This is a genomic window from Mesorhizobium sp. M0152 (assembly GCF_040322415.1).
In the GTDB taxonomy this organism is placed as follows: domain Bacteria; phylum Pseudomonadota; class Alphaproteobacteria; order Rhizobiales; family Rhizobiaceae; genus Mesorhizobium.
On sequence record NZ_JAMYTH010000023.1, the window covers coordinates 1 to 55,302 of the forward strand.

54 protein-coding genes, 2 tRNA genes and 2 pseudogenes (1 of these 58 only partly in view) are annotated in these 55,302 nt (G+C 63.1%); 31 read left to right on the forward strand and 27 right to left on the reverse strand.

What is annotated here, in order from left to right; all coding sequences use genetic code 11:
• Positions 1–177 precede the first annotated feature (177 nt).
• From NKJ26_RS21590 to NKJ26_RS21605, 4 genes are all read right to left on the reverse strand, one after another.
• Entirely contained in the window at positions 178–1,323 is a 1,146-nt protein-coding gene (locus tag NKJ26_RS21590) for a slipin family protein (protein WP_352696996.1), read from the reverse strand.
• A gap of 361 nt (positions 1,324–1,684) precedes the next feature.
• Positions 1,685–1,751: transfer RNA gene (locus NKJ26_RS21595), tRNA-OTHER, on the reverse strand.
• Between the two features lie 2 nt (positions 1,752–1,753).
• Positions 1,754–1,828, reverse strand: a tRNA-OTHER gene (locus tag NKJ26_RS21600).
• Between the two features lie 226 nt (positions 1,829–2,054).
• Positions 2,055–2,603 (reverse strand): histidine phosphatase family protein, encoded by a 549-nt coding sequence (locus NKJ26_RS21605; RefSeq protein WP_352696998.1) that lies wholly within the window; start codon positions 2,601–2,603, stop codon positions 2,055–2,057.
• 231 nt (positions 2,604–2,834) lie between these two features.
• Between NKJ26_RS21605 and NKJ26_RS21610 the strand changes: the two genes are divergently transcribed.
• From NKJ26_RS21610 to NKJ26_RS21620, 3 genes are all read left to right on the forward strand, one after another.
• Positions 2,835–3,785: an AEC family transporter gene (locus NKJ26_RS21610; protein ID WP_352697000.1), complete on the forward strand. Its 951-nt coding sequence runs from the start codon at positions 2,835–2,837 to the stop codon at positions 3,783–3,785.
• 175 nt (positions 3,786–3,960) lie between these two features.
• Positions 3,961–5,418, forward strand: a complete 1,458-nt coding sequence (locus NKJ26_RS21615) for an NAD-dependent succinate-semialdehyde dehydrogenase (protein WP_352697001.1) — start codon at positions 3,961–3,963, stop codon at positions 5,416–5,418.
• Between the two features lie 94 nt (positions 5,419–5,512).
• A complete protein-coding gene (locus NKJ26_RS21620) occupies positions 5,513–6,535 on the forward strand; it encodes an aldose epimerase family protein (RefSeq protein ID WP_352598058.1) in 1,023 nt (340 codons plus the stop codon).
• A gap of 2 nt (positions 6,536–6,537) precedes the next feature.
• On the opposite strand, the gene NKJ26_RS21625 is transcribed toward NKJ26_RS21620, so the two are convergent.
• Entirely contained in the window at positions 6,538–7,458 is a 921-nt protein-coding gene (locus NKJ26_RS21625) for a sugar kinase (RefSeq protein WP_352697003.1), read from the reverse strand.
• Between the two features lie 151 nt (positions 7,459–7,609).
• Between NKJ26_RS21625 and NKJ26_RS21630 the strand changes: the two genes are divergently transcribed.
• Complete coding sequence (locus NKJ26_RS21630) at positions 7,610–8,059, forward strand: FixH family protein (protein ID WP_352697110.1); 450 nt, start codon at positions 7,610–7,612, stop codon at positions 8,057–8,059.
• Positions 8,060–8,066: 7 nt separating this feature from the next.
• Complete coding sequence (locus NKJ26_RS21635; protein ID WP_352697005.1) at positions 8,067–9,266, forward strand: cytochrome-c peroxidase; 1,200 nt, start codon at positions 8,067–8,069, stop codon at positions 9,264–9,266.
• 57 nt (positions 9,267–9,323) lie between these two features.
• On the opposite strand, the gene NKJ26_RS21640 is transcribed toward NKJ26_RS21635, so the two are convergent.
• Complete coding sequence (locus NKJ26_RS21640; protein ID WP_027024806.1) at positions 9,324–9,776, reverse strand: Lrp/AsnC family transcriptional regulator; 453 nt, start codon at positions 9,774–9,776, stop codon at positions 9,324–9,326.
• 164 nt (positions 9,777–9,940) lie between these two features.
• Between NKJ26_RS21640 and putA the strand changes: the two genes are divergently transcribed.
• Positions 9,941–13,552 carry a bifunctional proline dehydrogenase/L-glutamate gamma-semialdehyde dehydrogenase PutA gene (gene putA / locus NKJ26_RS21645; RefSeq protein ID WP_352697007.1) on the forward strand — a complete coding sequence of 1,204 codons (3,612 nt, stop codon included), beginning with the start codon at positions 9,941–9,943 and terminating at the stop codon, positions 13,550–13,552.
• A 13-nt stretch (positions 13,553–13,565) separates the two neighbouring features.
• Here putA and hmuQ read toward each other — a convergent pair whose 3' ends face one another.
• The 4 genes from hmuQ to NKJ26_RS21665 all read right to left on the reverse strand — a co-directional run bounded on the left by hmuQ (position 13,566) and on the right by NKJ26_RS21665 (position 17,719).
• Entirely contained in the window at positions 13,566–13,880 is a 315-nt protein-coding gene (gene hmuQ / locus NKJ26_RS21650) for a heme-degrading protein HmuQ (RefSeq protein WP_352697009.1), read from the reverse strand.
• 44 nt (positions 13,881–13,924) lie between these two features.
• Positions 13,925–14,752: an energy transducer TonB family protein gene (locus NKJ26_RS21655; RefSeq protein ID WP_352697011.1), complete on the reverse strand. Its 828-nt coding sequence runs from the start codon at positions 14,750–14,752 to the stop codon at positions 13,925–13,927.
• A gap of 274 nt (positions 14,753–15,026) precedes the next feature.
• A complete protein-coding gene (locus tag NKJ26_RS21660) occupies positions 15,027–15,470 on the reverse strand; it encodes a hypothetical protein (protein ID WP_352697013.1) in 444 nt (147 codons plus the stop codon).
• A gap of 5 nt (positions 15,471–15,475) precedes the next feature.
• Positions 15,476–17,719, reverse strand: coding sequence for a TonB-dependent hemoglobin/transferrin/lactoferrin family receptor (locus NKJ26_RS21665; RefSeq protein WP_352697015.1), 2,244 nt, complete (start codon positions 17,717–17,719; stop codon positions 15,476–15,478).
• 198 nt (positions 17,720–17,917) lie between these two features.
• On the opposite strand from NKJ26_RS21665, the gene hemP reads away from it, so the two are divergent.
• From hemP to NKJ26_RS21690, 5 genes are read left to right on the forward strand one after another with little or no spacing between them, the layout of a single operon-like run.
• Positions 17,918–18,124 carry a hemin uptake protein HemP gene (hemP, locus tag NKJ26_RS21670; RefSeq protein ID WP_352598001.1) on the forward strand — a complete coding sequence of 69 codons (207 nt, stop codon included), beginning with the start codon at positions 17,918–17,920 and terminating at the stop codon, positions 18,122–18,124.
• A 22-nt stretch (positions 18,125–18,146) separates the two neighbouring features.
• On the forward strand, positions 18,147–19,208 hold the full coding sequence (locus NKJ26_RS21675; RefSeq protein ID WP_352598002.1) for a hemin-degrading factor: 1,062 nt from the start codon (positions 18,147–18,149) through the stop codon (positions 19,206–19,208).
• Positions 19,209–19,220: 12 nt separating this feature from the next.
• Positions 19,221–20,129, forward strand: a complete 909-nt coding sequence (locus NKJ26_RS21680) for a heme/hemin ABC transporter substrate-binding protein (protein ID WP_352697018.1) — start codon at positions 19,221–19,223, stop codon at positions 20,127–20,129.
• 5 nt (positions 20,130–20,134) lie between these two features.
• Entirely contained in the window at positions 20,135–21,235 is a 1,101-nt protein-coding gene (locus NKJ26_RS21685) for a FecCD family ABC transporter permease (protein WP_352697019.1), read from the forward strand.
• Positions 21,236–21,241: 6 nt separating this feature from the next.
• The gene (locus NKJ26_RS21690; protein WP_352697020.1) at positions 21,242–22,033 is read left to right on the forward strand and encodes a heme ABC transporter ATP-binding protein; all 792 of its coding nucleotides are present in this window, start codon (positions 21,242–21,244) and stop codon (positions 22,031–22,033) included.
• A 61-nt stretch (positions 22,034–22,094) separates the two neighbouring features.
• On the opposite strand, the gene rirA is transcribed toward NKJ26_RS21690, so the two are convergent.
• Entirely contained in the window at positions 22,095–22,559 is a 465-nt protein-coding gene (rirA, locus tag NKJ26_RS21695; protein ID WP_352697022.1) for an iron-responsive transcriptional regulator RirA, read from the reverse strand.
• Between the two features lie 273 nt (positions 22,560–22,832).
• Here rirA and NKJ26_RS21700 point away from each other — a divergent pair, with 273 nt between their 5' ends.
• The 3 genes from NKJ26_RS21700 to NKJ26_RS21710 all read left to right on the forward strand — a co-directional run bounded on the left by NKJ26_RS21700 (position 22,833) and on the right by NKJ26_RS21710 (position 25,328).
• Positions 22,833–24,128 (forward strand): DUF445 domain-containing protein, encoded by a 1,296-nt coding sequence (locus NKJ26_RS21700; RefSeq protein WP_352697024.1) that lies wholly within the window; start codon positions 22,833–22,835, stop codon positions 24,126–24,128.
• A gap of 79 nt (positions 24,129–24,207) precedes the next feature.
• A complete protein-coding gene (locus NKJ26_RS21705; RefSeq protein WP_352598008.1) occupies positions 24,208–24,636 on the forward strand; it encodes a phasin family protein in 429 nt (142 codons plus the stop codon).
• Between the two features lie 194 nt (positions 24,637–24,830).
• The gene (locus tag NKJ26_RS21710; RefSeq protein WP_352697026.1) at positions 24,831–25,328 is read left to right on the forward strand and encodes a MaoC family dehydratase; all 498 of its coding nucleotides are present in this window, start codon (positions 24,831–24,833) and stop codon (positions 25,326–25,328) included.
• Between the two features lie 36 nt (positions 25,329–25,364).
• On the opposite strand, the gene NKJ26_RS21715 is transcribed toward NKJ26_RS21710, so the two are convergent.
• Positions 25,365–26,837 (reverse strand): MFS transporter, encoded by a 1,473-nt coding sequence (locus tag NKJ26_RS21715; RefSeq protein WP_352697028.1) that lies wholly within the window; start codon positions 26,835–26,837, stop codon positions 25,365–25,367.
• Between the two features lie 131 nt (positions 26,838–26,968).
• On the opposite strand from NKJ26_RS21715, the gene NKJ26_RS21720 reads away from it, so the two are divergent.
• Entirely contained in the window at positions 26,969–27,853 is an 885-nt protein-coding gene (locus NKJ26_RS21720) for a LysR family transcriptional regulator (protein ID WP_352697112.1), read from the forward strand.
• A 2-nt stretch (positions 27,854–27,855) separates the two neighbouring features.
• Here the strand turns inward: NKJ26_RS21720 and NKJ26_RS21725 are convergent, their stop codons facing one another.
• A complete protein-coding gene (locus NKJ26_RS21725; RefSeq protein WP_352697116.1) occupies positions 27,856–29,259 on the reverse strand; it encodes an aminotransferase-like domain-containing protein in 1,404 nt (467 codons plus the stop codon).
• 106 nt (positions 29,260–29,365) lie between these two features.
• Here NKJ26_RS21725 and NKJ26_RS21730 point away from each other — a divergent pair, with 106 nt between their 5' ends.
• Positions 29,366–30,229, forward strand: coding sequence for a DMT family transporter (locus NKJ26_RS21730; protein ID WP_352697030.1), 864 nt, complete (start codon positions 29,366–29,368; stop codon positions 30,227–30,229).
• An 18-nt stretch (positions 30,230–30,247) separates the two neighbouring features.
• Here NKJ26_RS21730 and NKJ26_RS21735 read toward each other — a convergent pair whose 3' ends face one another.
• The 3 genes from NKJ26_RS21735 to NKJ26_RS21745 all read right to left on the reverse strand — a co-directional run bounded on the left by NKJ26_RS21735 (position 30,248) and on the right by NKJ26_RS21745 (position 32,747).
• Positions 30,248–31,288 (reverse strand): zinc-dependent alcohol dehydrogenase family protein, encoded by a 1,041-nt coding sequence (locus NKJ26_RS21735; RefSeq protein WP_352697032.1) that lies wholly within the window; start codon positions 31,286–31,288, stop codon positions 30,248–30,250.
• Positions 31,289–31,396: 108 nt separating this feature from the next.
• Positions 31,397–32,047 (reverse strand): maleylacetoacetate isomerase, encoded by a 651-nt coding sequence (gene maiA, locus NKJ26_RS21740; protein ID WP_352598014.1) that lies wholly within the window; start codon positions 32,045–32,047, stop codon positions 31,397–31,399.
• A gap of 4 nt (positions 32,048–32,051) precedes the next feature.
• Positions 32,052–32,747 (reverse strand): fumarylacetoacetate hydrolase family protein, encoded by a 696-nt coding sequence (locus NKJ26_RS21745; RefSeq protein WP_352697034.1) that lies wholly within the window; start codon positions 32,745–32,747, stop codon positions 32,052–32,054.
• Positions 32,748–32,987: 240 nt separating this feature from the next.
• On the opposite strand from NKJ26_RS21745, the gene NKJ26_RS21750 reads away from it, so the two are divergent.
• The gene (locus NKJ26_RS21750; protein ID WP_352697036.1) at positions 32,988–33,620 is read left to right on the forward strand and encodes a response regulator; all 633 of its coding nucleotides are present in this window, start codon (positions 32,988–32,990) and stop codon (positions 33,618–33,620) included.
• Between the two features lie 334 nt (positions 33,621–33,954).
• On the opposite strand, the gene NKJ26_RS21755 is transcribed toward NKJ26_RS21750, so the two are convergent.
• The 3 genes from NKJ26_RS21755 to NKJ26_RS21765 all read right to left on the reverse strand — a co-directional run bounded on the left by NKJ26_RS21755 (position 33,955) and on the right by NKJ26_RS21765 (position 37,071).
• Positions 33,955–34,509 carry a GNAT family N-acetyltransferase gene (locus NKJ26_RS21755; RefSeq protein ID WP_352697038.1) on the reverse strand — a complete coding sequence of 185 codons (555 nt, stop codon included), beginning with the start codon at positions 34,507–34,509 and terminating at the stop codon, positions 33,955–33,957.
• A 70-nt stretch (positions 34,510–34,579) separates the two neighbouring features.
• Positions 34,580–35,920, reverse strand: coding sequence for a hybrid sensor histidine kinase/response regulator (locus NKJ26_RS21760; RefSeq protein WP_352598018.1), 1,341 nt, complete (start codon positions 35,918–35,920; stop codon positions 34,580–34,582).
• A gap of 14 nt (positions 35,921–35,934) precedes the next feature.
• Positions 35,935–37,071, reverse strand: coding sequence for an FIST N-terminal domain-containing protein (locus NKJ26_RS21765; RefSeq protein WP_352697041.1), 1,137 nt, complete (start codon positions 37,069–37,071; stop codon positions 35,935–35,937).
• Positions 37,072–37,367: 296 nt separating this feature from the next.
• On the opposite strand from NKJ26_RS21765, the gene NKJ26_RS21770 reads away from it, so the two are divergent.
• The 5 genes and pseudogenes from NKJ26_RS21770 to NKJ26_RS21790 all read left to right on the forward strand — a co-directional run bounded on the left by NKJ26_RS21770 (position 37,368) and on the right by NKJ26_RS21790 (position 44,240).
• Entirely contained in the window at positions 37,368–37,868 is a 501-nt protein-coding gene (locus tag NKJ26_RS21770; protein WP_352598020.1) for a (2Fe-2S)-binding protein, read from the forward strand.
• Between the two features lie 115 nt (positions 37,869–37,983).
• Positions 37,984–40,332: a xanthine dehydrogenase family protein molybdopterin-binding subunit gene (locus tag NKJ26_RS21775; protein WP_352697043.1), complete on the forward strand. Its 2,349-nt coding sequence runs from the start codon at positions 37,984–37,986 to the stop codon at positions 40,330–40,332.
• A gap of 109 nt (positions 40,333–40,441) precedes the next feature.
• Complete coding sequence (locus NKJ26_RS21780) at positions 40,442–41,239, forward strand: FAD binding domain-containing protein (protein ID WP_352598022.1); 798 nt, start codon at positions 40,442–40,444, stop codon at positions 41,237–41,239.
• A gap of 232 nt (positions 41,240–41,471) precedes the next feature.
• A complete protein-coding gene (locus tag NKJ26_RS21785; protein WP_352697045.1) occupies positions 41,472–42,494 on the forward strand; it encodes an acyltransferase family protein in 1,023 nt (340 codons plus the stop codon).
• Between the two features lie 240 nt (positions 42,495–42,734).
• Positions 42,735–44,240: pseudogene (locus NKJ26_RS21790) on the forward strand (L-lactate MFS transporter).
• Between the two features lie 7 nt (positions 44,241–44,247).
• On the opposite strand, the gene NKJ26_RS21795 reads toward NKJ26_RS21790, so the two are convergent.
• Together NKJ26_RS21795 and NKJ26_RS21800 are read right to left on the reverse strand one after the other, a co-directional pair.
• Positions 44,248–44,745 (reverse strand): GNAT family N-acetyltransferase, encoded by a 498-nt coding sequence (locus tag NKJ26_RS21795; protein WP_352697046.1) that lies wholly within the window; start codon positions 44,743–44,745, stop codon positions 44,248–44,250.
• The gene (locus NKJ26_RS21800) at positions 44,742–45,500 is read right to left on the reverse strand and encodes a copper homeostasis protein CutC (RefSeq protein ID WP_352697048.1); all 759 of its coding nucleotides are present in this window, start codon (positions 45,498–45,500) and stop codon (positions 44,742–44,744) included. Before NKJ26_RS21800 ends, NKJ26_RS21795 begins: the two co-directional genes overlap by 4 nt.
• Before the next feature lie 300 nt (positions 45,501–45,800).
• On the opposite strand from NKJ26_RS21800, the gene NKJ26_RS21805 reads away from it, so the two are divergent.
• Together NKJ26_RS21805 and NKJ26_RS21810 are read left to right on the forward strand one after the other, a co-directional pair.
• Positions 45,801–46,229 (forward strand): SRPBCC family protein, encoded by a 429-nt coding sequence (locus tag NKJ26_RS21805; protein ID WP_352598027.1) that lies wholly within the window; start codon positions 45,801–45,803, stop codon positions 46,227–46,229.
• Between the two features lie 115 nt (positions 46,230–46,344).
• Positions 46,345–46,799 (forward strand): annotated as a pseudogene (locus NKJ26_RS21810) (carboxymuconolactone decarboxylase family protein).
• Positions 46,800–46,877: 78 nt separating this feature from the next.
• Here NKJ26_RS21810 and NKJ26_RS21815 read toward each other — a convergent pair.
• A complete protein-coding gene (locus NKJ26_RS21815) occupies positions 46,878–47,309 on the reverse strand; it encodes a cupin domain-containing protein (protein ID WP_352697049.1) in 432 nt (143 codons plus the stop codon).
• 292 nt (positions 47,310–47,601) lie between these two features.
• On the opposite strand from NKJ26_RS21815, the gene NKJ26_RS21820 reads away from it, so the two are divergent.
• The 7 genes from NKJ26_RS21820 (at position 47,602) to NKJ26_RS21850 (ending at position 52,425) form a co-directional block, all read left to right on the forward strand.
• Positions 47,602–48,087 carry an Hsp20 family protein gene (locus NKJ26_RS21820; protein ID WP_352697050.1) on the forward strand — a complete coding sequence of 162 codons (486 nt, stop codon included), beginning with the start codon at positions 47,602–47,604 and terminating at the stop codon, positions 48,085–48,087.
• Positions 48,088–48,153: 66 nt separating this feature from the next.
• On the forward strand, positions 48,154–48,582 hold the full coding sequence (locus NKJ26_RS21825) for a hypothetical protein (protein ID WP_352697051.1): 429 nt from the start codon (positions 48,154–48,156) through the stop codon (positions 48,580–48,582).
• 46 nt (positions 48,583–48,628) lie between these two features.
• Positions 48,629–48,928 (forward strand): DUF982 domain-containing protein, encoded by a 300-nt coding sequence (locus tag NKJ26_RS21830; protein ID WP_027024840.1) that lies wholly within the window; start codon positions 48,629–48,631, stop codon positions 48,926–48,928.
• 147 nt (positions 48,929–49,075) lie between these two features.
• A complete protein-coding gene (locus NKJ26_RS21835) occupies positions 49,076–49,360 on the forward strand; it encodes a hypothetical protein (RefSeq protein ID WP_352598033.1) in 285 nt (94 codons plus the stop codon).
• 323 nt (positions 49,361–49,683) lie between these two features.
• A complete protein-coding gene (locus NKJ26_RS21840; protein ID WP_352598034.1) occupies positions 49,684–50,064 on the forward strand; it encodes a c-type cytochrome in 381 nt (126 codons plus the stop codon).
• A 114-nt stretch (positions 50,065–50,178) separates the two neighbouring features.
• Positions 50,179–51,114 (forward strand): heme o synthase, encoded by a 936-nt coding sequence (locus tag NKJ26_RS21845; protein ID WP_352697053.1) that lies wholly within the window; start codon positions 50,179–50,181, stop codon positions 51,112–51,114.
• A 489-nt stretch (positions 51,115–51,603) separates the two neighbouring features.
• Complete coding sequence (locus tag NKJ26_RS21850; protein WP_352697054.1) at positions 51,604–52,425, forward strand: DUF2189 domain-containing protein; 822 nt, start codon at positions 51,604–51,606, stop codon at positions 52,423–52,425.
• 60 nt (positions 52,426–52,485) lie between these two features.
• Here NKJ26_RS21850 and NKJ26_RS21855 read toward each other — a convergent pair whose 3' ends face one another.
• The 5 genes from NKJ26_RS21855 to ctaD all read right to left on the reverse strand — a co-directional run.
• Positions 52,486–52,959 (reverse strand): aminoacyl-tRNA deacylase, encoded by a 474-nt coding sequence (locus NKJ26_RS21855; protein ID WP_352697118.1) that lies wholly within the window; start codon positions 52,957–52,959, stop codon positions 52,486–52,488.
• Between the two features lie 188 nt (positions 52,960–53,147).
• Positions 53,148–53,543 carry a cytochrome C oxidase subunit IV family protein gene (locus NKJ26_RS21860; protein WP_352697056.1) on the reverse strand — a complete coding sequence of 132 codons (396 nt, stop codon included), beginning with the start codon at positions 53,541–53,543 and terminating at the stop codon, positions 53,148–53,150.
• A gap of 9 nt (positions 53,544–53,552) precedes the next feature.
• The gene (locus NKJ26_RS21865; RefSeq protein ID WP_352598039.1) at positions 53,553–54,275 is read right to left on the reverse strand and encodes a heme-copper oxidase subunit III family protein; all 723 of its coding nucleotides are present in this window, start codon (positions 54,273–54,275) and stop codon (positions 53,553–53,555) included.
• Between the two features lie 13 nt (positions 54,276–54,288).
• Positions 54,289–54,993 carry a cytochrome c oxidase subunit 3 gene (locus NKJ26_RS21870; RefSeq protein WP_352697058.1) on the reverse strand — a complete coding sequence of 235 codons (705 nt, stop codon included), beginning with the start codon at positions 54,991–54,993 and terminating at the stop codon, positions 54,289–54,291.
• On the reverse strand, positions 54,990–55,302 hold the final stretch of the coding sequence (ctaD, locus tag NKJ26_RS21875; RefSeq protein ID WP_352697060.1) for a cytochrome c oxidase subunit I. Its footprint extends 1,457 nt past the window's final position; only the last 313 of its 1,770 coding nucleotides appear in the window; its start codon lies off the right edge, out of view — the gene reads right to left on this strand; its stop codon occupies positions 54,990–54,992. Before ctaD ends, NKJ26_RS21870 begins: the two co-directional genes overlap by 4 nt.

Below are 55,302 nucleotides of genomic sequence, written 5' to 3' on the forward strand. Positions count from 1 at the left end.
TTTTTTTGGTGTTTCCCCGTGCCTTAATGGGCCTAGTCGGGGGCGCTAATTTGGTGCGGCTCCTAATTCACCCTCTCGGGGCCGGGGGCCCCCGCGGGGGGCCCTTCGCATTGACGTCACGTCAGCTTAAAGTTATGTCGTCTTCCCAAAACCGGACTCACTTTAGGGCGACATGCATTAGCTGTCGCGAAGCTTGACCAGGTCGTTCAGGAGTCCGCCCGTTCCGTTATGGACGGTCAGCCGCTCGACCTTGCCGGCGATGGTCTCCAGAGCTTCGAGCTCCTTCAGCCGCAGCATCACCGGGTTCTCGGCCATCACCCTGGCCGTGTTGAGGAGGGAACGCGTGGCGTTCGTCTCCTCGCGACGGCGGATGACGTTGGCCTCGGCCTGCTTCTCGGCCGATACCACCTGGTTGAGGATCTCGCGCATCTCGCCCGGCAGGATGACATCCTTGAGGGCGATATCGCTGACCTCGACGCCGATCGCGGCCATGTCGGCGCGGACCTTGGCCGCGGCGTCCTCGTCGATCGTCACCTTCTTTTCAAGGATCTGGTCGAGCGTAAGCGCGCCAAGCGTCTTGCGGAAGGCGTACTGGAGGGCGCGGTAGAGGGCCTCGGAGAAGTCCTTCACGGCGCTCACCGCCTTGACCGGATCGACGACCCGGTATTCGGCGGCGATGTTGACGCGGATCGTGACGCGATCCTTGGTCAGCACTTCCTGCCCGGCGACATCGAGCGACTGGCGCTTGAGGTCGACGACCTTGATCTGCACCAACCGTCCGACATTCCAGAAGCCATGCACGCCCGCGGCCAGCGTCCGCACGAGGACACCGTCGATGAACAGCAACCCGGCCTGACCGTCGACGACCGGATGGACGGACATCAATTCCGTCTTCCGGGCCTGGCCGAGCCGGCGCATGACCGCCGGATCGATGGCGAGATCGGCTGACGCGTCGATCAGCGTCACCTTCCACGGACCGGCATCCGTCCACAGCACAAGCTTGCGGTCCGGCGCCAGCACGGAATGCAGGTGGCCGTCGCGCTCGATGATCGCGACTTCCGTGCGCCCGGTACGAACGACGGTGAAATGACGCGCGGCCACATCCGGGAGCTTGTCGAACAACGCCTTCTCATACGCCGAAACGAATTCCGGGTTCTTCAGATCGTGCCGCGACACTTCGAGGCTTCCGCGCCGATTGGCGAGCCAATGTTCGCCCGGCATCAGGACAGCCTTGATCTCCCCCTTGTGAAGGGTGAGGGCACGTTCGTTTTCCCTTACGAGGACGCGCTCGCGTCCAAGAACCTTGTCGAGAATAGTCGTCATTGTCTTACTCCTGTCGGGCACGGCCCCATGTGAGGCGTCAAGTCATGCGTCGATCTTCCCTTTCGTTTCTCGTTTCACGTCGTCACGGTCCGGGCACGAATGATCCGGGGACCGGTAGCATCGATCCGTGGCGGACCTGCGGGAGCGGATCGCGGGGCAGCAAAGCGGGCGCCGGAGGCCTTGGCCCCCTTTGCCGGCGACGCCGCGCCTTGATCGTCACCGCGGGCCTGGCCGCGAGCCGATGGCGTCAGAGCTTTCGACACGGCCCGCGCCCGAAGGCTCGTGCCGTCCGTCAGATCTTCAGCATTCCAGTCCCCGGACCGTTTTCAGATAACACCCGGCAGGGTGCTGGCTTATCAGGCCAATGGAGAAGGGATCGAACCTTCGACAGTCAGATTAGAGTCTGATGCTCTTCCAGCTGAGCTATCCGTGGTGCAGACGACGGGACTCGAACCCACAACCTCCGGACCTAAATCCGGCGCTCTTCCAGTTGAGCTACATCCGCGATCCCAATCCCCGAAGCGGCGCCGTATACAGGGCGGCAAAGCCGCCTGCACGGGTGGAAACGAAAGCTCCAACCGTTGTGCTCGCTTCGGTTTTCGTGACCGGGAGCGCGCCTATAGCCCCTGCGACGGGTTGTCGCAAGCGGCATCGTCGCGGCGATCTGCGGCTTCTCTCAACTGTGGCAATTCGGCAACGCCGGGTTCGATGCCAACGAGCCTCAGCGCGTGTCAGAACGTAACGCGGCCGAGCACGCGCAGGCCGTCGCCTTGCGGCTCGACGACCACGGCTTCGCCTTCGCGCGGCGAAGTGCCTGTCAGGGCCACGATGTTTTCCAGGTGGGTCACCATGACCAGATTGTCGGAACCGGAATAGGCGCGGATTTCCTTTATGATCGCCGCGATCTGCGCTGCCTTCTGAGCCTTATCGCTTTTCAAGAGGTCGAGCGGCGCAAACAGCTCCGGCTCGGCTTCGAAGGCGATGCGCGCGGTGTCGAGGCAGCGGCAATAACGGCTTGACAGCACGCGTTCGATCGGTGCCGCGCGGGCGGCAAACAACGCGCCGATCTTGCTCGCCTGCTGCTTGCCGCGTGCCGACAAATTGACCTGGGTGGCACAACTGTCGATGTCGAAATTAGCTGGATCGGTGGAGCCGGTGACCATGGCGTGGCGAAGCAGCACGACATGGCCGCCGTCGCGCAGCAGCGCCCACCCGGCATCCGTCGCATAGGCGGTGCCGGGGACGACAAGCAGGAAAAACGCCAAGGCAAGTCGAATCATCGCATCCTTTCAGGAGGCCGACAGCAGGCCATTCGCATATAGGGACCGGAAAGCCGGCACAAAGACAAGCGGAGGGCCTCCGGTCCGGGGGCTTTACTTTTTGGCGATCTGCTTCTTCACCAGATCGATCTTCTGGCCGGTGAGCGGAATAGGCATCGGGTGGCCGGCCTCGGTAAAGCCGCTCTCGATGGCGCGATTGCGCCGCGACCGTGGCTCGCCTATCCCTGAAAAATGTCTCCGCTCACCGAAACCGTCCTTTTCGTCTTCAGTCTCGTCGCGCTCGGCTATCTCGCCGGGCTTACCGGCTATCTGAAACCGGCGAGCGGCGAGGGGATAGCCGATTTCGCGATCTCGGTGGCGATGCCGCTGCTCCTGTTCCAGACCATGGTGAATGCCGATTTCCATGGCGTGGCGCCCTGGTCGCTATGGGGCGCCTATTTCACGGCGGTGGCGATCACCTGGGCCGCTGGTCATGTCGTCACCACGCGGGTCTTTGGGCGGGATTCACGCGCCGGCGTCGTTGGCGGCGTGTCCTCGGCCTATTCCAATGTTGTGCTGCTCGGCGCGCCCTTCATCCTGGGCGTATTCGGCGCGAGCGGCTTCGAAGTGCTGTCGCTGCTGGTTTCAATTCATCTGCCGATCATGATGGCGGCCTCGATCGTGCTGTTCGAGATGTTCGGCCGCGGCGGCAGCGAAGCCGTGCATCCCTTGCGCGTCATACGCGGTTTCCTGCGGCGGCTGTTCCTCAACCCGCTGATCATCGGCATTCTTCTGGGGCTTGCATGGCGCCTCAGCGGCGTGCCGCTGCCGGGCCTTGTCATGCGGCTGGTCGATGCGCTGGCCGGCACGGCCGGGCCGGTGGCGCTGTTTGCCATGGGGCTCAGCCTGCGCCGCTTCGGTGTTTCCGGCAATGTCAGGCCGGCACTGGCGCTTTCGGTGCTGAAGTTGTTCCTGATGCCCGCATTGGTCCTTGCTTTCGTCTGGCTGCTCGGCCTGCCGCCCTTGACGGCCAAGGTCGCGGTGGTGGTCGCGGCGTTGCCCTCCGGCATCAACTCCTACCTCATCGCCGTTCAGTTCGATACCGGCCAGGCGCTGGCCTCCAACCAGATGACCATCGCCACCGCATGCGCCGCCGTCACCACCGCATTCTGGCTGGCGGTTGTCGTCCAGGTTTTCGGCTAAGGTATTCCCCGGCTGCTCTCGCCTCGGGCTGGCCCAACCCCTATATGCCATCTTGCGATTGCTTGGCGGGCTTGCCCTAGGTAAAGAGCAGTGGCTCCGGCGTGCCGGCTTCAGTCCATGGCGTACGCTCACCAAGAATTCACAGACCGGCCGTGCGCCGAACGGAGGACAGACCATGCTTCAGAAAACCAGCCATTTCATGCGGCAGGCCAATCTCATCAACGGCGAATGGGTGCAGGCCGACAGCGGGCAGACTGTCGACGTCAACAACCCGGCCACCGGCCTGAAGATCGGCACCGTGCCGAAGTCGGGCAAGGCCGAGACCCGCCGCGCCATCGAGGCCGCCGACGAAGCGTTCAAGACCTGGCGCAAGACCACCGCGCTCGAGCGCTCGAAGCTGCTGCGCAAGCTGCATGACGCGATGATGGACAATCAGGACGTGCTGGCCGAACTGCTCACCATCGAGCAGGGAAAATCGCTGTTCGAATCGAAGGGCGAGATCGGCTCGGCCGCGTCCTACATCCTGTGGTTTGCCGAAGAAGGCCGCCGCACCTATGGCGACGTCGTGCCGTCGCCATGGGCGGACCGCCGCATCCTGGTGACCAAGGAGCCGGTCGGCATCATCGCCGCCATCACGCCGTGGAATTTCCCGTCCTCGATGCTGGCCCGCAAGCTCGGGCCGGCGCTCGCCGCCGGCTGCACCGCCGTGGTAAAGCCAGCCTCGCAGACGCCGTATTCCGGTCTCGCCTGGGGCGCGCTCGCCGAGGAAGTCGGCTTCCCCAAGGGCGTCGTCAACATCCTGACCGGCGCCGCCGGCGAGATCGGTGACGAGATCTGCGCCAATCCGCTGGTCAAGAAGATCACCTTCACCGGCTCGACCGAGGTCGGCAAGATCCTGATCCAGAAGTCGTCGGTCACCGTCAAGAAGGTGTCGATGGAACTCGGCGGCAACGCGCCGTTCATCGTCTTCGACGATGCCGACATCGAGCGCGCGGTCGCCGGCGCGATCACCGCCAAGTACCGCAATTCCGGCCAGACCTGCGTCTGCACCAACCGCTTCCTGGTTCAGGCCGGCGTCTATGACAAGTTCGTCGAGAAGCTCGCTTCCGCCAGCAATGGGTTGAAGGTCGGTTCCGGCCTCGAAGAGGGCGTGCAGCAGGGGCCGCTGATCGACGAGAAGGCGGTCGAGAAAGTCGAGGAACTGATCGCCGACGCCACCTCCAAGGGCGGCAAGGTCGTCGCCGGCGGTAAGCGCCATGCGCTGGGCGGCTCGTTCTTCCAGCCGACGGTCATCGCCAACGCCACGCCCAAGATGCGCTTCATGAAGGAAGAGATTTTTGGGCCGGTCGCACCAGTGTTCAAATTCGAGACCGAGGAAGAGGCCGTTTCACTCGCCAATGACACCGAATTCGGCCTTGCCTGCTATTTCTACACCGGCGATCTCGGCCGCGCCTTCCGCGTCATGGAAGGGCTGAAATACGGTATGGTCGGTGTCAATGAAGGCCTCATCACCACGCCGGAGGCGCCATTCGGCGGCGTCAAGGAATCCGGCCTCGGCAAGGAAGGCGGACATCAGGGCATCGAGGATTACCTCGACACCAAATATGTCTGCATCGGCGGCCTCGGCCTCTGATGATCTATCCCTGAGGGAGGCAGGTATGTAACCTGCCTGCCAGGGGAATCGAGGAACCAGCCGAAATCCTCTGGATCAACCGGCACTTGCGGGTATTGCGATGAAGGACGGCGAGGTTTTCGGCACGACGCAGGCGGGCGAGCCGGTGCGTCGCTTCACGATCAGGGGCGGCGGTCTCAGCGCGAACATCATCGGGCTGGGCGCGATCGTCCAGGATCTGCGGCTGACCGGACATGATGCACCGCTGGTTCTCGGCTACGACAATCTGGAGGCCTATGAGACCGATACCGCCTTCTTTGGCGCGGTCGTCGGACGCTATGCCAACCGCATCCGCGATGGCCGCTTCACCCTCACCGGCAAACGCTACCAGACTGACCGCAACTTCCTTGGCAAGCACACGCTGCATGGCGGCTCGCAAGGCTATTCGCGCCGGCCGTGGGCGGTTTCGCTGCATGGCAGGGATTTCGTCACGCTGACGCTTCATGATCCCGACGGGACGATGGGCTTTCCCGGCGCGCTCGACGTGACCTGCACCTACCGGCTGAAGATACCAGGCACGCTCAGCGTCGAACTGACGGCGACTTGCGAGGAGCCGACGCTATGCAATGTCACCCAGCATTCCTATTTCAACCTCGATGACGGCGGCGCCGGCGACATCCTCGACCACAGGATGATGCTGAATGCCGGAGCCTATCTGCCGGTCGACGGCGACATGATCCCGACCGGCGTCGTCAAACCGGTCGACGGCACGCCTTTCGATTTCCGCCAGGCGCGGCCGCTGCGCATGGAGACCGAGGGCGAACAACTGCCTTACGACCAGAATTTCTGCCTTGCTTCGACTCGCGGGCCGCTCAGGCAGGCTTCGTGGACGCAAGGGGCGAGTTCCGGCGTCGAGATGGAGGTCTGGACCACGGAACCCGGCGTTCAGCTCTATACCGGCCAGTACGTGACGCCGCGCAACGGCTTGGAAGGGCGGAACTACAAGGCCTTCTGCGGCTTCTGCCTGGAACCGCAGATATGGCCGGATGCGCCCAACCGCGCCTATTTCCCGCAAGCGACATTGTGGCCTGGCGAGATCTATCACCACGTGACGGAATATCGTTTCCGCCTGCCTTGATATTATCCCTCGAACGCCGCCTGTAGCGTGGCAAAAGGCGCAAGCGCACCGCGCACCTGCACCACGGCTGCGGCGACGCGATGGGCGCGGCGGGCAGCTTCCACCGGATCATGGCCGGCGAGACGGGCTGCCAAATAGGCGCCGTTGAAGGAATCCCCGGCGCCGGTGGTGTCGACGGGTGCCGCGACATGGATCGCCGCCACGTCGTGCAATGCGCCTTTTTCGGCAACCAGGGCCGGCGCTTCACCGTTCTTGACGACGACCTCGTCGACCAGTTGCCCGAGCCGGTCAGCCGTCGCTTGCGGGTTTTCATCACCAAACAGCATCTGCTCGTCGGGAAAGGTCGGCAAGGCAATGTCGGTGACGGCCAGCGCTTCGACGATCGCTGCCTGCGCGTCCTCCCGACTGCGCCAGAGCCGTGGCCGGTAGTTGGGATCGAAGGCCACGGTCGAGCCGGCCGCCCGCGCCTTGGCCACGGCCACTAGCAATGTGGCGCGTGCGGCATCGTCCAGAATTGCCAAAGTGATGCCAGAAAAGTAGACAAGCGCCTGGTTTTCCAGGCTTTTCGACAATGACGATGGGTCCGAGGCGAGCTGGCGGGCGGCGGCGTCACCGCGCCAATAGGTGAAGGAGCGCTCCGCACCGGTCAGCGTGATGGCATAGAGGCCGGGCCGTGCCCCCGGTATCACGGGGCTGGAGCCGATGCCGATGCCGTTTTCGGCGAAGAAGCCGATCTGGTCTTGCGAGAAAGGATCGTCACCGAAGGCGGAGACGTAGGTTGCCGGCCTGTCGCCGCTCAACGCATGCAGCGCCCACAGCGTGTTGAACGTGTCGCCGGCAAAACCCATGCGCCAGTTCGGGCCGGTCTGGCCCGATAGTTCCAGCATGCATTCGCCGATCGAGGCGACGCCGTTTCCAGCCATGCAGAATCCTCCTGTGATTTCGGTGCTGTAGCTTTTTGCCGCCGGCAGCGCCATGCTTGGCAAGCAGGCTTTTTTCCGCCACAGCGTTTTCCCACAGGCTGGCGGGATGCGATCCGTCCGGCAGAGCGTTGTCTGCAGAAGAGGAACAGGTTTGTCATCGTTATGGCGTTATCTCCTGGCAGGCCTTGGTCTGGCCGCCTTGCTGGTCTGCATTCTCGCGGTCGTCTACCTGACGGCGCCGCGGTCGTCGCAGCCTGCCGGTCCGGATATCGCGCGGACGAAGGCGACAAACAATGGGCTGTTCGTGGCAAGTTTTGCGCCGGAGCGGGGCGTCGTGCGAGTGGGCGAGCTGGAATCCTGGCTGCTGACCCTGAAGACCAAGGCCGGCGTGCCGGTGGAAGGCGCTGCGATCGCGATCTCCGGCGGCATGCCGCGGCACAGTCACGGCCTGCCGACCAGCCCGCAAGCGACCGACTATCTCGGCAACGGGCGTTACCGGATCGAGGGGGTGAAATTCACCATGAACGGCTGGTGGCAGCTGCATTTCGCCATCTCGGCCACCGCCGGTTCCGACACGGTCCTGTTCAACGTGGTGTTGTGAGCGACAGATGAGGCGCCTTTTTTGCTTTCTGGCGCTGACGGTTGCCATTACGCTTGGCGGTTGCGGCAAGCCTGATTTTTCCGATACGGAGAAGAAAACAATCGCTTCGCTGGCGCTGTCCGCGCTGCCGGCACTCAAGCCCGACACCACCAACCGCTTCGCCGACGTGCCGGCCGCCGCCGCCCTCGGTTCGACGCTGTTCTTCGACGCAGGGATGAGCCGCGACGGCACGGTGTCGTGCTCGACCTGCCACAAGATCGACCGGCAGTTTCAGGACGACCTGCCGCAAGCGGTCGGCGTCGGGCGCACCAACCGCCGCACCATGCCGCTGGCCGGCGTGGCGCGCGATCCCTGGTTCTTCTGGGACGGCCGCCGCGACAGTCTTTGGGCGCAAGCGCTGACGCCGCTCGAAAACCCGCTGGAGCAGGCGGGGAACCGCGCCGCTTACGCGCACTACATCAAGACCCGCTTCGGCGAGCGCTATGAGCGCATCTTCGGGCCGCTTCCCGATTTTTCCGGCATACCGTTGAATGCCAGCCCGCAGGGAAACGACGCCGAGAAGGCCGCCTGGAATGCAATGAACGGCGCGCAACGCGACGCGATCAACGGCGTCTATGCCAATATAGGCAAGGCGATCGCTGCTTTCGAACGCTCGATCGAACCGGCACCGACACGCTTCGACCGCTTTGCGCTGGACCTCGTCACCGGCGCCGAACCGAAGGGCGACGCGGTCTTTTCCGGCGAGGAAATCCTTGGCCTGAAGCTGTTCATCGGCAGGGCCAATTGTGTGAGCTGCCATAACGGCCCGCGCTTCACCGACGGTACTTTCCACAATACCGGCGTGCCACCCGTTGCGGGCCTCCCGCCGGATCGCGGCCGCATCGATGCCGTGGCGCAGGTCGAGGCCGACCCGTTCAACTGCTTTGGCGTCTACCGTGATGGCGACGTGAGTGCCTGCGGCGAGTTGCGCTTCATGGTCAAGGATGCGCCGGAACTGGTCCGCGCCTACAAGACGCCCTCACTGCGCGGCGCGGCGGCGCGACCGCCTTATATGCATGCCGGCCAGTTTTCATCGCTCGACGAGGTGGTGGCGCATTACGCCAAGGCCGCACCGAGCGTGGAGGGGACCTCCGAAATTCACCCGCTGGAATTGTCGGATCGCGAACGTGCGGCGCTGGTGGCGTTTTTGAAGACCTTGTCGGAGTGAGGTTTGCCCGGGGCAGGGACGACAGGATACCGAAATCACGCACCGGCCATTGAGCGCCTAACGATCCTTCACCGTCTCCATTGCCACGAAGGTCGAGGTCTGGGCGACATGGGGCAGGGCCGAGATGCGCTCGCCGAGCACGCGGCGATAGGCGGCGATGTCCCGGGTGCGGACCTTCAGCAGGTAATCGAAGCTCGATGCCATCATGTGGCATTGCTCGATCTCCGGCACGGCCTGGACGGAGCGGTTGAAAGCGTCCAGCGCGGCGGACCGGGTGTCTGACAGTTTCACCTGGACGAAGGCGACATGGCCTTCGCCCATGCGCTCGCGGTCGACGATCGCCTGGTAGCCCCTGATGTAGCCGTCCTTCTCCAGCCGCTTCACCCGCGCCTGCACAGGTGTCTTCGACAGGCCAACCTTTGCCGCGAGCTCGGACATCGAAAGCCGGCCGTCGCTTGCCAGTGCCGACAGGATGTTGCGGTCGATGCGGTCCAATTGGTCTTCCGTCATGGAAAAGGCAGTCCATTCTTCTGATGTTGTGGCACAAGGATAGATCGGGCGGCCTGCCATGTCGATTTCTTTGGACCGGCTGAATTTTTGGAGCTGTGCTAGCTTGCGCCATTCGGTCCGGTGACCACCGGCCCGACCCCTTTTGCTCGCTCAACAGGACCGTCATGCCAGCGCTCGATGCCATCCGCCAGCAGATCCGCGCCAACTATCTGCCCGACGAAGACGAGGCGGTGAAGCGGCTGGCGGAAGCGACAGGTTTGTCGGCGAAGGACCGCAAGGCGATCTCGGGGCGCGCGGCCGATCTGGTGCGGGCGGTGCGCGGCTCGTCTGATCCCCGGCTGATGGAGGTCTTTCTCTCGGCCTACGGCCTTTCCACCAAGGAGGGCGTGGCGCTGATGTGCCTGGCCGAGGCGCTGCTGCGGGTGCCCGACACCGAGACGATGGACGACCTGATCGCCGACAAGATCGCGCCGCACGACTGGTCCGCGCATTCGGGCGGTTCGAGCTCGATCTTCGTCAATGCCTCGACCTGGGCGCTAATGCTGACCGGCCGCGTCCTCGAGGAAGGCGAGGGCGGTATCGAAGGCACGTTGCGCGCGATGGTTCGCCGGCTGGGCGAGCCGGTCATCCGCAAGGCTGTGGCCGCCGCCATGCGCGAAATGGGCGAACAGTTCGTGCTCGGCCGCACCATAGCCGAGGCCGTCAAGCGCGGCCGGCCGATGACGCAGAAAGGTTATCTCTATTCCTTCGACATGCTGGGCGAGGCGGCCCGCACCGAGGCCGACGCCTTGCGCTACCACAAGGCCTATGCGGATGCCATTTCCTCGCTGGACGCCGGTTCCAATGGCCCGGATATCCGCCAGAACCACGGCATCTCGGTCAAGCTTTCGGCGCTGCATCCGCGCTACGAGGTGGCGCAGAAGGACGGGATGCTGCCCGTCATGGCCGAGCGGCTGTTGTCGCTGGCGCTCGCCGCGCGCCATTCGCGCATGGGCCTCAATATCGACGCCGAGGAGGCCGACCGGCTGGATCTATCGCTCGATGTCATCGAGCGGGTGCTGGCGGAGCCGGAGCTTGCCGGCTGGAACGGCTTTGGCGTCGTCGTCCAGGCCTATGGGCCACGCGCGGCCTTCGCCATCGACTGGCTCTACGCGCTGGCGAAGAAATACGACCGCAACATCATGGTACGGCTGGTCAAGGGCGCCTATTGGGACACCGAGATCAAGCGGGCGCAGGCGCTCGGGCTGTCAGGCTATCCGGTCTTTACTCGCAAGGCCAACACCGACGTTTCCTACATGGCTTGCGCCAGGAAATTGCTGTCGATGACCGACCGCATCTATCCGCAGTTCGCAACCCACAACGCCCACACCGTCGCCGCCATCCTGTCGATGGCTGACAATCGCGACACCTTCGAGTTCCAGCGCCTGCACGGCATGGGCGAGGCGCTGCATGAGACGGTGCGCCGGGCCGAAGGCACGCGCTGCCGCATCTATGCGCCGGTCGGCGCGCATTCCGATCTGCTTGCCTATCTGGTCCGCCGGCTGCTGGAGAACGGTGCCAACTCCTCATTCGTGCACCAATTGACCGACGAGGAGGTCGAGCCGGAGGACATAGCCCGCGATCCGCTCGAAACGATCGAGAGCCAGGGCCCGGCCGCCAATCCGGCGATTGCCCGGCCTTCCCAGATCTTTGGCGCCGGCCGTCGCAATTCCCGAGGATTCGACATCACCGATCCGGTGACGCTGGCGGCGATCGACCATGCCAGGGCCGCGTTCGCTGGGCCCGATCGCTGGCATGCCAAGCCCATCACGAGGGCTGCCGGCCTTGGCAAGCAGTGCTCCATCATCAATCCGGCAAAGCCCGCCGAAGTGGTCGGCACGGTCAGCGAGGCGACGGCCGAGCAAGTCGCTGCCGCCGTGCGCATCGCGGTCGAGGCGCAACCGGCCTGGGCGAAGCGGCCTGTCGCGGAGCGCGCCGCCATCCTCAATCGGGCCGCCGATCTTTATGAAGCGAATGCCGTCGAGTTCTTCGCGCTCGCCACCCGCGAGGCCGGCAAGTCGCTGGCCGATGGCGTCGCCGAAGTTCGCGAAGCGGTGGATTTCCTGCGCTACTACGCCGCCGAGGCGGCCAATTCCGAGACGGGCACGCAGGCGCGCGGCGTCATCGTCTGCATCTCGCCGTGGAATTTCCCGCTCGCCATCTTCACCGGCCAGATCGCGGCCGCGCTCGTCACCGGCAATTCGGTCATCGCCAAGCCGGCCGAGCAGACGCCGCTGATCGCCTTCCGCGCGGTCGAGCTGCTGCGCGAGGCGGGCGTGCCGGAAGATGTCATCCAGCTGTTGCCCGGAGACGGGCCCTCGGTCGGCGGCCCGCTGACATCAGATCCGCGCATTGCCGGCGTCTGCTTCACCGGCTCGACCGAGGTCGCAAAGCTGATCGAGAAGCAGCTGGCCGAAACCGCCGCGCCCGACGCCATGCTGATCGCCGAGACCGGCGGATTGAATGCGATGATCGTCGATTCCACCGCGCTGCCCGAGCAAGCGGTGCGCGACATCCTCGCCTCGGCCTTCCAGAGTGCCGGCCAGCGCTGCTCGGCGCTGCGCGTGCTCTATGTGCAGAAGGACGTCGAAAAGAAGATGCTGGAGATGCTGAAGGGCGCCATGGAAGCACTCAGCATCGGCGATCCCTGGCGGATTTCGACCGATGTCGGCCCGGTCATCGATGACGAGGCACAAGCCTCGATCCGCGACTATTGCACGAAGATGGGGCTGCAAGGCCGGCTGATCGCCAAGCTCGAGGCGCCGAAAGATGGCCGCTTCGTCGCGCCGCATGTCTTCCGCGTCAAGGGCATCGAGGATATGGAGCGCGAGGTGTTCGGGCCGGTGCTGCATGTCGCGACGTTCGACGCCGACGAGATCGACGCGGTGATCGCCGCCATCAACCGCAAGGGCTATGGCCTGACCTTCGGCCTGCACACCCGCATCGAAGGCAGAGCGCAGCATTTCGTCGACGGCATCCACGCCGGCAACATCTATGTCAACCGCAACCAGATCGGTGCCGTAGTCGGTTCGCAGCCGTTTGGCGGCGAGGGGCTTTCCGGCACCGGTCCAAAGGCCGGCGGCCCGCATTACCTCAGACGATTCCGCAAGGGTCCGGAAGCCGGCACGCATATTGCCGAGGGCCACAAGGTGACCGCGACCGAACTCGCCGACAACCTGCCCGATCCGTCCCTTGGCGGCTGGTCGACGCGGCCGGACCGGGTCGCCATCCTGAGAAAGCATCTGCGCGGCAAGGGCGCGGCCGCCATTGGCGCCGCCGCCGGCATCGATTTCGGCCAGGTCGATCTGCCTGGGCCGACCGGCGAAGCGAACACGCTGTCGCTGTCGCCGCGCGGACGGGTCCTGTGCCTCGGCCCCGATGCCGACACGCTGCTTGCCCAGGTGATCCAGGCCCTTGCCGCCGGCAACGCCGTGCTTGCGGTGGCACCCGGTGCACCGGCCGCGTTGTCGGCGCTGACCGGCAAGGGTCTGCCACTGGCCGCCATAGACGGCCGGCCAGATCCGGTCGAAGCGCGTTCGCTGCGCGTCGACGTCGTCGCGTTCTCAGGCACACCGGAAGCCGCACGCATCGTGCGCAAGGTCATCGCCGACCGCTCAGGACCGATCGTGCCGCTGGTCAGCGAGGTGCTCAACCCGGCGGCCTATGCGCATGAACGCGCCGTTTGCGTCGACACCACCGCCGCGGGCGGCAATGCGAGCCTGCTGGCCGCGGCTTGACGCCGACCGGTCCTTACGCGCCCTCGACGACTGAAAAGCCTTCGAACTGCGGATGGCCGATGTAATGGACTTTCGTCGTGCCGACATTTCTGTGGGCTGCGCGAAAATTCTCCGACTTGGTCCAGGCGACGAAATCGTCGTAGCTCGCCCACACAGTGTGCGAAGCAAACAGCGTGTAGCCTTCGGCCTCGTTGACCGGGCCGCGCAGCAGATGGAATTCCCGAAAGCCCTTCATCTCCGCAAGGCTGGAATCGCGGTTCTTCCACACAGCCTCGAAATCGGCTTCCGAGCCGTCCTGCACCTTGAAGCGGTTCATGGCGATGTACATGCGGTTCCTTTCAGCGATCTTGGCTTGACGAGGGCGGCGCTAGCTCAGAACGGACCGATTGGCGCCTTGAATCGCCAGCTTGACAGGCCGGTTTCTGAGGGGATGGGAGGGAAGGGCGACTGTTTTCGCACAAGGTCCAAGGCGAATTGATCGAGCTCCTGGGAGCCAGAGCTTTTGGCAAGTTGCAGGTCGACGATGCTCCCGTCGGCCTGCACTTCAAATGCCACCAGTGCGTTGTTGCGGGCTGTCGTTTGCGCGGATTTCGATACGCGGCGATTGGCGCGAGCCAACTTGCCGGCTACCTCGCCGCTATAGCGAGACGCTGCCGCGTTGCCATCATCGGTTTGTTTTCTGCCTTTGCTGGCGATTGCCGCCTTGATCTCGTGGCCGTCCGCCGTGCCGCGCTTCTCATATGGTTCGCTCGCAGTTGCGGCGGCCGGACTCGGCCTGGCGCTGGGAATCGGCGGCTGCTCCGGCACCGCGACCGGCGACTCGGTGCTTACGGCCTGAGCAGCCGGCTGCGCCGGCGTTTGAGCCTTCGGAGCCGCGCTCAAGTCATCGGGGCGTGAGGCGCCGGCCACCAGTATGTCCGGCGTCACCATTGCCTCTTTGACAGGTTCCGTTAAAGGCTTGGGTGGCTGCTTCGCTGTTTCCTGGGTAGGCGGGGAGGGCTGCGTTGGCGGCTCCGGTCTTGCCGCCGGCTCTGGCTTGGTCGGTTGGGGTTTCGGCACCAGCGTAACATCTATTGCCGCCGGGTCCCGAGCCAGAGCGCTGCCGACGACGTTGGTGCCCGCTTGATCGCTGCCTTCCGACTGCACGGCATCCTGGAAATCGAACGTCCCTGAGGGCGAGATCAGAAAAGCCGCCGCCACGGCGGCATGGAGCAGGCAGGAGACGACGATCGCCGCCGTCCATTTGCGGTTCCAGGCCGATGGCCGAGGCGGCGCAAGCGGCTCGGTCGGCGTTATCGTCAGCTCGGCGCTGGCTTCAGGGAGAGGACTGATTACAGGCATGTCACGAGACGAGACCTGCAGCGACCTGGGCAGAATTGTCAAATCAAGATCGCTTGGTCCAAACGACAGTGCTTGGGCGCCGGCTGGGACCCATGGCGCCTTGTTTTGCGCGAATGCGGGATGCAGTCCCACCTCAGACGCCGAAAACGATACCGGTCTTGGTGTCCGTCTTCAGCTTGCGCATGCAGGCGTTCGGTTCGATGCCGGTGCCGGCGCATTCCGTCGCGCTGTTGATCAGCACGCGGCTGACCTTGGCGCAATCGGTGCCGGCGAGATCGAAGCGCGTCACCTTGGTCTTGCCGGCTGGCAGGTCCTTGAAGTCGAGCACGGTCAGCCGGTCGACGACGCCAGCCTCGTTGAACAGCGCGATCTCGAACGCCGCCTTGGAGAGGTCGGCGCCGAGATTGTTGTTGACCAGGAAAGTCAGGCGGCAGCCCTTGTCGGAGGGTTGCGCGCCATTGAGTTCGAGGGTGAGCGCGGAGACCGGCGGGGCTTCTTGTGTCCACGCCGGAACCGTCGCAAACGACATCGCCAGCGCCGAGGTCAGCAGACGAAGGGATGTCGTCAAGCTCGTCATTGTCATCAGCCTCCAAATCGCATCGTTGCCGCCAGTTTCAGGGTGATGCCCGGCTCATAGGCCGCGAAGACCGGCTGTGACGGCTGGCCGGCCGTGGTGACGTTGAGCGGGTTCGCATATTTGACATCGAACAGGTTGTCGGCGCGGAAATCAATCTTCAGATTATCAGTCGCCTGATAGCTGGCGAAGGCGTTGACCAGTGTATAGTCCTCGGCAATCGGATTGCCTCTGGGCTTGCCGTTATATTGCACTTCGCCGCCGACGGTCAGCTTGTCCTCCAGGAAGCGCAGTCCGAGTTGCGCGGTGACCTGCGAGGAGGGGATGGTGGCGAGGTCTGCCCGGACGCCCGCGTGGGAAATGGTGTGCCCGTTGGTGATCGATGCGGAGAGGCCGGCATAGCCCCATCCGGCGTCGTAGACGCCTTCCAGCTCAAAGCCGTTGATCTTGGCCTTGGCAAAATTCTGGTACTGGAAGCAGATGGGAATGTAGCCTGGGTTGCTTCCCAGCTGGCTCCAATCGACAGGGCAGGAGCTTGCGGGATTGGAGAATGACGCAGGGAAAGATACGCCCTCGATGTAATCATCCACGTCGTTGTTGAAATAGGCTGCCTTGATGCGCAGTGCGTCGCCGGCTTCGAGGATGTCGTTCTGCTTGTAGTTGACGCCGAATTCGACGGTCTTGCCGGTCTCGGGCTTCAGATTCGGATTGGGAAGGAAAGGGAAGGTGACGCCGGCGGGGTGGCGGCCGCTGATCAGCGTTTCCGTCAGGGATGGCGAGCGATAACCTTCGGCGTAGGTGCCGTAGAATTGCAGGCCTGCAAGGCTCGGCGTATCGAACGGCGTGATGCCGACTGTAATGCGCGGCGACAGCCGGTCGCCCGATGTCTCGCTTGTGCCGTCCTTGAGGCTGTAATTGTCGTAACGCAGCCCGGCAATGACTTCCAGCCAGTCCCAGGTGAGTTTGTCCTGGACATAGGCGCCGGACACGTTCCGTTTGCCCGAAGGCGTGTAGAAACTGTCGCCGCCCGCCGCGCCTCCGGTCTTGACGTCGTCGCCCACCCAATCGCCGCCATAGGTCAGTTCGTGCGCGATGCCGGCAGTCTCGAACCTGGACGTATTCCAGATGTCGATGCTGGTCGTGCCGATGTCGAATGTCGATGTCGAGCCTGTTGGCAGCACCACAGGCAGGCCGGTGCCGGGATTGAACCGGCTTTGCGGAACGAGGCTGGTCAGGTCGAGATTCGTCTTGTTGTAGGAGGTGTTGATGTGGAGATCGAGCCAGCTCTTGTCCTCGTCAGTAACGTTGTAGCGGGCGGTGAAGGTATTCGACTTCAGGTCGATGTCATTCACCGGCACGCCGCCGCCGATCTCGTTCCAGCCGTCGCTCGAGCCGACCCAGCCGAGCTTCAGTTCACTGTTGTCGGTCGGGCGGATGGTGGTCTTGAGCAGGCCGCTCAGCACGTCGAAGCCGGTGCCCTTGACGGTGTCGCCGCCGCCATCCTTGTAGTCGTCATAGTTGCGGTAGACGATATTGCCCAGCGCGTCCCAGTTCTCGTTGAAGCGGTAGGCGCCGGATGCACTGGTGGTCCAGCCCTTGCCGTTGCTCTCATAGCGTCCGGTTGCCGAAGCGGCCCACGTCTCTTCCGGGTTGAGGAAGTCCTGGGCATCCTTGGTGTCGAAGAAGACCACGCCGCCGATCGCGCCCGAGCCATAGGTATTGGCGACGGGGCCACGGATCACATCGACGGACTTGATAAGTTCGGGGTCGACGTAGAAGGTCGATTGGGTGCCGTGATCGGAACGCTGGAAGTTCTGTCGTGCGCCGTCGACGATCACCGCGACGCGGCCGAAATCCTGCAGACCGCGGATGTTGATGCTGGTGCTGACGCGCCTGGCGTCGGCCTGCGCGGCGACGCCGGGCACCCCGAACAGCATTTCGTTCGGCGTCGTCGCCATGCGGCGGTCGAGCTGTTCCTGGTCGACATGGCTGGCTGAGGCCAGCGACTCGATCGCCGTTTCTCCGGTGCGGCTGATGACGAGCACCTTGTCGAGCAGTGTTGCGCCCGCTGGCGCTGTTTTTTCCTGCTCAGCCTCCTTCTTCGATTGATCGGCCTGCTCTCCCGCCTTCTGCGCTGCCTGCTGAGCGTTGGCGAGTGTCACGGACAAGGCGACTGCCGCCACGCCCGCCAATAAAGCCGCCGCACCGTTCGCCGCCGACCAGCCGCGCCGTTCCCAAATCGCCAACCCCATGCCCCAACTCCAAAATTCCAGGTTTGATGCGGGCTGGCTTGGGGCTGGCTGGCATTTTTGATCGTATCCGGCGTCTTAAATCTTGACTCATTTAATCCGGTATTGCACTGACTAGTAAACATGATTATTCGAGTCAAGAATGAATCGGATTACGCAACGCCTAGCCAGATGCCCGGCACAGGAAAGGGATCGATCCAGATGAACACGCACAATCCCAATGACTTCCGCTATCGCGTCCGCCGTTCCGACGATGTCCCCGCTCGCTTCGACCGGGTCCCGCTGGCAGTGCGAACTCTCTCCAGCAACACCCTGTTCCAGGGCGAGCACGAGATCGGCATCGAGCATCACGGTGCGCTCTACCGGCTGAAGATCACCCGTCAGGGCAAGCTCATTCTCAACAAGTAAGGCAAGGCGACAAGGACGAGACATGGACCAGCGCGTAAAACCCGCCCCGCATGAAATCCGGCGGGCACGGACAGAGAATCCGAAGACGCGCGAGCGTGACCTGGCTGCCCAGCTCGGCATTTCCGAGGCCGAGCTGGTCGCCGCGCATTGCGGTGACGGCGTCGTCCGCATCGAGCCGAGTGTCAACGATCTTTTGACCGGCCTCGAGGCTGTCGGCGAGGTGATGGCGCTGACCCGCAATGAAAGCGCAGTTCACGAGAAGATCGGCATCTATGACAAGGTGGTCACCGGCAACCACAACGCCATGGTGCTTGGCGAAAACATTGATCTGCGCATCTTCCCAAAGGTTTGGGCGCATGGTTTTGCGGTGGAAAAACGCGATGGCGACGAGATCCGCCGCAGCTTACAGTTCTTCGACGCGGCCGGCGAGGCCGTGCACAAGGTGCATCTGCGGCCTGCCTCCAACCTGTACGCCTATCAGAAGCTAGTGGCGGCGCTGGAATCGCCGAACCAGGAACCGACGGTCGCCGTTTCCGGCAGCGGATCCGATGACGAAGCCGAAATAGCCGACGCTTCCGCCAATCTCGACGATCTGCGCGACCGCTGGAGCCGGCTGACCGACGTGCACCAGTTCTTCGGTATGCTGAAGACGTTGAAGCTCAGCCGCCGCCAGGCGGTGCGCATGGTCGGCCAGGACTATGCCTGGCTGCTCGACAATGACGCGGTCCGGGCCATGTTCCATCACGCCGCCGAGGGCGAGATGCCGATCATGTGCTTCGTCGGCAATCGTGGCTGCATCCAGATCCACTCCGGCCCGATCAGGTCCATCAAGCCTATGGGGCCGTGGATCAACGTGCTGGACGAGACCTTCCATCTTCATCTGCGAACCGACCACATCCATGAGGTCTGGGCCGTGCGCAAGCCGACCAAGGATGGTCATGTCACCTCGCTCGAAGTCTATGACGCCGACGGCAACATGATCATCCAGTTCTTCGGCAAACGCCATGAGGGCGAAAGCGAGCGCGACGACTGGCGGTTTCTGGCCGAGAACCTGCCGCGCATCCCAAGCCCGACCGCAGCCTGAGGAGAACTGCAAATGCGTCTTTTCCCTGGACTGCCGGGCGTGCGAGGGCCGGCCTTTGGGCCGATGCTCGGGTTTTCCCTGGTCTTTGCCGCGCTGCAGCCAGCTGGCGCCACCGAGGGTGCGGCCGTTTTTGCCGACCCCTCGAAGATAGCGGCAATAGGCGGTTCGATCACCGAGATCGTTTATGCGCTCGGCGAGGAGAAGCATCTGGTAGCGCGCGATTCCACCAGCAATTATCCGAAGGCCGCACTCGATCTGCCTGATGTCGGCTACATGCGCCAGCTATCGCCGGAGGGTGTGCTGTCAGTCGGTCCGACCGGCATCCTGGCCCTTCACGGGAGTGGCCCCAAGGAGGCCGTAGACGTGCTGAAGAAGACGAGCATCCCGTTCATCGAGGTACCCGAGCACTATAGCCATGAGGGCATCCTCGAGAAGATCCGTATCGTCGGCAAGGCGATCGGCGCCGACGCCAAGGCCGAGACGCTGGCAAGCGAGATCGATTCCAAGCTGAAGGCGGCTGAGAAGCAGACGGCCTCGATCAAGGATCGCAAACGCGTCCTGTTCGTTCTCTCCATGCAGGGCGGCAAGATCATGGCGGCCGGAAGCGAGACCGCGGCGAACGGCATCATCAAGCTGGCCGGCGGCGTCAACGCCATCGAGGGGTTTTCCGGCTATAAGCAACTGTCCGACGAAGCGATCGTCACCGCCAGGCCGGATGTCATCATGGTGATGAACAATGCCGGTCCGCCGATCTCGGATGACGAGCTGTTCTCGAACGTTTCCATCGGCTCGACGCCGGCCGGCGTCGCGCGCAAACTTATCCGCATGGATGGTGGTTACCTGCTCGGCTTCGGACCGCGCACGGCCGACGCCATCCATGACCTATCCGTCTCGCTCTATGGCGCGCGGATCACGGACTGAGCGGCATGATCGGTCAATCGATCGCCGCGTCGGCGGACAGGACAGTGGCCGGCGACGGTGACCGCTCCGGGCGCGCCCGTCTTGTCATCGCGCTCGCTGTCGTGATGCTGGCAGCCGCGGTGTTTCTGTCGTTGACGTCGGGCGCCTCGGACGCTTCCGCGGTCAACGTCGTCCGCGCATGGCTATCCGGCGCCGCGCCAGGCGACGCCGCTGTCAATGCGCGGGATCATCTCATCGTTTATGATATCAGGCTGCCGCGCGTCATCCTCGGCATGCTGATCGGAGCCGCGCTCGCGGTCTCCGGCGCTGTCATGCAGGGGCTGTTCCGCAACCCGCTCGCCGATCCCGGCCTTATCGGCGTTTCGGCCGGCGCCAGCCTCGGCGCGGTGGCCGTCATCGTGCTCGGCGGGACAATGCTGGCGCCGGTGACGGCTTTGCTCGGCACGCTGGCACTGCCGCTTGCCGCCTTCTGCGGCGGCCTTGCCACGACATTGGTGCTCTATCAGGTCGCCACGCGGCGAGGGCAAACCTCGGTCGCCACGATGCTGCTCGCCGGCATCGCGCTGGCGGCGCTTGCCATGGCGCTGACCGGCATACTCATTTTCCTAGCGGACGATCGCCAGTTGCGCGATCTTACGTTCTGGCAGCTCGGATCGCTTGGCGGTGCCACCTGGGCCAAGATCGCCTCGGTTGGTCCGATCATCGTTCTGGCGCTGGCCGCGATGCCTTTCCTGGCCCGCGGCCTCAACGCGCTGGCGCTGGGCGAGGCGACGGCCGGCCATCTCGGCATACCGGTGCAGCGGCTGAAATACACGGCCACTATCGGCGTTTCGGCGGCGGTCGGCGCGTCAGTCGCCGTCAGCGGCGGCATCGGTTTCGTCGGCATTGTCGTGCCGCATCTGCTGCGCCTGCTGATCGGTCCGGACAATCGCTATCTGCTGCCGGCGTCGGCATTGCTCGGCGCCACGCTGCTGCTGCTGGCCGATGCCGTTGCCCGCACCATCGTGGCGCCGGCCGAATTGCCGATCGGCATCGTCACCGCGATCGCCGGCGCGCCGTTCTTCCTGTGGATATTGCTGCGCAAGCGCGGCGTCGTCGATTTGTGAGGTTGGATGATCGAGGCAAGCGATGTTTCGGTGGCAATCGCCGGCAAGCGCATTGTCAGCGGTGTCGATTTCCACGCCCGACCGGGTGAGATTGCCGCCATCGTCGGCCCCAACGGTTCCGGCAAGACGACCTTTCTGAAGGCATTGTCGGGTGAACTCCCTTACACCGGTCGCGTCGCCCTCAACCGCCGCAACCTCTCGGCGATGAAGCCGGTCGAGATTGCCACCCTGCGAGCGGTGCTGCCGCAGGCGACGACGCTGTCCTTCCCGTTCACGGTGCGCGAGATCGTCAAACTGGGCCTTGTCGGCGGCCGCTCGGGCGTCTTGCCGGGCGAGGATGCGCGGCTGCCGGAACGGGCGCTGTCCCGCGTCGATCTCGACGGCTTTGCCGGGCGGTTCTACCAGGAGCTTTCGGGCGGCGAACAGCAGCGCGTCCAGCTCGCCCGCGTGCTCTGCCAGGTCTGGGCGCCGGTGCTCGACGGCCAGCCTCGCTATCTCTTCCTCGACGAGCCTGTTTCCAGCCTCGACATCAAGCACCAGCTGATCATCATGAACATCGCCCGCGACTTCGCCAGGAGAGGCGGCGGCGTGGTTGCCATCCTGCACGACCTCAATCTCACTGCGATGTATGCCGACCGGATCTTCGTCATGCATCGAGGCCAGCTTGCCGCGACCGGGTCGCCGCGGGAGGTGCTAAGCGATGAACTGATCGAGAAAGTCTTCGACTGCCGGCTGAAGGTCGGCGTGCTGCCGGCCGGCGACATTCCGTTCGTGCTGCCGCAATCGTCGGTCAGTTGATATTCAGGTGAGTCCGGCCCGCAAATGGCGGGTTCTTTCGCCAGCAATTATCATTGTGTGATCACGCAGCCGGGGCGCGGCGCTCCACCAACATGTCGATGCCGAGCAGGTTGCGCACATTCGGGCGCGCCGCCACGAGATCGGCGATGGTGTAGCGGCCAAGAACGGCGAAGAAGGCATTCAGCGCTTCGCGCAATGCCGAATTCAGCGCGCAGCTGTCGACCAGCGGGCATTCGGCGGCATCGTTCTCGAAGCATTCGGCCATGGCGAAGCTTTCCTCGGTGACGCGCACGACGTCGAAGAGGCTGATGGATTCAGCAGCGCGGCCAAGCCGTACGCCGCCGTTCCGGCCGCGTACGGTCTCGATCAGGCCGTTCTCGACCAGCGGCTGCAGGATCTTGAACAGGAACAGCTCCGACACTGAATAGGCGGCCGCGATCTCGGGGATGCGGCTCAACCGGTCATTGTTGGCAGCACAATACATCAGGATGCGCATGGCATAATTGGTCTGGCGGGTAAGCCGCATTTCGTCCTCACAAAGCGCCGGCGCGACAAAAGCACGCCAGATTCTTGAACTTTGCTGGCGCGACTTTGCCCCGAAATTTCGGATTCGCCACGCTGGCTTCGGCCGAATATGGCCTATACCTTGGAATAATTCCAGACTAGCGTGGCACATAGATGAACATTCTCGTCAACTTTATGTGCGCAGCCGGGCAAGAGGCGGGGCAAAACCGGCGTCACGGGCATTTCGCCGGCCAAACTACTAAATAGGCTGGGATCGACGAGGAGCGGCTCATCCATGTCTCAATCGGCTACGTCCCTGTCGCCTGTCCGTTTCGATGCCGACGCGGACGCCAAACTTTCCGCGCTGCGACGGACAAAATTCATCGCCACGGCTGCACTGGCGCTCTGCGTGCTGGTGTTTGCCTTGGCCAAGTCGTTCGAGAGCACTTATCCGTGGCTTGGGTTCGTCGCGGCTTTTGCCGAGGCGGCGACCATCGGCGGCTTGGCCGATTGGTACGCGGTGGTGGCATTGTTCAAGCGGCCGCTCGGCCTGCCGATCCCGCACACCGCCATTATCCCGGAGAACCAGAACCGCATCGCCGACAATCTCGGCCGCTTTATCGAGGTCAATTTCCTGGCGCCGGAACCGGTTCGGGAAAAGCTCGCCGAGGTCGATTTTTCGGCGCTGGTCGCCGACTGGCTGGCCGACGGCGAGCGTGCCGCCGACCTGTCGCGTTTCGTCGTGCGGCTCGTGCCGCAGACGCTTGCCGCCGTCGAGCAATCCGGCCTGCGCGGCTTCGTCACCAGCCGCATGCTCGAGCAGATCGATAAAGTGCCGCTGGCGCCGCTGGCGGCCGAATTGCTGTCGGCCCTCACCGACGATCGCCGCCACCAGAAGCTGTTCGACGAGTTCATCAAGGTGATCGGGCGGTTCCTCAATGACGAACAGGCGCTGGCGACGATGCGCGAGAAGATTCGCGAGGAACTGCCGTCGCTGTTCAATCTGTTTCGCGCCGACGCCTATCTTCTGAAGAAGATCGTCGCTTCGGCAGGCTCGCTGCTCGACGAGGTGAGGGCCGATCCCGACCATCCCATGCGCGCCGAATTCGACCATTTCGCGCGAGGCTTCGTCGAGCGGTTGCGGACGTCGAAGCAATACGCCAAGCGCGCCGAGACGATGAAGCGCGATTTCCTCGCCAGACCCGAAGTCAGGGCGCTGGCCGGCGATATGTGGGCAAGTCTCAGCCAGTTCATCGAACAGGACGCAAAGGCACCGAATTCCGTGATCCGCGCGCATCTCGCCAACATGTTCGTCGAGGTGGGGCGGCATCTTGCCGGCGATGCGCAGATCAGGGCCGATATGAACCAGGGCTTCGTGGTGGCGCTCGCTTCGTTCGTGGAGAGCCAGAAAAGCGGTGTGTCGAAATTCATCGCCGACCAGGTCAAGCGCTGGGATCTGGCCCAGTTGACGAGGCTGATCGAGATGAACATCGGCAGGGACCTGCAATACATCCGGTTCAACGGGATGATCATCGGTGGGCTTGCCGGCGTCGTGCTCTATATGGCCGAGCGGCTGTTTCTTGCTGGGTGACACGCCGAATGGACAGGCACCACCGCAGTGATACTCTCTTGTCCGGGAGCACGAAACGGCTACAGGGGAGAAGACGATCATGGCCAAGCAACCGGAATCGGATTCCTTCATGGACATGTTCGGCCGGTTCGGCCGCGACCTGAAGGTGCCGAACGTCGACGTCGAGGCGATCCTTGCCCATCATCGCAAGAATCTCGAAGCGCTTGAGAAATCTGCGCGCGCCAGTGCCGCCGGCGCGTCCTCGCTGTTGTCAAAGCAACGCGAGATGCTGCAGGACACGCTGCGCGAGGTCACCGACATGGCACAAAGCTACAGGGCGCCGGGCAATCCGCAGGAGTTGATGGCCAGGCAGACCGAGTTTGCCAAGAAATCCTTCGAGGCAACTTTGAAGAACGCCGGCGAAGTGGCTGAACTGGTCCGCAAATCCGGCACCGAATCGATCGACATCCTGCGCGCGCGCATCAAGGAGGCGATGGAGGAAATCCGCGCCGACTACAACAAGAAGTGACGTTTCAAGGCTGAGGCCGACTTGTCGGCGCCGGTCGCTGGTGGAGCCAGCAAATTCCCGATTTCACCTGCCGCTGCGCTGGGAGGCGTGGCGCGGTCGAGGCCGCGTTCGGTGGAACGGAATCGCGAGGGACGAATTGACAGGGGCGGCCAGTTCGTGGTCCGGAAGCGTTGAAAGCGATCGGGAAACCAGGAATGACCGAAGTACGGCCTAAAACGCCGCCGACCTACGAGGAGTTGAGGGCGATGGCCGGGCGGGAGCTCGGCGTCTCGGAATGGACCACGGTCGACCAGAATCGTATCAACCAGTTCGCCGAATGCACCGGCGACCATCAATGGATCCATGTCGATCCCGAGCGGGCGCGACGGCAAAGCCCTTTTCGCACCACGATCGCGCATGGCTATCTGACGCTGTCGATCATCGGCGCTCTGGCGCTCGGCATGGGGATCGTGCCCGAGAACACGCAAGCCGCCTTCAACTATGGTTTCGACAAGGTGCGTTTCCTTGCCCCGGTCAAGGTCGGCGCGCGCATCAGGCTGCGCATCACGCTGCTTTCCATGGAGGACAGGGGCCCCGGCCAGTATCTGATGAAGGCAGCCAACACCGTCGAGATCGAAGGCGAGGAAAAACCGGCGCTGACGGCGGAAACGCTGGTCATGCTGTATGAGCGCCGCAAACGGGCAGGGGCCTGAGCGGCGATCCGCAACGACAGGTTGGTTCGCGCAGAGTCAGAGGTTTTGCGACAGTTCCGCCGATCTCTGCCGCCTGGACTCGGCACGGGCCGAGAGCAGCGCAAGCAACAGAGCGAGCAACGTCAGTGCCGTTGCCGTCTGAAAGGTAACCTGCATCCCCCGCGCGGCGGCCGCGGAGCTCAGGAGTTGCTGGCCAACACCCAGGCTCTTCCCGATCGACGCCGCGGCAAATATGGTGCCCATCAATGACGCGCCGGTGATGAGGCCGAGATTGCGCGACAGATTGAGAAGACCTGATATGACGCCGCGCTCGGCGGCACCGACACCGCTCATCACGGCGGCATTATTGGAGGTCTGGAACAGGGCGTAGCCGAAGCAGGTGACGGCGATAGGAACGACATAGCTGGTGATGCCAAGTCTGGTCACGGCGAGTGACAGAAGGAACGTGCCGGTGGAGAGGCCAAGCAGACCGGCGACCATCGTTCTGCCCGCGCCGAAACGATCGGCAAGCCGTCCGGCCAGCAGCGCCGACAGGGTCGAGACAAGCGGGCCGGCCGACAGCACGATACCGACCATTGCGGCATCGAGCCCGAGCCCGCGCGACAGGTAGAATGGCGCGACCACCAGGGTCGCCATCATCACGGTTGCGACGATGAGGTTCATGGCCAGGCTGGCGCTCAGCCGCAGGTCGCGGAAGCCGGCGAACTTGACCAGGGGCGTCTTCACTTTCGTCTGCGCGACGGCGAACAGAACCACGCCGATGCCGGCCGCGACCAGCAGGCCGACATTGAGTGCGCCGAAATTGCCCCTGCCAAGCGTCATGGCCAGCGCGTAAGCGGCCAGCGTCAGGGCCAACAGGACGGTGCCCATGGCGTCGAATTCGCCCCGCGCGGCCTGCATTGTGTTGCTGCGCGCCGGCAACGCACGATAGGCGAGAGCGAACGTCAGCATGCCAACGGGGACATTGACGAGGAAGATCGCTCGCCAGCCGAAGCCCGCGATCAGGAGCCCGCCGAGCGAGGGTCCAAGTGTCGTCCCGATCGCGGACATGGCGCCGAGCAGGCCCATGGCGCTGCCGGTCCGGTCCTTGCCCACGGTTTCGGCGACAAAGGCCAGCGTCAGCGCCATCATCAGCGCGGCGCCAAGCCCTTGCACGGCACGTGCCGCAACCAGCAGCCACAGCGTCGGTGCGAGGCCACAGAGCACCGATGCCGATGTGAACAGCGCGATGCCGCCAAGCAGCAAAGGCCGGCGCCCGAACATGTCGGCCAGCCGTCCGGCGCTGACGATCAATGTGGTGATGGCGAGCAGGTAGGCGAGGACTACCCATTGCACCGACTGGAACGACGCCGAAAACGTCTGCATCAGCGAAGGCAGGGCGACGCTGGCAATGCTGGTTCCGAGCGAAGACAGCAGCGTGGCGAGCGACAGGCTTGCCAGCGCCCAGCTGGCGGATTGGGTCCGTAGCGGCGGTGCGCGCCCGTCCCGATTGTGCTCAGCGATTGCCACTGCGATCTCCTTTCGATCAGCCCCAGAAACGGAGCTGATGGAGATCTAACCTCCGAGGTGATATGGCGGAAGGCGCAGCATTTGCATGTTATTCGTGCATGAAGCGTCATATCATGTGCTATGGTCCGCCGATGCCAGATCTCAATCTGCTTTTTGCCCTCGACGTCCTGCTGACCGAAGGCAGCGTGGCGCGCGCCGCCAGCCGGCTGCGCCTCAGCCCTTCGGCAATGAGCCGAACGCTGGCGCGCCTGCGCGAAGCGACCGGCGACCCGCTGCTGGTTCGTGCCGGTCGCGGCCTGGTGCCCACTCCGCGCGCGGAAGAGTTGCGGCAGCAGGTCGGTCGTGTCGTCCAGGACGCGGAGGCGCTCCTGCGCCCTGCGGACCTGCTTGATCTCTGGAGCCTGGACAGGATCTTCACGCTGCGGACCAATGACAGTTTCGTCGAGGAGTTCGCGCCGCGCCTTGTCACCCGTATTCAGGCCGATGCGCCCGGCGTACGACTGCGTTTTGCGCCAAAGTCGGACAAGGACGTGATGTCGCTGCGCGAAGCGGCAATCGACCTGGAAATCGGCGTCGCAGGCGCAACCGGACCCGAAATGCGCATCCAGGCGCTGTTTCGCGACCGCTTCATCGGCGCCGTTCGAGCCGGCCATCCTTTGAGCCGGGGCGTGGTCACCGCAGAGTGCTATGCCGCCGCCCGCCACATCAGTGTTTCGCGGCGGGGTCGCGAGAAGGGGCCGATCGACGAGGCGCTGAACCTGCTCGGCCTGCAACGGAACGTCGCGTGCATGGTTTCCGGTTTCTCGGCCGCGCTCGCCATGGCGAGCGCCTCGGACCTGATCGCCAGCGTGCCCGAGCGGCATACGCAAAGCGCGCGCGCCGGCATGCACAGATTCCCCCTGCCGGTCGCCACCGTCGAGGTCACCATCTCCATGCTGTGGCATCCGCGCCTCGATGCCGATCCGGCGCAGCGGTGGCTGCGCGGTTGCGTGCGGGAGGTCTGCGCAAGTGGCTGAAGTCAGCGCGCCATCGCCGCCTTTAGCACCTTGAAAATCCGCTCGTCTCCGCACTGGGCAACGTTGAAGCGCAGGAAACGGCTGGCTGTCCGGGACAGGCTGAACGCATTGCCTGGCGCCAGCACGATGTTTTCGGCCAAGGCGCGGCGGGCGACGTCGGCCGCATCCACGCCATCCGGCAGGCTGCACCACAGGAACAGGCCGGCCGGCTGATCGATCCAGGGTGTGATGCCGATCGCCTTCAGGCGGGTGCTCGTCTCGCCCATGGCGCGCGCCAGTCGCACCCGCAGCAGATCCATGTGCTTGCGGTAGCTGCCGTCCTTCAGGAGCGTCAGCACCAGTTCGGCCGCCAGTCGCCCGCCGCCGAAGGTCGTGGCGATCTTGAGGTCGGTCAGGCGCTCGATCCAACCATGGGGGGCGGCAATGAAACCGCAGCGAACCGACGCCGACAGCGTCTTGGAGAAGCTGCCGATATGAACAACCCGGCTGAGGCCATCGAACGCCGCCAACCTGGGGGCGGGAGCGTGCTCGAAATCGGCGAAGATGTCATCCTCGACGATGGTCAGATCCGATTGGTCGGCGAGCTTGAGCAGCCGGTGCGCGGTGACCGGCGACAGGATCGCGCCGGTCGGGTTATGGATGGCGGAATTGGTGATGTAGAGGCGCGGCCGGTGCTCGGCGAGCGCCTGTGCGAACAGGTCTAGATCAGGCCCCGACGGCGTATAGGGAACGCTGACGACCTTGGCCCGGTGCGCGCGCAGCAGAGCGTGGAAATTGAAATAGCAGGGGTCATCGACCAGAACCGTATCACCGGGTTCGATCAGGAACCGGCACAGGAGGTCGATGGCCTGCGTGCCCGATTCCGTCAGCATTATCTGTTCAGGGGAGACTTCGATGCCGTGCTGCGCCATGCGCCGCGCCAAGAGTTGCCGCAGCGGCGGCAGCCCAAGCGGCGTACCGTAGTCGGCAAGCGCAGCGTCGTCGGCGCGAGCCGCGGTGCGCAGCGCCCTTCGCAGTCCTGCCTGCGGCATCCACGATGCCGGTAGCCAGCCACAGCCGGGTTTCAGCATCTCGCCGCCGGCTTCCAGCGACTGGCGCGAGACCCAGAGCGGGTCGACTTCACGGTCAAGACGGGGGCCGATCTCGGCCAGCGACAGCGGCGCCAGCGGTCCGGCGGCATAAAAGCCCGAGCCGGGTCGTGAGCGGATCGTGCCTTCGGCGGCGAGCCGCTCATAGGCTTCGACCACGGTCGATTTGGAAACCTGCATGGATTTGGCGAAGGCGCGGATCGAAGGCAGCCGCGCCCCCGGCGTCAGGCTGCGCGCGGCGATGCGCTGGCGGATGGTCGCCATGACGCCCTCGACCAGAGTGCGCGCACCGTTGGCTTCCAAGGTGAGGTCCATCATCCGTACTGCTCGATCTGCCATTACAGTTTTGCCAAATTGTACCTCATTGTCTCTGGCTACACCATATGTGCCGGCCCGATAGAGGGCGAAAGAAACGGGGCCTGCAATGGACAAGATCACGAACGGCTGGATGAATGGATTTATCGGCGTGTTGATTTTCAGCGGCTCGTTGCCGGCGACTCGCGTGGCGGTGATGGATTTCGATCCGACGTTCCTGACATCGGCCCGAGCCGCTATCGCCGGCCTGCTTGGTCTGGCAATGCTGCTCCTGTTCCGGCAGAAGCATCCGGAGCGCGGGGATCTGCTGTCGCTGGTGATCGTGGCACTTGGCGTGGTTGTCGGCTTCCCCTTGCTGACCGCCCTTGCGCTGAAACACGTCACCACCGCCCACTCGATCATCTTCGTCGGCCTGCTGCCCCTGGCGACCGCGATTTTCGGCGTGCTGCGCGGCGGCGACCGTCCTCGCCCGGCGTTCTGGCTGTTCTCATGCGTGGGCAGCGCGCTCGTCGCGGGCTTTGCCCTGGCGCAGGGCGTGACCGCCTCGCCGGTGGGCGACGGTCTGATGCTGGCCGCCATCGTCGCCTGCGGCCTGGGCTACGCCGAGGGCGCTGCGCTGTCACGCAGGCTCGGCGGCTGGCAGGTGATCTGCTGGGCGCTGGTGCTGTCGCTGCCGATCATGCTGGTGCTGACGTTCGCGACACTGCCGCCATCCTTTACCGGCGTCGGTTCGAGCGCCTGGATCGGTCTTGCCTATGTCTCGCTGTTCAGCATGCTGATCGGCTTCGTGTTCTGGTATCGCGGGCTGGCGCAAGGCGGCATCGCCGCGGTGGGGCAATTGCAGCTGCTGCAGCCTTTCTTCGGCCTCGCGCTGGCGGCGACGCTGCTGCACGAGCAGGTCAGCCCGCTAATGGTGGTCGTTACGCTCGGCGTGGTGCTGTGCGTGTTCGGGGCGAAGAAGTTCGCGCGGTAACGTGCCGCCGCTTGCCAGCTAAAATTTCGTCACCACACCGATACCGATGCCCTCGAAGCCGCCCATCGCCATCAAGGCCGCGGGCGCCTCATCGAGGCTGATCTTCTTGCCGACGAGCAGTTCGGGCTTGAGCTTGCCGTTGCGGATCATGTCCATCATCGCCTGGTAGCGATAGGCCTGCATGCCGTGGCTGCCGAGGATTTCGAGCTCGAAGGCGATGACCTTGTCCATCGGCACTTGCGGCCTGGCGTGCTCGCCCAGCATCAGGCCGACCTGCACGTGGCGGCCGCGCCTGCGCAGGTTTGCAATCGAGTTGAACGAGGTGGTTGGGTGGCCGAGCGCGTCCATCGACATGTGCGCGCCGCCATTGGTGATCTGCTTCACGGCCTTGACCACATTGGGTGTCGTCGAGGCGTTGATGGTGGCGACTGCCCCGATCTTTTTGGCGAAATCCAGCTTCTCGTCGGTGAGATCGATGGCGATGACGTTGGCGCCCATGGAACTGGCGATCATGATCGCAGACAGGCCGACGCCACCGCAGCCATGCACGGCAACCCATTCGCCGGGCGTGACGCGCCCCTGATCGACGATGGCGCGAAACGAGGTGACGAAGCGGCAGCCGAGGCTGGCGGCGGTGGCGAATTCCATTTCGTCGGGCAAGCGCACGAGATTGGTGTCGGCATGCTCGATGGCGACATATTCGGCGAAGGAGCCCCAGCCGGTGAAACCCGGCTGCGTCTGGTGTTCGCAGACCTGATGATTGCCGGAGGTACATTCGAAGCAGTTGCCGCAGCCGACGGCGAACGGCACGGTGACGCGCTCGCCGGCTTTCCAGCGGGTGACCCGCTTGCCGGCGGCGACCACGATGCCGGCCAGTTCGTGGCCGGGGACATGCGGCAGCGTGATGCCGTCGTCATGACCCATCCAGCCATGCCAATCGCTGCGGCACAGCCCGGTCGCCTCGACCTTGATGACCACGCCATCGGCAGCCGGTTTCGGATCGGGAACGGTCTGGATGGTCGGCGCTTCGCCGAATTTCTCGAAGACGACGGCTTTCATCGGTAACTCCACCCTGCTGCGCTGCGGGAAACGATAGCCGATTCCCTGTCCGGTCAAGGAGAAATCGATTCCGCCAGATATGCCGGCTATGTGCCGGCAGATGAAGGCTTACTCCGCATCGATCTGGTTCTCCGGCGCAGCTCTTTGGAAGGCCGGCAGCGCCATGCAGGCGGCGTTGATGCTTGCGATCGTCGGGTAGGGCGTCAGGTCGACACCGAAGCGGGCGTTGCTGGTGACTTGCGCGGCAAGGCAGATGTCGGCCAGCCCCGGCGTGTCGCCGTGGCAGAATTTTCCGATCTTGGGCGACGAGGCCAGAATTTTTTCAAGCGGCTGAAAGCCTTCGTTGACCCAGTGGCGGAACCAGTTGGCGATGTCCTGGTCGCCGGCGCCGAACAAGGTGCGCAGCGAGGTGAGCACGCGCAGATTGTTCACCGGATGGATGTCGCAGGCGATCATCTGCGCCAGCATCCTGACGCGCGCCCGGCCGGCAGCGTCCTTCGGCAGAAGCGGCGGTTCCGGTGTGGTCTCGTCGAGGAATTCGATGATCGCCAGCGATTGCGTCAGCAGCGTGCCGTCGTTCCATACAAGGGCCGGCACCAGTCCCTGCGGATTGACCGCGAGATAGGCTGCCTCCAGATGGTCGCCGTGGCGCAGATGATGCGGGACGTAGTCGTATGTCAGCCCCTTCATCTCCAGCGCGATCCGCACCCGGTACGAGGTGGAGGAGCGGTAGTAGTTATGAAGGACGATGTCGCTCACGCGGTCACCTCGGCTGGCCGATGGTCACTTCGATGGTACCGATGCCATCGACGCCGCCGGTTATTGTCTCGCCCGGCCTGACCGCGCCGACACCGGCCGGCGTGCCGGTGAAGATCAGGTCGCCGGGTTCCAGTTCCATGCCCTCGCTGCAGATGGAGACGATGTCTGATATTGGCCAGATCAGCTCGGCCAGATCGGCATCCTGCTTGACCTCGCCGTCGACGGCGAGCCAGATGCGGCCCTTTTGCGGATGGCCCGACTTCAGTGCCTGGACCAGCGGGCCGCAAGGCGCGGAACGGTCGAACGCCTTCGACCAATCCCAGGGCCGGGCTGCCTTCTTGGCCTCGTCCTGCAGGTCGCGGCGGGTGAGGTCTATGCCGACGGCATAACCCCAGACATGATCCAGCGCCTTGTCGCGAGGGATACGGAAGCCGGCCTTGCCGATCGCCGCGACCAGTTCGATTTCGTGGTGCAGATTGGCCGTCAGCGGCGGGTAGGGGATATCGGCGCCGGAATCGACCACCGCGTCGGCCGGCTTGGTGAAGAAGAACGGCGGATCGCGCTCGTCGTTGCCGAATTCGCGCGCGTGCGCCGCGTAGTTGCGACCGACACAGAAGATGCGACGCACGGCAAAACGCTCGGCGGAGCCGCTGATCGCGACAGAAGGCGTTGGGGGGGCAGGGAGGACGAAGGCGGTCATGGCGGTCTCTGCGTTCGATATCGGATGCTGGCCGTAGCTTCGGCCGATTTCGGGGGCCGGGCAAGGCGTCGCATTTCATAAGCACGGGTGTTACCTGGTCTGTTTAGGAAATTCTGAGTTCCCATTACCTATGCGGCGATGCATGCTGTCGACCGGCGATAGACTATTTGCCAATAATCCGGCCGCGCTCGCGGGACTACGCTGTGCCGGAAATTGAAAACGGGCTTCGGAGCGAACGCCATGAGCGCAACCAGTGATCGCGCCCGGTTCCTGATTATCGACGACCATCCGCTGTTTCGCGAGGCGCTGCACAGCGCCGTGCAGATGGCCTATCCGGAGGTCGACACTGTGGAGGCGCGCTCGATCGGCGAGGCGCTTGATCTTCTCGCCGGCGCAAAGCCGTTCGACCTTGCCTTGCTCGACCTCAGCATGCCCGACGTGCACGGGTTCGACGGGCTGCTCCAGCTCAGGACCCGCTATCCGCGCCTGCCGGTGGTGATCGTGTCGGGCTATGAGGAGCCGAGGATCATTTCCGAGGCGCTGTCCTACGGTGCTGCCGGCTTCATCCCGAAATCGGCCCGCAAGAGCGATCTCGCCGCCGCCATCCGCTCGGTGATGGAAGGGGCGGTTTACGTTCCGGAAACCTACGAAGGCCGGCCTCCGGACGCCGAAAGCACCGACCGAGCCGACATGGTCCAGCGCCTGTCCACGCTGACGCCGCAACAATTGCGCGTGCTCCAGATGCTGCGCCAGGGCCTGCTCAACAAGCAGATCGCTTACGAGCTGCAGGTGGGAGAGACCACGGTCAAGGCGCATGTGTCCGAAATCCTGCGCAAGCTCAATGTCTATAGCCGCACGCAAGCGGTGATCTAGGTGTCGAAGCTCGACAATGCGGAGCTGTTTCGCGACCAGGTCGGGTTTTGAGCCTGCCCACGGGTGATGGTCAGGCGAACAAGGTAAAAGTGCGCTGTCACCGTAATCGTAGTCGAAGGTAAAAGTGCACTGTCACCGTATTCTAGAAGTGCACTGTCACCGAAATTCCCGAACCACCTTCTCATCAGACAATTACGGTGACAGTGCACTATTTTCGTTTCGCCGCCTGCCTTGCCCCAAAAGAAAACGCACTGGTAAAAGTGCACTGTCACCGAATTCCGAATTCGAAATTCCTGTCACCGAAATTCGAGATTCCGAAATTCGGGATTGAACATTACGACAGCGAAAATCTCATCAGCGGGCGGGCCGTATCGCGGTGCGCGACGGCTTGGAAACCTGCTCTCTCGAACGTCGACACGTATCCGCTACCGGTTGCGCTCGGCGACTTGCCGCCGTCGAGCGGCATCGCCTCGATCGCTTTCGCGCCACGTCGTCTTGCGTGAGCAACGCTTGCCTCGATCAGCGTCCGGGTTATCCCACGGCGGCGATAGCCCTTGCGTACATAGAAACAGGAGATGAACCAAGTTTCTTGCCCGCGATCTTCGGCCCCGAGCCACCTTCTCATCAGGTAAGGCACGGCTTCGACGGGCGTGACTTGGCACCACCCGACGGCCATTGGTCCGTCGAAGGCCAAAAGGCCCTGAGGTATGTCGCCGGACAGTGCCGTTTGCTGAAATTCACGCCGATTCTCATCGGGCGGCCGGTTACGGTAGGCTGGGCCGATCCTTCCGTACATGCACCAGCAACGACCGACAGGTCCGCTCGCCGAAAACAGATCCACGAGCGCCGGCCAATTCAGTCGAGAAAGCGGTTCGACTCGAAAGCTCATCGACCACAAACGCCGCCAGCCGCCAGCGGGTTCGGTTGCAGCGCAGACACAGTCGCCGTAATTCCGGCCCCTAAGCCAGCAGATGTGCCAGCAGGGCGCGCAGTTGTGCCGGTTTCAGCGGCTTGCGCATCAGTTCGATGCCGCCGGCCCGCGCCGCCTTGGCGACGGCTTCGGATGCATCGGCGGTGACGATCAACGCCGGTACGGCGCGGCCGAGATAGTCGCGGACCTCGGCGATGGTGGTGGTGCCGAGATCGCCGCCGTCGAGATGCTGATCGGCAATGACGATGTCGGGCACCCAGTCGGTGTCGCCGAGCATACCCAGCGCATCGTCGGTCGAGGTCGCGGCGCGCACCAGGCATTGCCAGCGTTCGAGCAGGAAGGTCATCGCCTCCAGCACCTCGGCATCGTTCTCGACCAGCAGCACCTTGGTGCCGAACAGGCCGTAGCCGCGCGGCCGCTCCAGGCTGGCGGCGCTGGCGATGGCGTCGGCCGGCGCGCCGATGCCGACAGGAACGTCGATATGGAAAATCGTGCCGCGCCCTACCTTGGACGAAAACGTCACGGGATGGCCGAGGGCGCCGGCGATGCGGCGCACGATGGCCAGCCCGAGGCCCAGACCGCCGCCGGCGAGTTCGGCGTTGGCCGGCAAGGTGCCGCGATGGAATTCCTCGAACACCGCCTCGCGCTGGTCGTCGGGAATGCCGCAGCCGGTATCGGCGACATCGATGCGAATGGTGTCGCCGCGATGCCTGGTGCCGACCAGCACGCCGCCCGAACGGGTATAGCCCAGCGCATTGGAGAGGATGTTCTGGAGGATGCGGCGCAGCAGCGTCCGGTCGGAGCGGACCACGGCGTTTACCGGCCGGAATTTCAGCAACAGGCCCTTCATTTCCGCCACCGGCTGAAAATCCGAACGCAGCGACGAGAACAGCGCTTCCAGGCTGACGTCGCCTATGTCGGGTTGCACCACGCCGGCATCGAGCTTGGAAATGTCGAGCAGCGTACGCAGCAGGTCTTCCATCGTTTCCAGCGAGCGCTCGACCTGCCGCACCAGCTTCCTGCCTTCGTCGCTGGTCTGCACTTCGGCGAGCGCCGAGACGGAGAGGTGGGCCGCGTTCAGCGGCTGCAGCACGTCATGGCTGGCGGCGGCGAGAAACCTCGTCTTGGACAGGTTCGCCAGCTCGGCATTCTCCTTGGCGGCGCTGAGATCGACGTTGGACTGCTCAAGCCGCCGCAAGGTCGCGTGCAGTTCCTCCGTTCGCGTGCGCACCCGGTTCTCGAGCGAAATCGCGGTCTGGAACAGCGAAAAGGCGTTGACTTGATGGTCCATCGACCGCTCGACGCGGCTGATGAGAGCGGCGTTGATCTTCTTCAGCTTTTCGAGGTCGTTTATGTTCCTGAGCGGCATCTTGTTTCGCCGTCCTATTCCGCCGCCTGGCGGTCGCCAAAGGCGATGCCGGTAAAAGTCTGGTTCAGGTGCATCGACCGGTATTGTTCGCCATAGGTGCCGAAGCCGACGACATTGTTGACCCTGTACAGCTCCGAAATCTCACGAAAGACTTGCCGGTTGAGCGCGTCCAGCCGGCGCAGCACGCAGTCGAAGCCGAGGATCATGTCGATGCCGCCCAGCCTCTCCTCGACTTCGCGCAGCGCCGTCCGTGTCGATTCGACCATGTCCTTGGGCCGCGCGATCGACAGCACGACACCGTCGTCTATCGCGCAAAAGAACGACAGCGAGCCATCCGTGTGCATCTTCTGGATCGAGCGGCAGTAGTACTCACCGCCCACCTTCACCACCATGGGATGCGAAGCAAAGCTCAGCGGCGTCATGGCCTGCGTGACGATGCCGACCGACGCGGCATACTCCTCCGCCGCGCTGACGGCGTTGAACTCCCGCACGATGCGGTGGTCGGGATCGGACGCCGTCACCACCAGCTTTTCGTCGGTCGGAACGAAATTGTCGGTCTTGAAGACGTGGAAAGGGATTTCGGTGGCGATCAGCACGATAATGGCGCTGTCGGAAGTGACCTTGCCATTGGAGATCAGGCGCGTCGTTTCGAATTTCAAATCGTCGCCGGCCGAGCCGCCGAGCAGCGGTATGTCGTCGAGGCCCCAGTGGATAGCCGAGCTCACCGCTTCTTCGGCGTAGGACAGCCCGTCGATGAAGCAGAGCGCGAAAGTGTTCTCGGTCTGCTCCGTGCCGACGCGGGCGTGCAGCGTGCGCCGCAAGGCCTCGACCTCACCGGTTATCCTGTCCATGCCCGACGATGAGAGGCTGTCGACCATGGTGCTGACCGCGGTGAACGAGGCCGAGGGAAACAGCATGGCCAGCACATGACCTTCTTCGAGACCCTGCGGGGTGATCTCGCCGGCTGTCGAACACCCGACATGGTGGAGTGCCGGCGCATGGGTCGAGAGCGCCCGCGAAAGGGCGCCGGCCTCGACGAGGCTCTGGGAAAAGAACAGAAGCGCAAAACCGGCGCCGATGTCGGCGGCTTCGGTGGCCACCGCGCGTGCGAAAACATCCGGGTCCGGCTCGTCCGTGGTCAGCGCCGACAAGCCGCATGCGTAACGCGTCCGTGAACTGGTCAGCGGCGTTCTCCCGCGTTTCCTCCGACGCGTTCTTATGCGCGTCGAGCGCGCGGGCGTCGGAGGCTATTGTTGCCGTCAATCTGTGTTTTGGCAATGGGACCGGGGAATGCACGTTTTGGCCCTGGCCATGACCGAAAGTACAATGATCCGACTTTCCGCCGTGTTGTTTTTTGTGCATTGTGCGGTGTACGAATGAGACATGGCCGAGGCGCCCATGGGCGCGCGGGCGGCGTGATGACCAAGGTGATACCCAGGGAGGGACCATGTCGGACGTTTCGTTGATGGTGAACGGCAAGCGGGTCAGCGGCGTTGCCGAGGATCGAATGCTGCTGGTTCACTTCCTGCGGGAGAATCTCGGCCTGACCGGCACGCATGTCGGATGCGACACCTCGCAATGCGGTGCCTGCGTGATCCATGTCGACGGCAAGGCGGTCAAGTCCTGCACCATGCTTGCGGTTCAGGCGTCCGGTTCGACCATCGTGACGATTGAAGGTCTGGCCAACGGCGCCGATCTCCACCCCATGCAAGCGGCGTTCAAGGAACATCACGGACTGCAATGCGGCTTCTGCACGCCGGGCATGATCATGGCGGCGACCGACATGATCAACCGCCATCCCGGAGGCCTCGACGAGGCGACGGTGCGTGCCGAGCTCGAAGGCAACATCTGCCGCTGCACCGGCTATCACAATATAGTCAAGGCAATCCTTGCCGCATCGAAGACGATGGCCAAGGGCGCGAAGGGCAAGGCGAAGCAGGCTGCGTGAGATAGAGAAGGCAGTAGGCGAGTAGGGCAGAAAGGCCGTAGGGAACAACAGTCAATTTCCTATTGCCTTGCTGCCCTGCTCACCTGCCGCCCTACAATTCTGGGAGGAATTTCCGATGGGCATTGAAGGGGTTGGCGCTCGGGTCGCGCGCAAGGAAGACAAGAGGTTCATCACCGGCGCCGGCCGTTATGTCGACGACATGGTGGTTCCCGGCATGAAGCATGCAGCCTTCGTGCGCAGCCCGCACGCGCATGCGCAGATCAAGAAGATTGACGTCAGACAAGCGCAAGCCATGCCCGGCGTCATCGGCGTGCTGACCGGCAAGGAGCTCAAGGCCGATGGCATCGGCAATCTCATCTGCGGCTGGATGATCCATTCCAAGGACGGCACGCCGATGAAGATGGGCGCGTGGTCGCCGCTGGCCGTCGACAAGGTCCGTTATGTCGGCGATGCGGTCGTCGTCGTGGTGGCGGAAACGAAGGGCCAGGCGCGCGACGCGGCCGAGGCCGTGGAAATCACCTACAAGGAGCTGAAGGCGGTCGTCGATGCGAGCAAGGCACTTGAGAAGGGCGCGCCGCAGATCCATGCCGAAGCCGAGAACAACCTGATCTTCGACTGGGAACTCGGCGACGGCAAGGCGACCGACGCGGCGATCAAGGCGGCCGCGCATGTCACCCGCATGAAGATCGTCAACAACCGGCTGGTGCCGAACGCGATGGAGCCGCGCGCAGCACTTGGCCATTACGACAAGGCCGAGGATCACTATACCTGCTGGACGACGTCGCAGAACCCGCATGTCGCGCGGCTGGTGATGAGCGCCTTCTACAACGTCGCGCCTGAGAACAAGTTGCGCGTCATCGCGCCCGATGTCGGCGGCGGGTTCGGTTCGAAGATCTACATCTATCCCGAAGAGATCGTCTGCCTGTGGGCGTCCAAGAAAACCGGCGTGCCGGTCAAATGGGTCGCCGACCGCACGGAAAGCTTCCTGTCGGACGCGCATGGCCGCGACCACATCTCGACCGTGGAAATGGCGTTCGACAAGAACAACAGGATTACCGGGCTGAAGGTCGACACGATCGCCAATCTCGGCGCCTACATGTCGCTGTTCTCGTCTTGTGTGCCGACCTACCTCTACGCGACGCTGCTGTCGGGCCAGTACGACATCCCGGCCATCCATGCCAATGTCCGGGCCGTCTACACCAATACGGCACCTGTCGATGCCTATCGCGGGGCAGGGCGGCCGGAGGCCACCTATCTCCTGGAACGCACCATGGAAACGGCGGCGCGCGAGCTCGGATTGTCTCCAGCCGAACTGCGGCGGAAGAACTTCATCACCTCATTCCCGCACCAGACGCCGGTGATCATGAACTACGACGCCGGCGACTATGCGGCTTCGCTCGACGCGGCCATGAAAGCCGCCGACTATTCCGGCATGGCCAAGCGCAAGGCGGCCGCCGCCAGGAACGGCAAGCTGCGCGGCATCGGCATGAGCTGCTACATCGAAGCCTGCGGCCTCGCGCCGTCGGCGGCGGTCGGTTCGCTCGGTGCCGGTGTCGGCCTGTGGGAATCAGCCGAAGTGCGGGTCAATGCCGCCGGCACGATCGAGGTGCTGACCGGCTCGCACAGCCATGGCCAAGGCCATGAGACGACGTTCGCGCAACTGGTCAACCAGCGTTTTGGGGTGCCGATCGACTCGGTTTCGATCGTCCATGGCGACACCGACAAGGTGCAGATGGGCATGGGCACCTATGGCTCGCGCTCCGGCGCGGTCGGCATGTCGGCGGTTGCCAAGGCGCTCGACAAGGTGGAGGCCAAGGCGAAGAAGATCGCCGCCCATCTGCTCGAGGCCGACGAGGGCGACATCGTCATCGAGAACGGTGCGCTTAAGGTGGCCGGGACCGACAAGAACGTACCATGGTTCCAGATGGCGCTTGCCGCCTATACCGCGCACAATCTGCCTGCGGGGATGGAGCCTGGGCTGAAGGAAACCTCTTTCTATGATCCCTCGAACTTCACTTTCCCGGCAGGCTGCTACATCTGCGAGGTCGAGATCGATCCGGAGACCGGAACCACCGAGATCGTGCAGTTCGTCGCAGCCGACGATTTCGGCAACATCATCAATCCGATGATCGTTGAGGGCCAGGTTCATGGCGGCATCGCGCAAGGGGTCGGCCAGGCACTGCTGGAAGGCGCTTATTACGACTCGAGCGGGCAATTGCTGACGGCGAGCTACATGGATTACACCATGCCGCGCGCCGACGACCTGCCGTCATTCAAGGTCTCGACCTCGAACACGCCGTGCCCAGGCAATCCGCTCGGGATCAAGGGCTGCGGCGAGGCCGGCGCCATCGGCTCACCGCCGGCGGTGATCAATGCCATCACCGACGCCATCGGCATTACCGACATCGCCATGCCGGCGTCGCCTTCCACCGTGTGGACGGCAATCCGCGCTTCGAAGCACTGAAAAGCAGATAGCGAATAGGGAGTAGCGAATAGGGAAAGCGCGGTGCGAAGGAACAGGCGCTATTCGCTGCTCGCTACTCCCTATTCGCTCCTTCCCCAGGGAGAAACCAATGTACGCAGTCAACTATCACCGTGCCGCCTCGGTCGCCGATGCCGTAAAACTCTTGAAGAGCGGCGACGCCAAGCTTTTATCTGGCGGCATGACGCTGATTCCCGCCATGAAGACACGGCTGGCCGCACCTTCCGATCTTGTCGACCTGTCGCACATCAAGGAGCTGCAGGGCGTGAGAGTGTCGGGCAAGACGATCACCATCGGTGCCGCCAGCACGCATTTCGACGTTGCCAATGACGAGAAGCTGAGGAAGGCCTGTCCGGCGCTTGCCCATCTGGCGTCGCTGATCGGTGACCCGGCGGTGCGCTACAAGGGCACGATCGGCGGCTCGATCGCAAACAACGATCCGGCGGCCGATTATCCGGCGGCATTGCTGGCGCTGGGCGCCACCATTATCACCAACAAACGTGAGATTGCCGCCGACAAGTTCTTCAAGGGCCTGTTCGAAACGGCGTTGAAGGACGGCGAGATCATCACCGCGGTGAATTTCACCGCGCCGGCCAAGGCTGCGTATGAAAAGTTCCGCAATCCGGCCTCGCGCTACGCGATCGTCGGCGTGTTCGTGGCCAAGGGCAAGGACGGCGTCAGCGTTGCCGTCACCGGCGCCGGCGATGACGGCGTCTTCCGTTCGAAGGAGATCGAAGCCGCGCTTGCGAAGAATTTCGAGGCTGCGTCGCTCGACGGCGTCAAAGTGCCGGCTAAGAACCTGATGAGCGATATTCACGCTTCCGCCGATTATCGCGCCAATCTGGTCGTGGTCATGGCCAAACGCGCGGTGGCGGCAGCCAACGCCTGACGGTTGCCGGTCCGCCGGTCGATCAAGGGCCCGCGTGGCCCTTTTTTCGTGCGAGCGACTGTATCGCCGAATTGTGGACAACTGTTCGCACTGGTGGTGGAGGTGTCCTGGCTTCAATCTCGCACTTGCACAAAGCAATATTGCACTGCACTATGCCGGCGACCAACGCGAGCCGGGTTCGGAGTGTCTATCCGCGACCCTTTTCGCATATTTCAATGCGAAGGGAGCCGGCATGACCGACATCTCCGCGACGCATGTCGTTCCGCCTCGATCCGTCGCCGACAAAGGTGTCAGGACAAGACTGGCCTATCTCGATGGATGGCGCGGCCTGTCGATCGCGCTGGTGCTGATCGGCCATTTTTTTCCCGTTCCCGGAATCAATCTCGGAGTGCTGGGCGTCGAATTCTTCTTCGTGCTCAGCGGTCGCCTGATGGCCGAGATTCTTTTCATCGAGCGTTACCCGCTGAAGAAGTTCTTCAAGCGCCGTTTCTCGCGCATCTACCCGGCTCTGCTGATCTTCGTCGTCGTCACCCTGATCGCGCTGTCGGGCACGTTCGTCGCCTTCAAATGGAAGGCGGCGCTGACGGCACTGACGTTCACCTACAATTATGCCGGGATTCTCGTTACCCGCGCCGGGGCGCTGGATCATATCTGGTCGCTCTGCGTCGAAGAACACGCCTACATCATTCTGGCGCTGATCAGCGCCACCGTTCCCGGCCGCAACCGCGTCATCCCGTTGCTCGTAACGCTGGCTTTGCTCGCCATGGCGAACGGCGCGGTGTCGTATTGGGTGTTCAGGCTGGACTACGAGCACACCTACTGGCGCACCGATGTGCATATCGCCTCGATCCTGCTGTCGGCTTCGATCTGCCTGCTCAAGGCCGAAGGCAGGCTGCCAGCGGTCTTCATGGGCAGGCATGTTGCGCTGGCGGCATCGGTCGGCGCCGTTGTGCTGTTCCTCGATCCGGTGTCGACGCCGATCCATTATCTGTTGGCCGTGCCGTTGCTGGCGCTGGCCGTCAACGCACTCGATTTCAGCAGCAGGACCCTTTCGGGGCTGTTGTCGTCCTGGCCGATGGCGACGCTGGGGCTGTGGTCGTATTCGCTCTATCTGTGGCAGCAGCCGTTCTACAAATTCGTCTACGAGCAAGGCAGCAACCCGTGGCTGATGCTGGCCTGCGTCTTTGCCTGCGCGCTCTGCAGCTACTACGTCGTCGAACGGCCGGCGCGCGAATGGCTTAACCGCAACTGGTGAATGCCGTCGCCAGGTAGTGATGAGCGCCCGCAGGGCTTGTTTGCCTGGCGAGCAGGTCATCAATCAATGCCTTCCGATCTATCCAGCGGGTACGGCGACCTGCTTATGGCTACAGGTCCATTTTCTTAGACATTGGTCTTAATGGCGGGCATTCCTTGTTGCCTCGCCTCTTCGCCAACCTAGTTTGTTCCCGGAACACATTTGAGAGGATGGCTCGCAGAACGCATCTGGGAGGATGGAATGGCTATGACTGGAGAAGGGCCGGGCGGCTGGCTCGACCGCTCGCGCATCGTTGCTGACTCTGGCTTCAACAGGTGGATGGTGCCTCCGGCGGCACTCTGCATTCATTTATGCATCGGCCAAGCCTATGCGTTCAGCGTCTTCAACCTGCCAATGTCGAAGCTGATCGGCATCACCGACTCGGCGCCCGACGACTGGAAGCTGACCGGGCTCGGCTGGATATTCTCGATCGCGATCCTGTTCCTGGGCATAGCGGCGGCGTTCGGCGGCGGCTGGCTGGACCGGGTCGGGCCCCGCAAGGCCATGGTCGCGGCCGCCTGCTGCTTTGGCGGCGGCTTCATCGTTTCGGCGCTTGGTGTTTATCTCCATCAGCTGTGGATCATCTATCTTGGCTATGGCGTGCTCGGCGGCATAGGTCTCGGCCTCGGCTACATCTCGCCGGTCAAGACGCTGATCAGCTGGTTTCCAGACCGGCCAGGCATGGCGACCGGCATGGCGATCATGGGTTTCGGCGGCGGCGCCTTCATCGCTTCGCCGCTTTCGGTCTATCTGATGAAGCTGTTTTCGACGCCTGAGCATATCGGCGTCGCTGAAACCTTCCTCGTGCTCGGCGTCGTCTATTTCGTCTTCATGCTGATCGGGGCTCTTATCGTCAGGGTGCCGCCGGAAGGCTGGCGGCCTGCCGGCTGGACGCCGCCGGTGGGGCGGAATGCGATGGTGACGACGTCCAATGTCCATCTCGACGATGTGCTCAAGACGCCGCAGTTCTGGTTGCTGTGGGGCGTGCTGTGCCTCAATGTGACCGCAGGCATCGGCGTCCTCGGCCAGGCCTCGGCCATGAGCCAGGAGATGTTCCCGGGGCGCATCTCAGCCGCGGCGGCCGCCGGTTTCGTGGGCCTGCTTTCGATCTTCAACATGCTCGGCCGATTCTTCTGGGCATCCACCAGCGACTACATCGGACGCAGATGACCTACGCCATCTTCTTCGCGCTGGGCGTCGTCCTCTATGCGGCGGTGCCGTGGACCGGCCGGTCGGGCAGCGTGTTCCTGTTCGTGCTGTTCTACGGCATCATCCTCAGCATGTATGGCGGCGGCTTCGCCACCATCCCCGCCTATCTGCGCGACGTCTTCGGCGTGCGCTATGTCGGCGCCATCCATGGCCGCCTGTTGACGGCGTGGTCAGTGGCGGGCGTTCTGGGACCGGTGCTGGTCAACTACATCAGGCAATACCAGATCGACAGCGGCGTGGCGAAGGCTGACGCCTACACGGTCACCATGTACATCATGGCCGGCCTGCTCGTTGTCGGCTTCCTGCTAAACCTGATGATGCGGCCGGTCGATGCGCGCTTCCACATGAAGGCCGAAACGGCTGCTGCTTGAGGATATTCACATGCCGCAAGACAACAGCAATCCGATCAAGCTGACGCTGGCCTGGCTGCTCGTCGGCATCCCGCTGGTGTGGGGTTTCTGGATGACTTTGATGAGCGCGGCCGCGCTGTTCCAGTGATCGCGCCTCAGGCAGGGATCCGCCTGGCATAATAGCGCACCGACTTCTTGCCGCCATGGATCACCGCGTCGCCGACTTCGGCGAAGCCGAGCGTGGCGTGGAAGGCGTCGGAGGCCGGATTGGGCGGATCGGTGTTGACCTCGCAGGTGACCAGCGTGTGGCCAGCACGCTCCGCATGGTCGAACAGATCCTGATAGAGCCGGCGGGCGTGACCGCGGCCCCTGGCTTGCGCCGCCACGACGACCCGATCGACATAGACGAAGCGTTCGTAGCGCTCGCAAAACCACAGGAAATTCGGGCTGTCGTAGCCGGCCTCCTGGTCGAAGGTCATGATGAAGGCGTCGAGGTCGCCGATGCGGCGCGCGTAGAACGCCTCGCTTAGCAGGAAGGTCAGCCGCTCGGGTTCGAGCCATGACAATTCGGCGGCATGCTCGTTGTTGAGCGCCAGGATCGCGGCTTCGTCTTCCGCCGATACGCGGCTAATCGGGGCGGGGGACAGGATCATGCCTTGGCCGCAGCAATCGTGGCCGCGACCAGTGGCGTGTCGGTCAAAATGTTGCGGTACTCGCGGTCGAGATCGGAGCCGCCCATGCCTACCTTGGGATTGCGGTAACGCATGGCGCTCGGCACGTCCTTGAGGGCGGCGAAATGCATCTCGGCCAGCCCGGTCGTTTTGCGCACCTGAGCGATGTTGCCGAGATCGAGCCCGCCGCAGCCGAGAATGACGATGCGGTCGCCGGCCTGGCGCACCAGATCCGCCAACAGGGGCAATCCTTCGACCGCGCTGTCGCGCTGGCCGCTGGTCAGCACGCGGCCGACCTTGCAGCGGATCAGCGCTTCCAGCGCCTCGGCGGGATCGCGCGTCATGTCGAAGGCGCGATGGCAGGTGACGTTCAGAGGTCCGGCGGCCTCTGTCAATTCGCGCATGCGCTGCTCGTCGATGGTGCCGTCGGCGTTCAGGCAGCCGAACACGACGCCGGGCACGCCGAGGCCGCGTAGCGCGACGACGTCGGCGAGCATCGAACGATACTCGGTCTCGCTGTAGAAAAAGTCGCCGCCGCGCGGCCGCACCATGACGTGAAACGGCACGGTCGCCTGCTCGAGAGCGGCGCGCACCGTGCCGAGGCTCGGCGTGATGCCACCTTCGACAAGGCTGGCGCACAGTTCGACACGGTCGGCGCCGGCAGCCTGAGCGGCCAGCAGGCCGTCGATACCTTCGACACAGATTTCGATCAGCGGCAGGCGAGTTTCTCTGGTCAAGCGGCGATCCCGTCCATGATTTCGGCGCCAGCCCTAGCACTGGAGCAATTTCAGGAGAAGCGTGAAACGGCTTTCCGTCCGGAATTGCGTAAAACAAGGAAATAGAGGTTCGGCGGTTGCATGAAACGTGAAACCGCTCTGGGCCGATTGGCGCGAACCACCCGAACAGGACCGCTACTTGGGCCAGGCGGCAATTCCATGCTTGACACTTTCATAACCGCTGAGTTATTGAAATAACTCATAGCCGGCGAGTTATTGATTGTGCTCGACGGCACGACCGTGGCGAAGAAGGAGCTAGGCATGGCGGAAACCAAATCGATCGTCGTCGAACGGCTGTTTCCCCATTCGGCGGAAAAGATATGGCGCGCACTGACCGTGCCCGAGCTCGTTGCCGAATGGCTGATGCAGAATGATTTCGCGGCGCAAGAGGGGCATCGCTTCACCTTCCGGGCGGCACCGGTGCCGGGCTGGTCCGGCGTGACGAACTGCGTTGTGCTGAAAGTCGAGGCACCGCGACTGCTTGCCTACAGCTGGGGCGACGGGACCGAGTCCGACAGCGGACTGAAAACCCTGGTGACCTGGTCGCTCACGCCCGAGGGCGCGGCGACCCGGGTGCGGATGGAGCAGTCGGGATTCCGGCCCGCCGACGAGCGCGGATATAAGGGCATGGGAAGCGGTTGGCCGGGTATTCTCGATCGGCTCGAACAAGTCGCGGCAAGGCAAGACTGAGACGTCACCGGACGACGGTCGGCATCAAAGATAGTCTCATCAAACTCAAAATCCGGATGCGCGGCGTCCGGGCCGGCAAACGCGCCCTGCCGAAACGCTTCGAAAGGAGAAGACCATGCAAGCCAGAATCAAGAATCCCGTGATGCTCATCCCCGGTTCCCTGCAGGCGCTTCTGGCGCTGGACAAGTCGACCGAGACGGCCGGCGTGCCCTACATCACGCGCAAGCTGGTCCATCTGCGCGCCAGCCAGATCAATGCCTGCGCGCTCTGCGTCGACATGCATGCCCGCGAATTGAAGACGGCCGGCGAGAAGGACGAGCGCATCTTTGCCCTCTCGGCATGGCGGGAAACGCCATACTTCACCGACGCCGAGCGGGCGGCCTGGCGCTGGCCGAGGCGGGCACGAGGCTCGCCGACCGGCCGGACGCCGTGCCCGACGATGTCTGGGACGAAGCCGCCCGGCACTACGATGAAAAGGCGCTTGCCGCGCTGACGATCCAGATTGCCCTGATCAACGCCTTCAACCGGCTGAACGCCACGACGCGGCAGATGGTTGGCACCTGGGGCTGAGGCTTGAGCGTGGGAGGCGCTATGATGCCTCGCGAGCGCAGAGCTTTCGGGTCAGGGCGTGGATATCGGGCTTGGCCGCTACTGGCGCAGCTCCGTGTTCTTGGCGCCTTCCTCGACCTGATCGATCACCAGCAGCTTGACCGGGCCATCGCCCATATTGGTGGCCTGGTGCCATTGTCCGATCATCTCGATGATGAAATCGCCCGTCTTGTAGGTGTTGCTGTCGCCGGTCTCGACATTGGTGACCTTCAGCGTGCCGGCCTCGACATAGGCGTAGCGCGGGAAGGGGTGGCGGTGCACCGGCAAGGTCGCGCCCGGCGCGATGTCGTAGGTCGAAACCAGCACCTGAACGTTCTTCCGCGGCAGCGTGATCGGCTGGCCGGAAGCGGTCGTGGTGCGCGACGCCAGCGGGGTGACGACCACGGGCGTGCCGCTGGGGTCCAGCGCCTGGGCGGGATTTGCGGAAGATGCCACTGCGAGCAGCAGCCCCGAGATAAGAACTTTGCGCATGATTCGCTCCGGCCCTGCGCCACCATCGCGCTGATGCCAGCCCCGTGCAAGTGTCGGCGGAAACCGGAGCCGAGTGGTTGACGCGCTGCCGGGCACCCGGCCGAAAGCCTGCCCAGGGCGTTAGATTTGCTGGACAATAGCAGTTTCAAAAAAATTCGAATGGGCCCTCTTGAAGGAAAAAATCGCGATTACCAGATCGATCTACCGTCGGGGCTTCGGCTCGACGAACTGGGCGTCGCGGCGGCGCTGCGACGATCCTCGCAATCCATGTTGCTTCACGGAGGATATGGCTATGAGAAGCTTTGATTATGCCCCCCTTTACCGCACAACGGTCGGCTTCGACCGACTCTTCGACATGCTTGAAAATGGCGCGCGCTCCGACTGGCCGCCCTACAACATCGAGAAGAACGGCGAGAACGACTACCGCATCACGATGGCCGTAGCGGGCTTTGGCCTCGACGAGGTCGAACTCGTGCAGAACGGACCCGAACTGTCCGTGACCGGACAGAAGAAGCCAGATCCGGAAAGCAGGGAAATTCTTCACCGTGGCCTGGCGATAGGCAACTTCAAACAGGTGTTCAAGCTGGCCGACCATGTCAGGGTCAAGGCAGCTAACCTCCACAACGGCCTGCTGTCGGTGGATCTGATCCGCGAGGTGCCCGAGGAACTCAAGCCTCGCCGCATCGAGATCGGCTCGGAAGCCAAGGCGGTTTCGCTGAAGGAAGCCGAAAAACAAGCAATCGAAATGGATACAGAACCGCGACGCAAGGCGGCCTGATCCTGTTTACTCAGCCTGCGGTCCGCTCCCGGTTTTGCCGGGAGGCATAGATTGCGGAGAATGGAGATGAAACTCGAAACCAGTGGCTTTCACGAACAATCCAAAAACCTCGCCGAGGGAAACGCTGCGCTCCCCGATCGGGTGCTGAACGATCAGACCATGACAATCGGAGCCAAGCGAGCCTTGCTCGCTTCCTGGGCCTCCGACGCTCATGCTGTTCCCGACCGGCCAACCTTGCGTCAGTTGGACAACGGCGCCGTCGTGGCGGTCAGCGAAATACTTCGCGCGCTGCGCTCCCTGGATCGACGCGCGCAGCAGCCGGGCAACATCGGCCTGGCGTTCGACCGGCACCGCAGGAAAGACCGGCTCAAATGGATAAGGCACCCTTGGCGGGACGACGATGACGACCCACCGCCAAGTCCGGTGCACGCGGCGGTGCCACCCAGATTTGGAGGTGGTGGCATGTTGGCGGAGCCCGAGCATGCGGTCGCGTGAGGATCTCAATCACCAACCCCAAATCGTTCAGCTGAAGGAGGACTACATGAGCGATAGGACATTCGATCGGCCGGTCCTGGTCAAGAACGGCCAGTTTGTCCAAGAAATAGGGTGTCTTGAAGATGCCTTCGATTTCTTCGATGAGTGGCCAAGGGAACGGCGCGGCCCGATTTTCGATACGGCCTATCGAGCGTGCCAGCGCGCGTATGACGGCCAGATTTCGCCATCGATCGCGCGCGATGCTTTTGCCGGATTCGCGAGATCCGCCAAGATCCTGCAGGAGTCGCTTGCTCCGCTGCCCTGGATGGCCAGCTCCAAGTCGGGTCGCGGTGGGGTAGCCGTTTAGCTTCGACCAAGGCAGCGGCGCCACTAAAAAAGTGGTGCCGCTGCGGTTTATCGGCTCCCGCATAGCGGCGGCGTTTCTGGGAACCGTCCGTATCAGTTCGCTGTTGTATCAAAGGCGCATTACCGCGCTCTAAAACAGGAGATGACGATGAAACAGGTTCTTCTGACGTCGGCCATGCTGGTCTTGTCCGCCGGACTTGCCTTTGGTCAGTCGAGCACGACAACGACCTCCACGACGACTAAAACGATGCCAAGCACAACCGATCAAGGCACCGACAAGACCACCACGAATGCCACCAATCCGAACTCGGCCAAGGATTGCGCCCCGGGCCAACAGACCGGCAGCGCGAAACAGGCTGCTCCTGGCCAGCAGGACACCGGTGCAAAAACGGCTGCTCCAGGCCAGATGAAGAAAACGACGGAAGGTTGCTAGTGCGCCGCCCGCGGGCGCCCGGCGGGCGTCACCGGTCATGCGCGAAACATTCCGCCAAGATCAGCCCGTCGCCGGGGCAGGCGGGCTCTCTCTCGACGGGCAAGCGATCGTCGCTCCACATCTGCGATCCATGTGCTGCCGCCTACTCGAAACAACGCTCCATCCTCCGTCAAGATGCGAAAGCGTCATCGCGCGGGTGCTCCTTGAGCCGCTGCTGACCACCTAAACGTTTGTAGGCACACCTCTTCTACCTGTCGGCCAGATTCCGTGGTATATAGGTGCCGCAATTTCCATACGGGGAGGACGATCAGGGAGGAAAAGTCATGCGCTTGGTCGCGTTTTTCGCTGTCGTATCTGTCGCAACCTTCGTTGCCAACCCATCGCAGGCTCAGGATTCTGCGGCTGGCGAGAAGGTCTTCACCAAATGCAAGGCCTGCCACATCGCAGACGAGGATAAGAACAAGATCGGTCCATCGCTGCACGGCGTCATCGGCCGGACTGCCGGGACGCATCCGGATTTCAAATATTCCGATGCCATGATTGCGGCCGGCAAATCCGGCGTCAAATGGGATGAACCAACACTGACGACCTACCTTCACGATCCCAAGGCCATGGTCAAAGGGACCAAGATGGCGTTTCCCGGCCTCAAGAACGATGCAGACGTGGCCAACGTCATTGCCTATCTGAAAACGTTCTCCAAGTGACCCGGCTCCTCCGCCGGACTGAAGGGCAGCGTAAGCAAAGAGCCGGTTCCTGTTTTCGCTCGCGCGCGCTCTCAGTTCGGGATCACGGGCCGAGTTGCCTGCCATCGGTCTGAGATGTCGACTAGGGAAAGCCGCCTCAAGGATACCGGCATCCGCCTCTCGGAAGCGACGGCGGGTGATTTCTTCGCGCTTTTGAAACCGCGGGTCATGGCGCTTGCCGTATTCACTGCTTTCGTTGGCCTGATGGCGGCGCCAGGCGCGATGAATCCGGTCATCGCCGTAATTGCAATCAGTGCGATCGCGATCGGCGCAGGAGCGGCAGGGGCGCTTAACATGTGGTACGACGCTGATATCGACGCGCTGATGTCGCGCACATCCAGGCGGCCGATTCCGTCGGGCCGCGTCACGCCGGGTGAGGCTCTCAGCTTCGGTCTGGTGCTTTCCGCGCTTTCGGTCATGACGCTCGGCGTGCTGGTGGACTGGCTTGCCGCATCGCTGCTGGCCTTCACCATTTTCTTCTACGTGGTCATCTATACGATGTGGCTGAAGCGCTCGACGCCGCAGAACATAGTAATCGGCGGCGCGGCGGGTGCCCTTCCTCCTGTCATCGGCTGGGCGGCCGCGACTGGCGCGATTGGAATCGAAAGCGTCATCCTGTTCCTGATCATCTTTCTGTGGACGCCGCCGCATTTCTGGGCGCTCGCTTTGTTCAAGGTCGGTGACTACGCAACTGCCGGAATCCCGATGATGCCGAATGTGGCCGGCGAGGCGTCGACCAGAAAACAGATACTTGCCTATTCGCTGCTCTTGGCGCCAATCGGCGTGCTGCCCTGGGCGTTCGGATTCGCGAGCGGGTTCTATGGAATTGTTTCGGCCGCATTGGGCGCGGGGTTCGTCTGGCACGCCTGGAAGGTCCTGGTCGTTCCAGACCAGGAGATGAAGTCTGCAAAGGCGCTGTTTGCCTTCTCGATTTTTTATCTTTTCGCGATCTTTGCGATGCTGCTGGCCGACACCGTTGCAATGCGAGCGTTCATGTCCGTCGAGGGTTGACGGCATGACCGCTGTTCTTGGAATACCCGACGGACCGAGAGGACGGGTCGCTAAATTGTTGTATTGAAGACATTGCGCGCCAGGACCGGCTCGAACATCACGATGGTATTGCACAGAATCCCAGGATCAGCAGGGCGACTATGCCAAGGCCAAGTATGAGAAGCGTCCTTCCGTCCATGACCTTCACCTTTGGCCTGGCGCATGACGACCCTGAAAATCGGGATCGATCTTTGGAAAGGGTCATGCGCCAATCAACGTGGCACAGCGTCCCTTGTCCGCCCGGAAAGGGCGCGCGGCGCTCCATGAGAATATCGAAAAAAGACCACCGGAGCTAGCCGGACCGCCGGAGTCCTTCCCACAAAGGGCGACAAGTCTCTTGCAAAAGGGTATGTTGGTTGCGGTGCGGGTCGCGGTTTCGCGTGGCCAGTCACGCAGAACGGCAGCACCGTTAAACCGCGACCTTACCGGACCCGATCTGGAGGAATGGTCATGGCAAGCTTTCACGTCATAGCAGGTGCCAGCGAGACGCTGGAACATACCAGAATTCGCAAGATCGGTGTTTCCGACCTTTTCGACGCGCTCAGGCGCGGCGTCGACGATTTCATGGTCAAACCGTCGCACATCGTTTTTCTCTGCCTGATCTATCCGCTTGCGGGGGTCGTGCTTGCTGTCTGGACGTCAGGCAATAACACGCTGCCATTATTGTTTCCGCTCGTGTCCGGATTTGCGCTAATTGGTCCATTCGCCGCGATCGGCCTCTATGAGATCAGCCGGCGACGGGAAGCCGGACTTGACACCTCCTGGAGGCACGCTTTCGAGGTCAGGAATTCTCCCGCGCTGCCGGCCATCGCGGCGGTCGGGATCATGCTGCTGGCAATCTTCATCACATGGCTTTTGACCGCGCAGCTATTTTACCAATATCTCTTCGGCCCGGCGCCGCCGGCATCGATATCTAGCTTCATCAACGAAATATTCGCCACCGGGCGCGGCTGGACGCTGATCGTGCTGGGGCACGCCATCGGCTTCGTCTTCGCTGTGGTCGTGTTGTGCACGACCGTCGTCGCCTTCCCATTGTTGCTCGACCGCGATGTCGGCGCTTATGAAGCCATCCACACCTCGGTGCGCGTGGTGCTGGCGAACCCGATCGTGATGGCTGTATGGGGCATGATTGTCGCCGTCGCCCTGATCATCGGCTCGCTGCCGGTGTTCGCGGGGCTGGCGGTCGTGCTGCCCATCCTCGGTCATGCCACCTGGCATGTCTACCGCAAGGTCGTGGAACCGCCGTCGGCGGCCGTACTGGCGCCTCGATGAGCGCCCTGCCGCGCCGGCAAGAGTACCGGTGCGGGCAGGTCGATCAGTGCCTTTCCAGCTTTAATAAGCCGGATGGCTGAAGCGGGCCTGGTGGGCATCAGTAGTCAGGTTGCGGAAGTCCTTGCCGCTGACATGCACCAGCGTCTTGTGGTCGCCGCCCTCGAAATAAATGTCGGCGGCATCGCCCAGGCTTTCGTCGAGGATTACCGGCACATCGTAGGCCGCGCCGATCGGCGGAACGGCGCCGGTGTCGCAATCGCCAAAGAGCGAAACCACCTCATCTTCGGTGGCGAGTCCAAGATTCTTGTCCATGACCCTCTGCAACGCGCCGAGCTCGATTCTGTGCGTGCTGGGGACCACGGCCAGCGCATAACCCAGATCGTGGTGAACGAGCACCGATTTGGCCATTATGCTGCCGGGCACATGCGCCGCTATGGCGGCCTGCCTGCTTGTGGCCGTGCGATGATGCGCGACAGTGTCGTAGGAAATCCCTTTCCTGTCGATATAGTCCTTCAGTTTGTTTGCGATTGTCATTTTGGGCGTCCCTTGCTGAGTTCGCGACGCAGGCGAAAACGCGGCAATCATCCTGCTTCCGTCGTTTCCGGTACGAATAAACATGGCCCAACCGTCGATTGTTTCAAGGGAGGGCACCGGACGGCATGCAGTATCGTTGGGGTCCTGATCGGCGATGCCGTCGATAAGGTCTGAACTCGGATCTGGCGTCAGGGTCCAGCCCCGAAAAACGCCATCCGGGTGAGAAGCGTGTAATCCGCTTCAAAGACCATCATCGCCACGAATACCAACACCAGCACGGGCGGCAGGATGATTGCGTATGTCAGCGCCAATCGCTCCCAGGCCATGTGCATGAAAATGGCGACGATAAGTCCTGCCTTGAGGATCATGAAGATCAGGATCAGCGACCATCTGAGATAGCCGTGCAGACCGAAATAGTCGACCAGATAGGAGCAGGTGCTGAGAATGAACAGCCATGCCCAGACCACCAGATAGAGCTTGATCGGGTGCTCCTGATGAACCTCCGCCTGGGGGACGCCGGCCGCCGCATCATGAGTGGCGTGCAATGCGTGTTGCCCGAGGCCGTTTGCGGTTGCTTCAGCCATTTCTGCCTCTCACCAAAGATAGAAGAACGCGAAAATGAACACCCAGACCAGGTCGACGAAATGCCAGTAGAGTCCCATGATTTCGACGTTCTCGTAGCGGCCTCTGCGGCTGGTAAAGAAGCCGGGCCGCCCAGTGTCGAAATCTCCACGCCACACCTTTCGGGCCACGATAATCAGGAAGATCACCCCGATCGTCACATGCGTGCCGTGGAAGCCGGTGATCATGAAAAAGGTCGACCCGAACTGGGCAGCGCCCCAGGGATTGCCCCAGGGCCGCACGCCTTCGGTAATCAGCTTGGTCCATTCGAAAGCTTGCATGCCGACAAAGGTCGCACCGAGTGCTGCGGTCAGAAGCATCAGGATTGCCGTTTTGCGGCGGTCGCGGCGATAGCCGAAATTGACCGCCATAGCCATCGTTCCGCTGCTCGAGATCAGCACGAACGTCATGATGGCGATGAGGATCAGCGGTATGTCAGAGCCGCCGATGCGAAGGGCAAAGACCTCGCTTGGATTGGGCCACGGCACTCGCGTGGAGATGCGGGCGGTCATGTAGGAGAGCAGGAAGCAGCCGAAAATAAAGGTGTCGCTGAGCAGGAAGATCCACATCATGGCCTTGCCCCATGACACGTTCTTGAACGCCCGCTGATCCGAGGACCAGTCGGCGGCGATGCCTTGCCAGCCTGCGGGCCGCGGCTCCGTTCGGCCGATGTGGGTCAGTGTCGTCTCTGCCATCCGCCCGTTCCTCCTAGTTTAGCAACCCTCGGCAAATGTCGATGAAAGTCGCGGCCCAGCCGGCCAGAAGTGCGAAGATGGCAAGCCAGACGAAAAGCAGGAAATGCCAGTACATGGCGCACAGCTCGACGCTGAGGCGAAGCCGCGCCGGCCGCGCCCCGCTCCAGGCGCCGACGGTTGTTCTGCCCAGGCCCACCAGCCCGCCCAGTATATGCAGCCCATGCATTCCCGTTAGCAGGTAGAAGAAACTGTTGGCCGGATTGGAAGCCAGAAAGTAGCCATCGGCAGACAGCTCGCGCCACGCCACAAGCTGTCCAATCAGGAAAGCGAGCGCCGTGAACCCGGCGGTGGCAAGGCCGAGCCTGACCATGTCCATTTGACCCCTGCGCGCCGCGACCGCGGCGCATTGCAGTGCTATGCTGCTCAAGACCAGCACGCCGGTGTTGAGCCAGAGCAGCCGCGGCAGCGGCAGCGCCTGCCAGTCCGACAACGCCATGCGCATGAAGTAGGCGCTGGTGATCAGCGCGAACAGACAGCCGACGACCGCCAGGAAGACGCCGAGGCCGATCTTGGCGGTCGGCAGCGTCGATCCTTCCATGCCAACGAAATCCCCGGCCATACCTTGCTCGAGCCATGGCTTGGCCATCAGCCGCTGGTGGGAAAGCCACCATCCGGCAAAACCGGCGATCACGAGCATGAAGACCAGAATGACGCTCATGCCGGCTCCCTGGAGGGACCTAAGGAGCCCGGCACGTTTTGCGGAATGAAGTCCTCCTTGGCGCCCGGTACGCTGTAGTCGTAGGCCCAGCGATAGACGATCGGCAGTTCCTTGCCGAAATTGCCGTGGGGCGGCGGTGTTTGCGGCGTCTGCCATTCGAGCGTCGTGGCCCGCCACGGGTTTCCGCCAGCCTCCCGGCCATGGCGGATGCTCCAGATCAGGTTGAACAGGAACACGATCTGCGCAAAGCCGACGATGAACGCCATGATGCTGATGAAAGAGTTCAGATGGTGGGCCGATTCCGTCATC

Bases quoted from the DNA above. Each gene is read 5' to 3' on its own strand.
- NKJ26_RS21590 (WP_352696996.1), bottom strand. From the start codon at position 1,323: ATGACGACTATTCTCGACAAGGTTCTTGGACGCGAGCGCGTCCTCGTA.
- NKJ26_RS21605 (WP_352696998.1), bottom strand. From the start codon at position 2,603: ATGATTCGACTTGCCTTGGCGTTTTTCCTGCTTGTCGTCCCCGGCACC.
- NKJ26_RS21610 (WP_352697000.1), top strand. From the start codon at position 2,835: ATGTCTCCGCTCACCGAAACCGTCCTTTTCGTCTTCAGTCTCGTCGCG.
- NKJ26_RS21615 (WP_352697001.1), top strand. From the start codon at position 3,961: ATGCTTCAGAAAACCAGCCATTTCATGCGGCAGGCCAATCTCATCAAC.
- NKJ26_RS21625 (WP_352697003.1), bottom strand. From the start codon at position 7,458: ATGGCTGGAAACGGCGTCGCCTCGATCGGCGAATGCATGCTGGAACTA.
- NKJ26_RS21635 (WP_352697005.1), top strand. From the start codon at position 8,067: ATGAGGCGCCTTTTTTGCTTTCTGGCGCTGACGGTTGCCATTACGCTT.
- NKJ26_RS21640 (WP_027024806.1), bottom strand. From the start codon at position 9,776: ATGACGGAAGACCAATTGGACCGCATCGACCGCAACATCCTGTCGGCA.
- putA (WP_352697007.1), top strand. From the start codon at position 9,941: ATGCCAGCGCTCGATGCCATCCGCCAGCAGATCCGCGCCAACTATCTG.
- hmuQ (WP_352697009.1), bottom strand. From the start codon at position 13,880: ATGTACATCGCCATGAACCGCTTCAAGGTGCAGGACGGCTCGGAAGCC.
- NKJ26_RS21660 (WP_352697013.1), bottom strand. From the start codon at position 15,470: ATGACGAGCTTGACGACATCCCTTCGTCTGCTGACCTCGGCGCTGGCG.
- NKJ26_RS21665 (WP_352697015.1), bottom strand. From the start codon at position 17,719: ATGGGGTTGGCGATTTGGGAACGGCGCGGCTGGTCGGCGGCGAACGGT.
- hemP (WP_352598001.1), top strand. From the start codon at position 17,918: ATGAACACGCACAATCCCAATGACTTCCGCTATCGCGTCCGCCGTTCC.
- NKJ26_RS21675 (WP_352598002.1), top strand. From the start codon at position 18,147: ATGGACCAGCGCGTAAAACCCGCCCCGCATGAAATCCGGCGGGCACGG.
- NKJ26_RS21680 (WP_352697018.1), top strand. From the start codon at position 19,221: ATGCGTCTTTTCCCTGGACTGCCGGGCGTGCGAGGGCCGGCCTTTGGG.
- NKJ26_RS21685 (WP_352697019.1), top strand. From the start codon at position 20,135: ATGATCGGTCAATCGATCGCCGCGTCGGCGGACAGGACAGTGGCCGGC.
- NKJ26_RS21690 (WP_352697020.1), top strand. From the start codon at position 21,242: ATGATCGAGGCAAGCGATGTTTCGGTGGCAATCGCCGGCAAGCGCATT.
- rirA (WP_352697022.1), bottom strand. From the start codon at position 22,559: ATGCGGCTTACCCGCCAGACCAATTATGCCATGCGCATCCTGATGTAT.
- NKJ26_RS21700 (WP_352697024.1), top strand. From the start codon at position 22,833: ATGTCTCAATCGGCTACGTCCCTGTCGCCTGTCCGTTTCGATGCCGAC.
- NKJ26_RS21705 (WP_352598008.1), top strand. From the start codon at position 24,208: ATGGCCAAGCAACCGGAATCGGATTCCTTCATGGACATGTTCGGCCGG.
- NKJ26_RS21710 (WP_352697026.1), top strand. From the start codon at position 24,831: ATGACCGAAGTACGGCCTAAAACGCCGCCGACCTACGAGGAGTTGAGG.
- NKJ26_RS21720 (WP_352697112.1), top strand. From the start codon at position 26,969: ATGCCAGATCTCAATCTGCTTTTTGCCCTCGACGTCCTGCTGACCGAA.
- NKJ26_RS21725 (WP_352697116.1), bottom strand. From the start codon at position 29,259: ATGATGGACCTCACCTTGGAAGCCAACGGTGCGCGCACTCTGGTCGAG.
- NKJ26_RS21730 (WP_352697030.1), top strand. From the start codon at position 29,366: ATGGACAAGATCACGAACGGCTGGATGAATGGATTTATCGGCGTGTTG.
- NKJ26_RS21735 (WP_352697032.1), bottom strand. From the start codon at position 31,288: ATGAAAGCCGTCGTCTTCGAGAAATTCGGCGAAGCGCCGACCATCCAG.
- NKJ26_RS21745 (WP_352697034.1), bottom strand. From the start codon at position 32,747: ATGACCGCCTTCGTCCTCCCTGCCCCCCCAACGCCTTCTGTCGCGATC.
- NKJ26_RS21750 (WP_352697036.1), top strand. From the start codon at position 32,988: ATGAGCGCAACCAGTGATCGCGCCCGGTTCCTGATTATCGACGACCAT.
- NKJ26_RS21755 (WP_352697038.1), bottom strand. From the start codon at position 34,509: ATGAGCTTTCGAGTCGAACCGCTTTCTCGACTGAATTGGCCGGCGCTC.
- NKJ26_RS21760 (WP_352598018.1), bottom strand. From the start codon at position 35,920: ATGCCGCTCAGGAACATAAACGACCTCGAAAAGCTGAAGAAGATCAAC.
- NKJ26_RS21770 (WP_352598020.1), top strand. From the start codon at position 37,368: ATGTCGGACGTTTCGTTGATGGTGAACGGCAAGCGGGTCAGCGGCGTT.
- NKJ26_RS21775 (WP_352697043.1), top strand. From the start codon at position 37,984: ATGGGCATTGAAGGGGTTGGCGCTCGGGTCGCGCGCAAGGAAGACAAG.
- NKJ26_RS21780 (WP_352598022.1), top strand. From the start codon at position 40,442: ATGTACGCAGTCAACTATCACCGTGCCGCCTCGGTCGCCGATGCCGTA.
- NKJ26_RS21785 (WP_352697045.1), top strand. From the start codon at position 41,472: ATGACCGACATCTCCGCGACGCATGTCGTTCCGCCTCGATCCGTCGCC.
- NKJ26_RS21795 (WP_352697046.1), bottom strand. From the start codon at position 44,745: ATGATCCTGTCCCCCGCCCCGATTAGCCGCGTATCGGCGGAAGACGAA.
- NKJ26_RS21805 (WP_352598027.1), top strand. From the start codon at position 45,801: ATGGCGGAAACCAAATCGATCGTCGTCGAACGGCTGTTTCCCCATTCG.
- NKJ26_RS21815 (WP_352697049.1), bottom strand. From the start codon at position 47,309: ATGCGCAAAGTTCTTATCTCGGGGCTGCTGCTCGCAGTGGCATCTTCC.
- NKJ26_RS21820 (WP_352697050.1), top strand. From the start codon at position 47,602: ATGAGAAGCTTTGATTATGCCCCCCTTTACCGCACAACGGTCGGCTTC.
- NKJ26_RS21825 (WP_352697051.1), top strand. From the start codon at position 48,154: ATGAAACTCGAAACCAGTGGCTTTCACGAACAATCCAAAAACCTCGCC.
- NKJ26_RS21830 (WP_027024840.1), top strand. From the start codon at position 48,629: ATGAGCGATAGGACATTCGATCGGCCGGTCCTGGTCAAGAACGGCCAG.
- NKJ26_RS21835 (WP_352598033.1), top strand. From the start codon at position 49,076: ATGAAACAGGTTCTTCTGACGTCGGCCATGCTGGTCTTGTCCGCCGGA.
- NKJ26_RS21840 (WP_352598034.1), top strand. From the start codon at position 49,684: ATGCGCTTGGTCGCGTTTTTCGCTGTCGTATCTGTCGCAACCTTCGTT.
- NKJ26_RS21845 (WP_352697053.1), top strand. From the start codon at position 50,179: ATGTCGACTAGGGAAAGCCGCCTCAAGGATACCGGCATCCGCCTCTCG.
- NKJ26_RS21850 (WP_352697054.1), top strand. From the start codon at position 51,604: ATGGCAAGCTTTCACGTCATAGCAGGTGCCAGCGAGACGCTGGAACAT.
- NKJ26_RS21855 (WP_352697118.1), bottom strand. From the start codon at position 52,959: ATGACAATCGCAAACAAACTGAAGGACTATATCGACAGGAAAGGGATT.
- NKJ26_RS21860 (WP_352697056.1), bottom strand. From the start codon at position 53,543: ATGGCTGAAGCAACCGCAAACGGCCTCGGGCAACACGCATTGCACGCC.
- NKJ26_RS21865 (WP_352598039.1), bottom strand. From the start codon at position 54,275: ATGGCAGAGACGACACTGACCCACATCGGCCGAACGGAGCCGCGGCCC.
- NKJ26_RS21870 (WP_352697058.1), bottom strand. From the start codon at position 54,993: ATGAGCGTCATTCTGGTCTTCATGCTCGTGATCGCCGGTTTTGCCGGA.